This window comes from Algoriphagus locisalis (genome assembly GCF_900116615.1).
Taxonomy (GTDB): Bacteria; Bacteroidota; Bacteroidia; order Cytophagales; family Cyclobacteriaceae; genus Algoriphagus; species Algoriphagus locisalis.
Map to the genome: position 1 here is coordinate 461,371 of NZ_FPBF01000002.1, position 57,671 is coordinate 519,041.

Sequence of the window (57,671 nt, forward strand, 5' to 3'; positions counted from 1 at the left end):
CCAACTTGGATCTCCACACGTTTTTTGCAGGATCAGTGACTTGGTGGAGACTTGCCTTGGGACGCTGAAGCTGTGGAATCCACACGATCATCGCCAACACCATAAACACAGCCCAGAAAGCCAAAGACCCACGCCAGCCAAAATCCCAATCCACCGCAATCGGCACACTCATTCCTACCGCAATCGCAGCAAAAAGCGACATCATCGTCGCCAGCAAGGCTGTCATCAAACCTAGCTTCTCCGGCAACCTGACTTTGATCAGCGGAATCACCAGCACATTGGCGATTACGATCCCGACCCCAGTCAGCGCAGTGCCAAAGAGCATCAACTCAATCCCGCCCAACACACGAAGAATCACCCCAGCGGTAAGAATCGCAACTCCCAAGAACACAGCTCTGCCCATCCCCAAGCGTTTTCCTATCGCGGGAGCAAAAAGCGAAAAGGTCGCAAAAGTCAATAATGGAAGTGTCGTGAGAAATCCCGCCAAGCCATTGGATAAGCCCAAGTCCTCCCGGATAAATGGAATCAACGGCCCAACCGACGCAATCGAAGTCCGCAAATTGATCGAAACCAGGATAATTCCGGTGATGAGAATGGATTGGGAGGAAAGAGATTTATTCAAGACTGAGGTGCAAAAAATCGAAGGGTTTTTCGAATGAATTTAACGACTAGTTAAGCGGGGCAAAACTAGTGAAATTTCACTTATTTATATGTTGCAATACCGATCGTGCCGTTGGCACTCGTGAACACAAACTCCATCCTAAACCCAGAATTGCATTCTGGGCTTTTACAGGCCTTGCCTTTGGCAAGGATTTGGAATTATCAAGGACTAATAATTGCAGTGAAATCAGTAGGGCAACAGCAGAAGCTCATAATTGATAAAAAGCATTCAGATCAATTACTAGTGATGTGCACTTTGTGCCAACGGCACAACCAATAACAGCCCCGAATACAGCGCAGTGAAATTCGGGGGTAACCAAACCAATGCGGACCTAACATGAGTGCCAACGGTACGATCAGTATAAAAACATCCTGAAAAAATTGTGCCTCATAAACCTACCGTACATCTGTCGGGAGCTCCGCCTCGGGAGATTTAATATTCTACCAAAACCTTCGAGGTCAAAAAAAGACCTCAAAGGTTACCTGCCTGTATCAACCCCAGCTTCCTATTAATCTCCGAGATCTCTATCCCTACCTGCTGTAGCGTCAGCGGCTCCTGCGGAAACTCATCACTCATATAATATTCAAATTTCCATATCTCCCGGATTTCTTCAGCCGGAACTTTGTAAGGTGTGTAAATTGGATTTAGCGAGCGTAACAAAAAGCTTCTTTCCTCCACCTGAAAACTCAGCATCTTAAAACTAACTCCCTCACTTGCCGTCACCACCACACAGGGGGTTTCTTTGGCCAATCTCCACTCAGACAAGTACGAACCGATCACATAGGCTCCATCCGCGATCGGCAACATGCTGTCTCCTTCAGTTTGGAACATGCGATATTTTTTGTCCTTGGACAGATTTGGCAGGTTGAAAACAGGCAGGGTACTTAAATACTCCGGATCTCCAAAACCTCCCAAGTAACCCGCTTTCGCCTTGATCGGCACGAGTTCTATGTTGTCCTCATTACTTGAGCTGACGGTGGTTGCGAGAATCCGAACTTTCGACCCACTCAGAAATACATCATTTCCAGCTTCCAGATCACGGATTTTCAGTTCGCTGAGCTTCGACAAATCCACCCGAAGCAGCGTATCCACACTCATCCTGAAATAATCCGCACACAGCAGCAAATCCTCGATCGCGGGAGACTTACTATGTCCATTTTCATGCGCATTCAGCTTGGCGCGCGTCATGCCAAGATTCTCAGCTAGCATGTCCTGACTCAATTTGCGTCGCTTTCTGAGAAATTTCAGATTGCCCGCCCAGAAAAAGCTTTGACTTCCCATTTTATTTCGATACAATTAATGACAATAAATTGATACTAACACTATCAAATATAGCAAGTAATCTGAGAAATGGAAAGGCATATCGTGCATTTGGATCTGGACACGTTTTTTGTGTCTGTGGAGCGGTTGAAAAACAACGCATTAAAGGGAAAACCCGTCATCATCGGCGGTAGCTCCGATCGTGGAGTCGTAGCTTCCTGCAGCTACGAAGCCAGGACATTCGGCGTGCATTCCGCCATGCCTATGAAGCTGGCGCGACGACTTTGCCCTTCGGCCTTTTATGTCAAAGGGGATTTTGACAGTTATAGCAAAAGTTCGCGCTTGGTCACCGAAGTGATCCAGGAGCAGGTTCCTCTGATGGAGAAAGCTTCCATCGATGAGTTTTACATAGATATGACAGGGATGGATCGCTTTTTTGGCTGCGAAAAATTCACCAAAGAGCTACGCGAAAAAATCGTCAAGGAATCAGGTTTACCCATTTCCTGTGCTTTGGCAGTGAACAAGCTGGTATCCAAAGTTGCCACGCATGATGCCAAACCCAATGGGCAGACCACTATTCCTTTTGGCACAGAAAAGCCTTACCTCGCACCACTTCCCATCCGGAGAATGCCTGGAATAGGCGAAAAAACCTCCACATTACTGGAGCGGATGGGCGTGGAAAACATCCGCTTGCTCAGCGAAATACCACCCCGGATGATGCAAAATCTCCTGGGAAAATGGGGAATCGATCTTTCACGCAAAGCCAACGGAATTGACGAGTCGCCAGTCATCCCTTACACAGAGCAGAAAAGTATCGGTACAGAAAACACCTTCGAAACGGATACGATTGACATGGCTTTTCTGAACAGCCAACTTGTTCGGATGACCGAGAAAGTCGGTTTTGAACTTCGCCAAAAGCAGAAGCTCTGTGGCTGCATCACGGTGAAGCTACGCTATGCAAATTTTGACACCGTCAGCAGGCAGTGTATGATCTCTTATACCAGTTCGGATGAGGTGCTTTTGCAGCGGGCCAAGGAACTCTTTGCGAAGCTCTATGACCGGAGAATGCTCGTGCGTCTGGTCGGCGTGAAGGTCAGCCACCTCGTGCAAGGTTGCCAGCAAATCGACCTTTTCCAAGACACCGAAGAGGGTGTAAACCTGTACCAAGCCATCGACTGGATCAAAAACCGCTACGGCGAAAAAAGCCTGACCCGTGCCATCACCCTAACCCGCGCCTAAGATGTTCATCAATTGTAAAACCTGGTTTAGCTACCGCTACGGCACCTTCAGCACCGAGAAGCTCGTGGATACTGCAGCCGAGCACGGCCTATCTTCCCTTGGTCTCACCAATATCAACAGCACGGCGGACCTCTGGGATTTTGTGGATTTTTGTAGGACAAAAAACATCAAACCTATCGTCGGAACTGAGATCCGAAATGAGGACAAGTTTTGCTATTTGCTTTTGGCAAAAAATGATATTGGCTTACTTGAGATCAACCGCTTCATTTCCCAGCATTTGCAAGCTGAGCAGGCTTTTCCAGAGCGTCCCGAGTGCTTTTCGGAAGTTTTGATTATTTATCCTTCCGGGAGTTTTGCTGCGCAAAATCTAAAGACACATGAGTTCATCGGTGTGCTGGCAAGTGAGCTAAACCGCATCAAAAAGCAGGAAGTGGAAGCTTTCCCCAAGAAATACATCATCCGGCATCCGGTGACTTTTCAGGACAAAACTGCCTTCAACATTCACCGTCTGCTGCGAGCCATCGGCAAGAATACCCTGATCAGTAAGTTGGGAGAAAAAGACTTTGCCTCACCGGAAGAAATGTTCGTTTCAGAAGCAACACTGATGAGTGCTTTCCGGAATTTCCCCGGCATGATCAGCAATACCCTGCAGCTCATCGATTCCTGTGAAATAAAGACCGAACTCAACACTGACAAAAACAAAAAGCACTACAGCGCGAGCGGGGAAGACGACAGGATTTTACTGGAAAAGCTGGCTATGGAAGGCTTCCAGTACCGCTATGGAAACAATCCTGTCGCCAAAGCACGAGTGATCAAAGAGCTGAAAATCATCAATGATCTGAATTTCAACGCCTATTTCCTGATCGTCTGGGACGTGATCCGCTACGCTCAAAACCGTGGTTTTTACTACGTGGGCCGTGGAAGTGGCGCCAATTCCATCGTGGCCTACTGTCTCAAGATCACTGACGTGGATCCCATCAAACTCGACTTGTATTTCGAGCGATTTCTCAATCCACACCGGACCTCACCGCCGGATTTTGACATAGATTTCTCCTGGAAAGACCGGGATGAAGTCATCGATTACATTTTCAAGCGCTACGGCAAAGATCACGTTTCCCTGCTGGGAATGTACAGCACCTTTCAGCGAAGAGCCGTGATCCGTGAACTCGGGAAGGTTTTTGGTCTGCCAAAAGAAGAAATCGACCAGCTCGTCCGAGACAAGGATCAGCCGATGAATGAGGATAAAATCCAGCGCACCATCCTAAAATACGGTCAGCTGCTGGAGAATTTTCCCAATCACCTTTCCATTCACCCGGGCGGGATGCTCATTTCCGAGAAGCCCATCTATCAATACACGGTCAACGAACTTCCTCCCAAGGGATTTTGCACGGCGCAAATCGACATGTTTTTGGCAGAGAAAGTCGGCCTGTTCAAACTCGACATTCTCAGTCAGCGGGGACTGGGGCATATCAAGGAAGCGATCCGACTCGTGAAGCAAAACCGGGGAATCGACATTGACATTCATCGGGTAGAGGAGTTTATGAGCGATCCGAAAGTCGCCGAGCAAATCCGAAAAGCAGATACCATCGGCTGTTTTTACATCGAGAGTCCGGCCATGCGGCAGCTCCTCACCAAACTGAAATGTGACGATTACCTCACGCTGGTTGCGGCAAGCTCCATTATCCGACCTGGCGTGGCACAGTCGGGAATGATGAAGCAATACATCGAGCGCTTTCATGATCCCGAAAAAATCATCTACCTCCACCCCAAAATGAAGGAACTGCTGGAGGAAACCTTCGGTGTGATGGTGTATCAGGAAGATGTGATCAAAGTTGCCCATCACTTTGCGGGCTTGGATATGGGCGAGGCGGATATTCTGCGCCGAGCCATGTCCGGCAAGTACAGATCACACAATCGCTTCAATGAGATCCGGGAAAAATATTTTGCAAACTGCAAGAAACTCGGCCATGATGATACTGCCTCGGCGGAAATTTGGCGGCAAATGGAATCTTTCGGCGGCTATTCCTTTTCAAAGGCACACTCGGCTTCTTTCGCCGTGGAAAGCTATCAGAGTCTGTACCTGAAGACCTATTTCCCCATGGAATTCATGGTGGCGGTGATCAATAATTTCGGTGGATTCTATGCCACAGAATTCTATTTCCACGAGCTCAAGCGTACCGGAGCCAAGGTCAATCCCCCCTGCGTCAATCGCAGTGAGTACCTCACCAATATCCGTGGCAAAGAAGTCTTTGTGGGCTTGATCCATGTACAGCAATTGGAGAAAAAGCTTTGTGATCTGATCCTGCAGGAAAGGCTGGTCAATGGAGATTACCTGAGTTTGGAAGACTTCATCGAGCGCACGCAAGCCGGACCGGAGCAGCTGAATATTCTGATCAGTGTGGGAGCTTTTGGATTTACAGGTTTGGGAAAAAAGAAACTCCTTTGGAAAGCCAATTTCGCCCAAAAGCATCTGACCACTATTCCTGATTCTCCGGCGCTTTTCAAGGAACCTCCCATGGATTTTACCCTTCCCGATTTCCCGGATTACCCGCTGGAAGATGCACTGGACGAGATCAATGTGTTGGGTTTTGCGTTGACGGATATGTTTCGGCTTTGTGCCCATGATGGCAAGGGGACCGTGCTGGCAGCCCAGCTTCCTCAGTTGCTAGGAAAAAATGTAGAAGTCCTCGGCCAGCTCGTGGTCACAAAAGATGTACGGACCATCCATCGTGAACACATGGCTTTTGGAACTTTTCTGGATCCCAAAGGTGACTGGCTGGATACGGTGCATTTCCCGCCTTCGCTGAAGCGTTTTCCTTTTCAGGGTAAAGGGTTTTACAAAATGCGAGGCAAGGTAGTCGAAGATTTTGGCACCTTTGCCGTGGATGTACATGCCATGTGGAAAGTGGGGTTGAAGGGGAAGAAGGAGGTGGAGCCGATCTCTGTGCTTTCTACTCTATCTGCATAAAACAAACAATTTAAAATTATAAAAAACGATGAAACTCAATATCTATGAATACTTTCTGATCATCTCACCAAATCAGAAAATCTGTGAGTTGATCATGCCGTACAAACAACATTTTACGAAAAAGTACGGCTGTACAATGGCGGACATTTTCAAGCCGCATATCAGTATTATGAACTGCCTGCAATCAAGTTACTGGGAAACTCGACTTATTGAAAACCTCAAACGATTTGGAAAAACTGTGGAGCCATTTAAAGCAGAACTAAACGGAATCGGTCAATTTCCTAATACTGTGTTTGTCGATATTTTCAATAAGTATCACCTCGTGCAAATTATAACGGAGCTTAGTCAGTTTACCAACCCATTGCTCTACAAACCACAATTTCATAAAACTCCTCATATCTCAATTGCTAGAGGAATGACTGCGGAACAACATGCTCTAGCTTGGACTGATTGGCAAAATCATGAGATCGGAGCGTCTTTTGAAGTGAATGAATTAACGCTTTTAAGACGTCCAATAAACACCAAGCGAATCCGGAAATTCGATAAGATTGCCACTATACCTTTCACTGGAGAGGAAATAGCAATCCAGCAACTCAGCTTGGATTTTGAAACGATTTTCAAATGAGAGATAAATGGTTTAGCTTACATACACCCAGAAATGATGCAATGCAACCTTTGAGCCCCCTTTTCTTAAATGATTTGATTTCAATCGAGCAATCTTATCAAAGAACACTATTTGAAGTTTTTCCTCTTCTGACCAAGAAGCATCTGAGACCCATTGATTAATAGCTGAAAACCAGTGATTGAAATCCTGTGTTTTAACATAAGCTATCATACCACCTTCAGGCAATAAGTTATTCCTATTGTTCACTCCATGATCTTCCTTCCTAAAACGTTCAATTCCTCCCCCTTTGCCAAAGACATATTCGTACTCTTCCCTTTTTGAGTCTTTGGGCGTAGGAAGAACTTTGGCTTCTATTGTAAAAAATAAATTGGCTCCTTTATAAACACCAATATCTACTGTACTACTACTCCTCTGAGCATTTTCCCTTTGAAAGCAAAATCTAGAAGCACATTTATTGGTCATATAAACGCAGAACGCCGTTGAATGCTGATTTTCATTTTTCTTCACCGCCAGAATTTCAACGAATTCATCTGAAGAAGTGAAATTTGGCAATTCTACTTCCAAGTATGCTATCAGGTCATTTACTAAATGAGAAGATTGAAGGTTTTTAAAAGATGAGACCCCTGACATACTTAATATCCCTCAGCTTTAAAATCCGAAAAAGTTTCGTCTGCATCTCTCAAGGCGATGGACTTTAGCCAATAACGTAAAGCATTCGGCTTGATTAAGTAAACACAATCAAATCCATCAACATGATCATATAATCGAACGATTCGCTTGTAAGCTGCTCCTCGGTTGGTAGTATCATGGTTGATTAGACTCTGAACAGAATCATCTAATTGATTGGCAACAAACTCTTGTTTCAACTTTCCATCGACGCCAAACCCAATTTGATAAACTGAATAGGAAGGCATTCTATATATCCTGCCTGACTGCCAGCTGTTTCCACCCTTAGCATAGATATCATTTAATTCCGAGCAGATTGCTTCTCCATATTCTTTAAGTTGCTTTTCTTTTACTGGATGATGGAGGATTGCGCCGCTAGAGTTTTTCGTTATGGCTTTGCCAAGGTGTATCTCATAAGTTAATAGGTCATCTAATAAAATTTGATCTGCATCTGAAATTGTTATCAAATCCTCCTTGGTTGCAAAAGGAATCATATCCAAATCCTCTTTTACAATTGTTGTTTCTTTATTAATTAGAAGCTTTGAACTAGTTGCTAGCATGTAAGCTTTCAGCAGCTTATAATTATCCTCTATATAGGATTTAATTTTAATTAAGTCCTCTTTCAGCGGTGCGTGTATTCCTACAAAACTTATATTAAATGGTTGAGAATTTGTGAATAATTGCATTGGAATCGATTCTAAACCCAGAACTTCTGCCAAAATCAAAACAGGTGGCTCATATAATTCTTTGGTTCTAGGTGCCTCGAATTCTTTGTTAATCTCCTCAACAAAAGAAAAGCCTAATTCCCTATTGAATTTTCTTTTTGTGTCCAATGTATTTTTACCTGTCAGATAAGGTGCAAGATATTTTTTTGTAGTACTCCCACCAACTTTATACCCTGAACTATATTTCCATTTAGAATTCTCTTCTTTTTTTCTATAAATATACCTCTTCAATGTAGGAAGAAGACTTAAGTTGTGAATCAAATGAAACAACCTCCCTCCACCTAGCAAATTTGTTTTCCATACAAATTGCTTTTCTGAATCAACCGCCCAGTTCCATTTTACAAGATGTCTGTCATATTCATCAATTTCAAAACGTACCTTCTGTTCTACAGAAATTGTACGTTTTACGACCGTATGGTTTATTGATTTGAATTCAGAGGGCTTGTTCTCAGCAAAGAGGGTTACCACAGGTGTTCTACCAACCTTTTTTCCGCTTCCCTTTTTCACAAAAAGAGATTCTCTTAAATGAGTAAAATCATAAATATCAGATACGGAATAATTAGTAAAAAGACTTTCTCTATAATCTTTAGCCTCACTGGATTTGTCATACAAAATCACATTGGATGGTATGATCATACAAATACGATCCGCTAACAACATGGAAGCCTCAAAGAAATGTAGTGCAAAGTTTTTTCTCGGAATTCTAGGATGTTTTAACCCCAAAGAATCAAGAATTTTTTGATCCAGCACCTTTTCTTTCGAAACATTTTTTTCTGGATTAAATGGAGGATTCCCAATTACTAAAGAAAAATGCCTTCCTTCATTTTTAGCATCCAGAGCCCATTTGAAAAAGCCTGTGGGTGGCTTAACTTCTACAATGTTTTTGGTGCTTAGGTCTTTAAACTTCAATTTCCTCCACACTTCTTTGGGAGTTAAATAATCCAATAAAGCTGTAGTAAGGCCGAATATGGTCACGCGGACAGCAGTCCTTTTCACGTCAACACCGAAAATATTATCCTCCATTATTTTCTGCGCAGTCCATGCATCTGGATATTGAATTTCTCCAATCTCATCACTCTTAGCGATTGCCCACCACTGTAATAATCTTTTGTACGCGGCAACTAGAAAAACGCCTGATCCACATGTAGGGTCCAAAATCTTATAAATTCCATTATCTGTAAAAGATGATGGAGGGTTTTCAAGTGGCATTACTTCATCCACCATGAAATTGACCAAATGAATAGGAGTGTAAACCACACCTTTCTCACGGCCTTTTCCATCTCGTTGAGCTTCCTCTTGAATAAAGTTTTCGTAAATAGCGCTAATTACCTCTGCAGGTAAATGTTGAAAACTATATTGTTTCCATAAAAAAAGCTGCTGAGTATTAAGGTCGCTTTCAGCTCTCAGAAACTGAGCAAACAAGCTCAAATCTGTCTTCTCAATTTGCTCTTTTTCTAAAGGAGTAAATTGATCAAAAATCCTTCCGTTGAATTCTGTAGAAAGATCACCAAGAACATTCAAAAGCTTTCCGTTTTCTACCGCTTCAACAAAACTATGTACTTGATATTTGGAGAATATCTCATCGAGAGTTGATTGACCTAAATCCTTTTTTTCTTCCAAGAACTTCACCAAGATACTTAGGACCAATATCTTGTCTATGGTTTCTTGTTCTAGTTTTTTACTTCTCTCATTGAAACCCTTTCTGACTTTCATCAGATAATTGATAAGATGCACGTACGGACTCTTTTCAAAATTTATCTGGTTTTGATTTTCTATTTGTTCCCAAAATGTCCCTGTTCCAAATAGATGTGCTGCGCTATGTTCCTTATCAAGTGCTTTTACTGCATCTTCGGTAAATTTCAAATTCTCTAAAGACAGTTCATTTTCTCTGACTTTTTCAGCTGGATTTCTGGCATTGTAAATATCTAATCTCGTTTTTCCTGATATGATATAAACGTCAATTTTGCCCTCACTCCAGAGCGCTGCATGTATTTCTTTATGCCTGGGACTGTTAACAGGAACATCGACCTCTTGGAACACACAAACTACTGGCTCAGACTTATAAGCTGCTATATCCTCCTTAGTTTTAAAAAATCTTCTGAAAAAAACTGCGTAGGCATTAAGTTTTTTCACCTCGGAAATATACAAGCGTTCATAGTTGTTCTGAGCAGCTGAACCTTTGCTACACAGAACAAGTCCATTGTCTTCTGTAAAATCGAGGATTTGGGTTTTCATAATTCAAAAATCAGAGTCTTCTCGAAAGATGTTCAATGTTATTTTGAGGAGTCTCATCCCAAATTTATACCAAATAGCTTGAAATACTAAGCAATAAATGCCTGCGACATAGTCTGTCAATCTTTCTTTAGCCTTAAGTGTACTCCATAAAAAAGAACAAAGTCCCTGACAAATTTTGCTCTTTCTCTCTAGATGCACATTGGCAAAAAGAAATACATCCCATATTAATGTATTCTGATGTACCAGCAGAAATAAATCACTTCACCTGCTCTTTGATCCAATTGGTAACAACCTCAAGAGCTTCTGGAGAGAAGGTCTGCTCTATCTCGGCATACTCGCTTGGTGAGCCAGTCTCCGCTTCTTGAAATAGGTGATTCAACCCAGGTATTTCAATCGTAGTCACATTCGTATTACCTCCTTTTGCCAAGGCAGCTTTGATTGCTTCCAGATTCTCTTGCGCTGGGACTTGGAGGTCTTTCTCTCCATTGATTGCCAGTACCGGACAGCTTACTTTTTCCAGAGCCGGGGCAGGATCGTATTTGATGAAATACTGCATCCAAGGACTCGTGAGTTGACTTACTTGAGCCGAGACAAACTCCTCCTCGCTCATTCCTCCGGGAATATTTTCAGCAGGGATATTTCGGAACACCTGAGTCATGTAGGCTTTAATGCCACTTTGTAGCTCATCGTCACTTTGCTCTTTTACCATGATTTCAAATGCTTTTCTGCTGATCATATCATTTTCAGCCAACTGACTGGGGCTCATCCCGGATACTTCCCCGATAAGTTCCTGCTGAGCCAGAAGTAACTTGTCTCCCCGAATTCCGGTACCGGCAAGTAGCACGATAAAGTCAATGTCATCAGAATCAGCAGCCACCATCGGTGCGATAATTCCACCTTCACTATGCCCCACAAGGCCGATTTTACTTTTGTCTATTTCTGGTCTTGCCTGCAAATACTGCACTGCAGAAGCTACATCCGTGGCAAAGTCAACGGAGGTAGCAGAACTGAAATCACCTGTGGAAGCCGCTGTCCCCCGATCATCAAAGCGTAAAACTGCAATTCCATTTCTAGTCAGGTAGTCCGACAAAACCAGAAATGGCTTATGCCCCATCAATTCCTCATTTCGATTTTGCGGGCCAGATCCGGAAATCAGCACTACTGCTGGGTAAGTCCCTTCTTGCTCTGGCATGGTAAGCGTCCCGGCGAGTAATATTTCCGCCTGCTTATTCTCAAAAATCACATCTTCCGAACGGTACGGAAACGGCTTTGTAGGCTCCTGTGGCCTGTTCACACCTACTTTTTCTATTTCCTCCCTGGAAAGATTCATGGGAAAAGACTGACCTGCCTGTTTGAATACTCCTATGATGATACCGTCATCACCTAGGCTTCCTTCGTAGTTGATATTGGCGTTGCTGACTGAGATTTTCAGAATGCTATTTTCAAAGCTGGTGGAAGTGACAGGAATCCCAAATGCAGCTTGGTCTGGACTGTCCATGGTCGCGCTGTAGCCACTTTCTGTTTTGGTGATATTGAACACCAATCGAAGTTGAGTTCCCTGAACTTTCAGCGCTCCATTCCACTGACCGGTGATTTCTTGGGAGAAAGTGAACGTGGAAATCAAAAAACTAAGTAATACTATAGAAAGGGTCTTCATGGTTAATTATTGGTTTGCTAGTAGTGGTCGAAATTTTTCAACTGAATACAATTGGGAAATTAAGTAAATTTTAGGAGTCTATATTCTACAAAGACTATCCCTCGATTAAGAATGCTATGGCAAGGCTAAGCTTTAGTTGGTGTAGCAATTCTATTTTCCTATTTTTCCAAAATACAATTTCGATAAACCCACTCAACCCAAAATAATTGCTTACTCTTTTTAGTTTTCTTGCCTTCACAGGCTTCGTCGCCATCTATTCTACCTGGATGCTACGCAAGCAAAACCTTGCTACTCAAGACGGATATTTTCTTGGTGGTCGCAGCTTGACGGGCGTGGTCATCGCAGGTTCCATGTTGCTGACTAATATTTCCACAGAACACCTCGTGGGGATGAATGGATCTGCCTATAAAAACGGGGCGATTATTATCGCTTGGGAAGTCACTTCCGCCATCGCTTTGGTGATCGGTGCGCTGTACTTTATCCCGAAATATCTGAGAATGGGACTGACTACTATTCCGGAGTTTTTGGAGAAGAGGTTTGACAAAATGACACAGGCTCTGATTTCCTTGCTGCTGATTATTTCTTTTGTGGTGACACTTTTGCCTATCGTACTCTACACCGGAGCAATAAATATTGAATCGATTTTCGGGATTTCAGAAACGCTGGGCATTACTCAGGCTGAGGGAATATGGCTCACTGTAGTCGTGGTAGGAGTAATCGGAGCAGTTTATGCGATTTTTGGAGGTCTGAAAATGGTCGCTTACACAGACACGATTAACGGTTTTGGTTTACTCATCGCAGGTTTGCTGGTTCCTGTTTTTGCGCTTTGGGATATTGGAGATGGAAATGTGATCGATGGCTTAGTCAAAGTCTTCAATAATGCTCCTGAGAAATTTAATGTGATCAGTACAGAGCCTTCAGTTGGCCCGGGATCTCGGGACTCCATTTTGCCATTCGAAGTGCTTTTCACCGGATTGATCATCAATCAACTTTATTTTTGGACCATGCACCAATCCATCGTACAGAGAGCTTTGGGAGCCGTAAGTCTAAAAGAAGCACAAAAGGGCTTGTTGTTCACTGGTATTTTGAAAATTCTGATTCCTTTGGTGATTGTGCTTCCAGGGATTATTGGTTTCTACTTTTTCGGAGATACCCTTTTTGATTCTCAGGATAGTGTTTATCCAGAACTTGTCAAGCGTGTGCTTCCTCCTTGGATGACTGGATTCTTTGTAGCAGTAATCATGGGAGCAATCTTGAGCACCTTCAACAGTGCTTTGAATAGCGCGGCGACTATTTTCAGCCTGGATATTTTCAAAGTCTATATTAACAAAGCCGCCAAGGAAGGGCAGCTTGTTCGAATCGGAAAATGGGTCTCGGCTATTTTGGCAATAGTATCGATAGTAGTTGCTCCTTTTGTGGCCAATGCTCCAGCTGGACTTTATCAGCTTTTACAGCAGCTGAATGGTATCTTCTTTATCCCGATGGCGACGGTGATTATTGCCGGATTCTTTTTCCCAAAAGTATCTGCCGCTGGAGCCAAAGCAGGACTGGCATTTGGGCTTGGATTCTACATTTTGATGGATTTGATACTTCAGGTCAACCTCCACTTCGTTCATATTTGGGGGATTGAGTTTATCCTCAATCTGATTGTGATGCATTTGGTGTCTGCACAATTCCCGGTAAAAACTCCGTTTGTAATGGTGGATTCAGGTAAACTGAGCATAGTTCCTTGGAAATATGCCACAACTCTGGGATGGATTTTGATTGCAATCACAGTAATTATTTATGTAATTTTAGGTACAATCGCTTAAGGCTATGGAAACTACAGAAAAGGAATTCAGAAATTACGATCATGTCGATATCAAGGCTGCTGTGAAGGAGCATTATCGAAAAATGCGCATGTATCAGACCTACGATTATGTAGAGCGGATGAAGTCAAAATATCTGAAGTTTGACAAGCCGATGAATCTGTGGGATGCCATGGAAAAACTCAATGCGCTAATCGATGTGAGTGATCCAGATCTGGATTTGCCTAACGTGCAGCATTTGATTCAGTCAGCTGAAGCCTTACGCGCAGACAACCGTCCTGACTGGATGCAGCTGGTTGGTTTGATTCACGACCTTGGCAAGGTGATGTATTTATTCGGTTCTGATGAGGATGGAACGAGTCAAGGCGAGCAGTGGGGATTGGTAGGAGATGTATTTGTGGTTGGGGCAAAACTGCCTGACACCTGTGTCTATCCTGAGTTCAATAAACTGAACCCAGATATGAAAGACCCTCGCTACAACACCGAATTGGGGATTTACGGGAAAGGTTGTGGCCTAGACAATCTACAACTCGCTTGGGGGCATGATGAGTATTTTTATCAAGTCTTGAAAAACCATGCTGAAAATACCATTCCTGAAGCCGGAATGGTGATGGTTCGCTACCACTCTTTTTACCCTTGGCACAACGGCGGAAGTTATTCACAGTTTGAAGCTCCTCAGGATGCACAGTACAAGGAGTGGATTCTGGATTTCAACCAATATGACCTGTACACCAAGTCTCCAAAGATCTATGATCTGGAAGATGTGAAGGATTATTACTTGCCTATTGCCGAAAAGTATCTGGGAAAAGGGCCAATTTACTGGTAGTCAACATTTTTTAAACTAATTCCTATTACTTTTCAATAGTATTCTATACCTTCTTGAAGTTTTAAGTCGCATTCGAAGCTCGAATTTTTGGATGGTATTGATATGCAATATCCGATAAATGCGAAATAGTAACTCCAACATTGGAGACGTTTTAATCCTTTTTTGAGCTGAGATTCTGCGATTTGATTTATTTATCAATTCACACAAATTTTTAATTTTTATGTCAACTACTCAAAATCCGAACAACGATTGGAAAGGAGGATTCGAACAATCTAACAAAGCTTTTTCCTATCCAGATCCAGACCTCTCCTCTCTTCCCATGTTAGGTAACATGGACAACATCGACAAGCTTCAGCGGCAGCAAGAAGTATTGTGGCCAGAATTCAGCTGGGAAACACAAAAAGGAATGCCTGACCCAAAGAGGTGTTTTCAGATGTTTGCCCCAGACATTTCCCGCCTTGGATACAATGATGAAGGACGCGTCTATTCAATCATCTGTCCACAGCAAGGACTATGGATCAAGGAAATAGGCTGCTTAAATGTAGAGGTAACAGTAACTGGACAGCGAGGCTGGGCAAATGAAGACACGAGAGAAATGGCAGCTGACATGTCCGTAGTAGGTAAAATCTGGTTTAGCCCAAGTGCAACTCAAAAACCATTGGTGAAATTTCTCTGGAGGATGTTCGAAGAAAGTGGTTTGCCTTTCCCATTCAATAAGGCAAATGCAATTATAGTCAACACCTATGATCCAGGTAATCCTAACCAAAAGGAATTCCCTCTTCGCAAAGGTGTAACTCAGAGATTTGAGAGCCCAGAATTTGCTGACCATAGCGATGTAGCCTGGACTGTGGCTAATGTAGAGGTAGAAATAGGCGAGATCAACTCTACAGGCAACTCTGATGTTGACTATTTCAATCAGCTCGTCATGAAACTTTTTAATTTAGGAGCGGGAAATATGTTGCAATCAGGAAACATTCTTACCTGGAACGTCTGGTTTACAGCGCCATCTGTGGTGGATCAAGAGGAGTGGAAGAATCACGCTGAAAAATGGAGGGAATCCATAGATGCTGATCATGGCTCTCCAGATGGGCCCGGCACTACTGCTAAGTATTTTGATGGAACACCATTTCATCCAGTCGAGGAACTAATTGAAAAAGTAATTGAAGAGATTATCTCGCATATAGTAAGTAATTCTGTATTGAAATTCGATTAACAAAAAAAGCCCCGGAATTCATCTCACGTAGATGTATTCGGGGCTTTTTTCGTTTACTAAGTTTTGGTTACGGATGAAACTGTCCTAAAAATTCGGTGTCGCTACCAATATTGATTTCATTTAATCCTCCTCCATTTTTTTCACTTACCCCAAATCGAAGATTAAACACGCATTTATCTCTAAATGTAGCTTCGGAAGAACCGCTTTGTGCAGGATTGCTGATCGTCACACATTTGTCTCCAATTTTCACATAAAGCGTGTTGTCAGCATATACCTCGAATTCACCAACTGTCCCATCAGGGAAAGGGCTGTTCGCTTTTGCATATTGCATAGTTAATGTGTACTTGCCTACTACCGATGAAGCAACAGTACCAGCGGACTCGCCACTTGCTATAGTTCCTGCGCACACTGTGCCGCAATCTCCAACTTTTGGATCATCGTCTTCTTTGGAACAAGAAGTAGCAATCATTGAAACTGCGAGGAAAAGGATTAAAAACAGTCTAGAGTTTTTCATTTGAGAGTTTGTTGACTTGAATACTCAAAGCTCTTCTAATCTCATCAATCCGAAAATACGGCAAACGCACTAGTTTGTAGAGAAAGGCAAGCTATTGTTCAGCCTATTTATTCTCCTGATTTCTTCTTTACCGCCTCCACCTGTAGTTTGATCAGATCGAGCTGTTCTTGCGTTTTCTCTTTGATTTGCGATAGCTCACCAACTTGAATACTCAATCCTTGTGATCGTTTTATCTCATTTTTAACCAGCCCTTCCATTTCTCTCAAGCGTTTGCTTTGAATCTTATCCTGACGGACGTATTCCCGAAACAACAGGTAATGAAGCAGTCCAATACTGCCTAAAACCAATAAGACTAAAATGCCTAATAAGTAATTTTCAAAAATGGATAGGACCATTAAAAGATGAAAAGATGTAGTCCTTCAAAACTATATAAACCAATAGCCAGAAATAATACGGCAAATGGACTATTTACCCTTCTTTATCGAATCCCTTATTCACCTGTTGGGATTATGCCTTTGGAATTAAAAGTGTTACGGATGTGCCTTTGCCTGTTTCTGATCCTATTTCTAGCTTTCCGCCAAGCTCCTCAGCACGTTTTCGCATATTATATAATCCATTTCCAGGTTTAATGGTTGACTCATCAAACCCTGTCCCATCATCCTTTATTTCCAGTTGGAAATCCTCACCAACTTGAGCTACACTTACCATTATTTGGCTGGGATAAGCGTATTTAAGAGAGTTTTGAATTGCTTCCTGCACTATTCTGTAAATCTGTATTCCCTCAGATGAAACCATACTAAAGTTTGGATCCAGACTTTTATCCACCTCAAATTCAAAGTTGATTCCAAGTGTGGAAATTCCAGCTCTCTCCAGGTAATCAGAAATTCTTGCTGAAAGTTGGCCCAAGGTAATTTGGCCGGAGTTCATTGCCCAAATGGTATCACGAAGCTCAGTGATTGTTTGCTTGGTGAAATTGGCAATTGAATCATAGCGATGCGTGAGTGTTTCCTTGATCGGGTCAAAATACTTGAGGTTTTCTATCGCAGAAATGATAAATGTGAGCTGTGCCCCGATATTATCATGAAGATCACGAGAAATCAACACCCGTTGTTCCTGAAGCTTGTTTTGAGTATCGATTTGTGCCAAAGCTATTTTCAATTCGCCTTCCTGAGTAAGTTGACGGTTTTTCAGCTTTTGCTGAGAGTAAAGAAGATATCCCACCAAGCCTAGGACTACTGCCAATACCAATGAGCCATACACTTGAAAATTCTTGGCTCTAAGTTCAAGTTGTTGACGAGCAATGGCTGCATCCTTTTGCTCGGATTGGTAGCGCGTTTCCAGATCAGTAGTGAGTTGCTGTATCTCCTGCTCCGTCAATTTCTTATTTAGATCTACATAAGCTGAAGTGTAATAAGCAGAGCTATCCGGCATATTTAAGGCTGCATACACTGGAGACATGAGAAGGTACATGGATGCAATATCATCCTCAGCATTTTGCGTTTTGAAATGCTCCACGGCACGCAAGTAATATTCTCTGGATTTCGGATAATCTTTCAAATCATGGTAGGATTTGGCCAGATTCGATTCGATCAGCGCATAGTCATAGTCAGCACCGACCTGCTCAGCCAACACCAGCCCCTTTTCTGCATAAGAAATAGCGAGATCACTTTTTCCTTGGGCATTATAGAGTGTAGCTAGGTTATTAAAAGTTGTAGCAGTGTAGTAATCGCTACCCCCTTCAGCTTGAAAAATCTGAAGTGCCTCCAAGTAGTTTTTTTCTGCATTTTCGAATTCTTTCAGGTTCTTATTGATATTGCCAATATTCACCAAGGTATGAGCCAAATTGAAGTCATCATTCTGCGCCTTTCGGTATTCTGCTACTTCCTGCATTATTTCTAAAGCCTTTGGGTAATTCCTCATTTCCAGATAAATCACCCCAATGTTATTTCGCACGAAATCAGCATTCCTATCGTTTCCTGTCCGCTCGAAAAAACTCAATGCTTTTAGGTAGTTGACCATAGCAGAATCAGACTGAAAATCCCGCTGATATACAGATCCTAGGTTGGTGATGGTGCCGTAAATCTTGGTTGAATCCCCTGTCTGATAGCGTAGTTTCAAAGCTTCCTGATAGTTTTTTCTAGCTTCTATCAGCTCACCTTTTTCCATATTTGCGTAGCCCAAATCGCTGTATGCTTGAGCTAGCATCACAGGGTCACCAATAGATTTTGCCACTTCTATATTTTCCTCTCCAAATAGAATGGCCGTATCCTGAGAAACTGGCACATAATACCAAGTCAGTTCTGAAAGTATTAAAGAACGATCTTCGGCCTTCTCTGCTTTAGAAAGCTCGGTTTTGAGACTATCCAGTAACTCGGAAGAAGTCTGGGCAAAAAGTATTTGCGTAAATAGAATGAAGGAACAAATCCCTACGAATCGGTAAAAAGAATACATAAACAATTGGTTTGGTGGGAAATAAGTCAAAAAAGATTTCTCTAGCAAGGTTCTATTAAAAGTGGAGAATAATTTAAATAAGAATAGAATACCGAGATCATTTCTCCCAAATCTTATTTATCTGATTGAGAAAGAGTTAAAAATAAAATTTACTATGGAATCCTATGATTTGTTGATACCAAACTATTTCTGAATCTTAGGGTTCTTATAGTAGAGATAAACCCAAATAAATACACATGCTAGATTTTAATCAAAATGAAAATCAGCGGATGATCGCGCAGATGATTCGTGATTTTGGAGCCAAGGAGATCACACCATTCCGCAAGGATTGGGACGACAGGTCGCATTTCCCCATAGAACTTTTTAAAAAACTCGGAGACCTCGGATTGATGGGAGTTCTGATCCCTACCGAATATGGAGGATCAGGATTTGGGTACATGGAATATGTAACGGCAATTGTGGAGCTTTCTAAGTTGGATCCTTCCGTTGGGCTTTCTATGGCAGCACATAATTCCCTTTGCTCAGGTCACATTCTAGCTTTTGGCTCCGAAGAGCAGAAAAAGAAATATTTACCCAAACTGGCTACCTGCGAGTGGCTTGGTGCCTGGGGTTTGACTGAGCCAAATACAGGCTCAGATTCTGGAAATATGCGAACTGTCGCCAAGAAAGAAGGGGAAAACTGGATTATCAACGGTGCTAAAAACTTCATTACACATGGAGTATCGGGTGACGTGGCAGTTGTGATTGCACGAACCGGAGAAATTGGGGATTCCCATGGAATGACCGCATTCATCGTAGAACGTGGAACTCCAGGATTTGAAGGTGGTAGAAAAGAAGATAAAATGGGAATGCGTGCTTCTGAAACTGCAGAGATGATTTTCACCGATTGTAAAATTCACGAAAGTCAAGTAATCGGAGAAGTTGGAAATGGCTTTATTCAATCTATGAAGGTTCTGGATGGCGGAAGGATTTCCATTGCTGCATTGGGACAAGGGATTGCGGAAGGAGCACTGGAAGCGTCTATTCAATATTCCAAAGAAAGACATCAATTCAATAAACCGATCAGTTCCTTTCAGGGCATCTCTTTCAAGCTTGCCGACATGGCTACTCAGGTAGAAGCCTCCAGTTTGTTGATTTTCAAAGCTGCGGACCTCAAAAACCGTGGAGAAAAAGTGACTTTGGCAGGAGCCCAAGCTAAGTATTATTCTTCTGAAGTTGCTGTTTCTGTGTCTAACGAAGCAGTGCAAATCTTTGGCGGATATGGCTTCACCAAGGATTATCCTGTTGAAAAGTTTTATCGTGATTCTAAACTTTGCACAATTGGCGAAGGAACATCGGAGATACAAAAATTAGTGATTGCAAGAGAAATCTTGAAGTAAAGCCTATTTACTAAAAACTAGAAAAGCCTGAAATCTTCGCAGATTTCAGGCTTTTCTGTAATGTAATTTTGGCGATCGTAATCACCAAATATACGTTTTTGGCCTCAAATCCTGCAAACTACACCCCTGCTACCATATACAGTCCCGCCGCCAGTGCAGCTCCAACTATTGGCCCTAATATCGGAACCCAAGCGTATCCCCAATCCGAACTTCCTTTGCCTTTAATCGGTAAAATTGAGTGCATCAACCTTGGCCCAAAATCACGTGCTGGGTTAATCGCATATCCTGTGGTACCGCCCAAACCTAAGCCAATCACCCAGATCAAAAATGCTACAGGAATAGCTCCCAGAGAACCCATTCCAATCGGCGTTCCTTCCGCATCTCCGATTTTTACTCCATTTTCCACTCCACTGTTGTAGAGTATCACTAAAATCAAGACGAAAGTCCCAACTAACTCTGAAAAGAAATTTAAGGGTAGGTTTCTAATCGCTGGAGAAGTACCAAACGGGGCGGCTTTTAACCCAGCATCATCCGAAGCATCGTAGTGATCTTTATAAAACAGCCAAGCTATTCCTACTCCAATCATTGCCCCCAAAACCTGCGCAACAATATAGCCTGGCGCCATCGCCCAATCAAATTGACCTGTCAACCCCAGACCTACAGTAACAGCCGGATTCAAATGCGCTCCGCTGTATGGGCCAGCCACGACCACTCCTACATAAACGGCCAATGCCCAAGCCGTGCTGATCTCCATGATACCTCCGCCATGTCCTTTGGTTTTTGGCAAAAGCATGTTCGCAACCACTCCTGAGCCCAATAACATTAGCAAGCCAGTTCCTATTAATTCTGCTAGATATACATTCATTATTCTACCCAATTTTTAGAGCGCTCTACTGCTTTGTGCCAAAAATGTATCAACTTTTCCCGTTCATCTTTTTCCATTCTGGGAGTAAAGCTTTTATCAGCGTTCCATAGAGCCTGTATTTCCTCTCTGTCTTCCCAGAAACCAATGGCCAGTCCTGCTAAAAATGCTGCACCAATAGCGGTAGTTTCGATAATTTCAGGACGCTTGATTTCGCAATCCAGCAAGTTTGCCTGAAACTGCATCAGGAAATTATTGGCTGTAGCTCCTCCGTCAACGCGCAGCTCCTTGGTTGGTTTACCAGCGTCTTTTTCCATTGCCTTCAGCACATCATACACTTGGTAGGCAATCGCTTCCAGCGCTGCCCTGGCCATATGAGATTTCTCTGTCCCTCTGGTGATACCAAAAAAAGCTCCCCTCGCGTTTTGATCCCAATGCGGCGCACCCAAACCTGAAAGTGCTGGCACGAAGTAAACCCCATCATTGCCATCAATACTCTCTGCCAGGCGTTCGCTTTCCCTGGAATGCCCGAAAAGTTCCAATCCATCCCGCAACCATTGAATCGCCGCTCCACCAATAAAGACAGAACCTTCCAAGGCATAATTGATCTCATCACCAATTTTCCAAGCTACTGTCGTGAGTAATTGATTTTTTGAGCTGACAGCTTCTGTGCCTGTATTCATCACCAAAAAACAACCCGTTCCATAGGTAGTTTTTGCCATGCCAGGCTCGGTGCAAAGTTGCCCGAAAAGTGCAGCCTGCTGATCTCCAGCAATTCCCGCAATTGGGATTTTTACACTTAATACGTCACCTGCCGTCTCACAATAAACTTCGCTACATGATTTTACTTCTGGCAAAAGTGAAGCAGGAATGTCAAACAAATCCAATAACTCCTGATCCCATTCCTGCGAATGAATATTGAAAAGCATGGTGCGACTCGCATTTGTGATATCTGTGATATGGGTTTTCCCTGATGTGAGGTTCCAAATCAACCAGGAATCTACCGTTCCAAAAGCAAGTTCTCCTGCTTCTGCTCTCTTTCTAGCACCATCTACATTGTCAAGAATCCACTTGATTTTGGTAGCCGAAAAGTAGGCATCAATGATTAGACCTGTCTTAGAAACTACCATTTCAGAATGGCCTTTATCCTTCAGCTCATTGCAGTAATTGGCCGTTCGGCGATCCTGCCAGACGATGGCGTTATAGATGGCTTTACCGGTTTTCCTATCCCAAACAATGGTTGTTTCTCGCTGGTTGGTGATACCTATAGCAGCAACCTGATTTGCTTTGATTTTTTTGTTGACTAGACTTTCTATCATCACTGATGATTGTGAAGTCCAGATTTCTTCAGGATCATGCTCCACCCAACCTGCTTTAGGAAAATGCTGCTTGAAATCCTTTTGGGCAACGGAAAGAATCTTGCCTTTTTTATCAAAAAGAATAGCTCTAGAACTTGTGGTACCTTGGTCTAGAGCCATTATATAAGTTTTATTTTGGCTCATTTTGGGTTGTTTGTGGGTTATTTTTTAATCAAATATTTCGAAGCTGTCCTGTTAAAGTCAGCCAATTCAGATTCTATCCATTCGACCTCTTTTCCCATTTCTGTAGCCATCAATTTTGCTACGGTGGGAGCCGTATCTATTGCAGCTTGCGCATCCAGAAATAGCATTCGGATTCTTCGTGCCAATACGTCCTCCACCTTCACTGCCATCTCTTCCCGTACTGCCCAGATCACTTCTGCTTCTATGTTTGGGAATTCAGGATGCAGTTTTTCCTCCCAAGCTTTGTTTTCCTTTGTAAGATCTTGGATAGGTTTGGCATCAAAACCATAAATGCCCCAGTGTCCGGCTGGAACATGATTGGTGGCACCATGGATTTTCATATCCAGAGATTTACTTTCTTTCAGTTTTTCTCCAGTGACTTTAGTGAAATACTCCACAGTATCCTCACCCATTTTTCGGAAAGTCGTCCACTTTCCACCAGTTAAAGTAACCAAACCAGAGTCTGATAAAATCACCTTGTGAGATCTAGAAATTTCTTTGGTTTTGGTACTTCCTTCTTTTGGCCTGGCGAGCGGTCTGAGACCTGCGAAAACAGACTTTACATCTGCTCTAGTTGGCACTTTAGCTAGATATCCGGCAGCCGTCTCCAACACAAAATCTATTTCTTTTTGAAGTGCTTCAGGTTCCAGTTTTGGCTTTTCCCGAAGTGTATCTGTGGTTCCCACCACAAGTTTTCCATGCCACGGAACTGCAAAAAGTACTCTTCCATCTTTCGTCTCCGGGATCATCAGGGCATCCTTTCCACCCAAAAAATCTAGATCCAGCACCAAATGAATCCCTTGACTTGGCTGAATCATTCTTGAAGCCTCGGGATTATCCATTTGTAAAATTTTGTCAGCAAAAACGCCAGTAGCATTCACCACCATTTTCGCATTCACCACATATTTTTCTTTAGAAAGCTTATCCGAAACACGCAGACCAGTGAGTTTTCCAGCCTCATTTTTCACTAAACTCGTCACACTGACGTAATTCAAAACACAAGTACCTGCTTCATCGGCAGACTGTGCGAGATTCAATGCCAGCCTGGCGTCGTCAAACTGCCCATCATGATAGACAACTCCTCCGTATAGTCCTTCTGCCTTCAATCCGGGGAGACGCTTGAGGGTTTCTTCAATGGATATAAATTCTGATTTTCCTAGGCTTAATCTGCCAGACATCCAGTCGTAAACTTTCAAGCCAACGCTGTACATCATGCGATCTTTCCAGGTATAAATCGGGATAATAAACGGCTGATCATGAGCTAAATGAGGTGCGTTTTGCAATAGCTTCCCACGCTCCTTGAGCGCTTCAAACACCAGCCCCACGTCACCTTGGGCGAGGTACCTCACACCTCCATGCACAAGTTTGGTGCTTCGACTGGAGGTGCCTTTGGCAAAATCAGATTTATCAAAAAGAACGACTGAAAGTCCTCTGGATATAGCGTCTAGCGCTACTCCTAGGCCTGAAGATCCACCGCCAATCACGGCGATATCCCAAATTTTAGTGCTGTCCTGTAATTGTTTAAGGTTTTCTGGGCGATTCATAGGGATTAAAAATAGTGATTTTAAGGTAGGGAAAAATTGGGAAAAGAATGTCCTGAACCGCTTTAAGAATCGCCTAAATTAGACGGTACCTTAAAAATCCTTATAAACTTTTCTCGAGACTTTAATTCCATTGGAACGTAATTGAATCACGTAAATAAAATTGTATTCGGTTTCAGCCAAATCCATATAAGGTTCTGCTATATCTACAAATTTATTTGCAAGCTTACTTACAGTATTGCTATGTCCTACCACTAGCACATTACCTTCAATACTTCTAAGTTGCTCCACTAGAGCATCTTGATTTTTAGGGTCATAAACTTTTATTTCCACTCCTGCCTCGTTTGCAGTGGGTGCAGCTGTCAACCGTGTCCTCTTATAATCCGTGCTAAAAACGTGGGTGATTTTTTGGTCAGCTAGAATCTGTGCAAGCTTCCTGGCTCTTGCATTGCCTGCTATCGAAAGTTCAGGATCATTTCCATCCAATTGCTTTTCAGCATGGCGGACGATGTAGATAGTTTTTGGCTGCTGCTTACTTGAGCAGGCTGCAAAAAATAAGATGCTGATGAGAATAAGTACGAGGTTTTTCATGGGTAAAAGTTAAAGAATTCTTTAAATGAATAATAACCGGAAATGGAAAACAAAAGCCTAAAGAAAAAAGACTAAATACATACACCTAGGAGATAAAAGCAATCAGTCTCTGCGTAAAATTCCCCTCCTCTGCGGTAAATAAAAAAACCTTCGAAATTAATAAAATCCCGAAGGTAGGTTAAGTAATTATCCGCTAAATGAATTATCCAAGTGCTGATCTTTCGTTTTTATGGTTTCGAACTCTAAGAATTGCTCCCAGAACTCTTCCTCAGGCACAGCGGCTCTGAGATAAAGTTTCTCCTTTTTGATCGGGTGAACGAATACCAAATTGAATGCGTGGAGATTAATACTCGCATCTGGATTTGGCTTTGCAAAGCCATACTTGATATCTCCACGAATCGGGCAACCCATAGATGCAAGCTGTACCCGGATCTGATGCGGACGACCGGAGACAGGCCGAACTTCGATCAGCCAGTGATCATTCATAAAGCCTAAAGTCTTGTAATTCAACTCGGCTTTTTGTGAACCGGGAACCTCACGATCATGGGCAGTCACTACGTTTTTCTGCTCGTCTTTCACTAAGTAATGAGTCAATTTACCCATTTCTTCCCTTGGCTTTCTTTTCACCAAAGCCCAGTAAACTTTGTGTATTTCTCTCTTGCGGAAAATCTCCATCATGCGCTCCAGCCCTTTGGATGTGCGGGCAAAAGCGACCAATCCACTCACTGGACGATCCAGTCTGTGAATAGGATGAAGAAAAACCGCTCCAGGTTTGTCGTATTTCTTGGCGATGTACTCTTTGAGGTAATCTGTCAAGGTCTTATCCCCAGTCTTATCTCCCTGCACCAGAATGCCGGCAGCTTTGTTTACGATCAATAGGTGGTTGTCTTCATAGACAACTGTGAATGGCTTCTTTTTCATCTGTTTAATATTTGTCTTTCAAATGCCACATGGCCTGCCAAGAACTTGATTGGGGAGAATCTAACAGCGCATTTAAGAGTTGTTCGATTTCATAATCAGCTACAAAGGTAAGGATTTCACAGGAGTTGAATGATTGATTTTTCGAGAGCTTTGGAAAGGGATAAAACTATGACTTTAACAACTATTAGGCGAATTATCCGATATTTTTACTAGTGTACTAGGGAAAATATCTCATCCTGTCCATTAGATTTCATGTCGCAAGAACAAGTTAATCCGTGAAAAATCTCACCGCTTTACTCTTGCGAAACCTACCTTCACTTGTTTCACCCATGCCTTTACCAGATCCAATCTATATTCAGTCAAGTGCGCCTCAGGATGATACTGAATTCCAAGAATCGGCAGACTCTTATGCGCCATCCCCATGATTTCACCAGATTCAGTTTCCAATATCACCTCGAGTTCCTCTGGCAAATTGGCTAATTGTAAAGAATGGTATCGGGTTACTTTGAATGCTTCTGGTATTGCTGCTGTGAAGGAATGTGCAATAGTCTTTCTGACTTGATGAACTTTGCCATGTGTAGGAACTGCGTTCTTTTTAAGTTTGGCTCCAAAAAATTCACCGATTGCCTGATGCCCTAAGCAGACTCCCAGTACGGGTACTTTATCGAAATATTCAGCGAAGATCGCATTGAGATTACCGGCATTTTGAGGAATACCTGGCCCTGGAGACAGGATCAAGCCATCAAATTCCAACTGTTTAATTTCCTCCAACGACACATCATTACGGAGCACCAGTAGTTCTTCACCTGTTTGCCTCAGTAGATCAGCCAGCATATGGCTGAAGGAATCAAAATTATCAATCAGTAGAAGCATCTTTGATTTTCTCCACCACCTCGTCCAGCTTTTTCAAACTCTCTTCTATACTAGGGAAAAACGGCTCAATTGCAGCGACAATTCCTGGCGCTATGGGTTCGATGAAATAAAGCATTTCCGAATCCTTTGTCCATTTCTTGGGCATTTCTAACTTGAACAAACTTGCCTGCCAAAAGAATAAGCTGATAAAAAAAGCTGCTTTTACAGCTCCAAATAGAGCTCCAACCACAGCATCCAGCGGTCCAAGTAGAACCATGTCCATCACCTGCTTCAGTATCCAGCCTGCGACTTTGATAAATAATAACGTGAGCACAAAGACTACAATAAATCCAAAAATAGGAAAGCCTAAGTTAAATTCTGTGACATTGTCAGCAAGCCAGTCATTCATTGGGTCCATAAAATACAGGCCCAAGATCACCGCCAACACAAAGCCAAAAAGGCCTAGAACACCCAGAAGGAAACCTTTACGGTAGCCTTCATAGGTTCCTAGACCCAGAAGGATCACTATGATGATATCTATTATGCTCAACTTAATTGTTCAATAAAGCTTTCACTTTCTCAGAAATCACCTTGCCGTCAGCTTTTCCTGCCAGTTCCTTACTTGCCACACCCATCACTTTGCCCATATCTTTGGGACTGGATGCCCCGGTTTGTGCAATGATTGCTTTGATTGCAGCGGTAATTTCCTCGTCTGTCAATGCCTTTGGAAGAAATTCCTGCAGCACTTCCAGCTCAGCCATCTCTACTTCATACAAGTCAGTTCGGCCTTGCTGCTGGTAGATTTCAGCAGAGTCCTTACGTTGCTTTGCAGCTTTGGTCAACAGCTTCAACTCATCCTCTTCGGTGATTTCAGCTTTTGCCCCGCTTTTCGTTTCTTCCAAAAGAATCAGCGACTTGATAGCTCTCAAAGCTCCCAGACGGGTCTTATCTTTTGCGATCATTGCTGATTTAATTTCACTTTCTATTTTCTGCTTTAAACTCATTAGTCCTAAGTTTGTGTTACACTTCTAATAATAGGGACAAAAATACCTTTTTCGACTCGGATATGACTAAGCTAAGCGTAAATATTAACAAGATCGCCACTCTACGCAATGCTCGTGGAGCGGATAATCCTAATGTAGTGAAAGTAGCACTGGACGCAGAGCGGTTTGGTGCTCAGGGAATTACGGTACACCCAAGACCTGACGAACGGCACATCCGCTATCAGGATGTGATCGATCTGGCAAAAGTAGTAACGACTGAATTCAACATTGAAGGCTATCCTGATAAACGTTTTATGGAGCTGGTACGCTTGGTAAAACCTGCTCAGGCAACGCTGGTTCCTGATCCTCCTACAGCCATTACCTCAAATAACGGTTGGGATACGATTTCCAATCAGGGAATGTTGAAGGATATAGTCGCTGAACTTCACGAGTCGGGAATACGGGTTTCTATTTTCATTAATCCGGAGATAAAATACTTCGAGCCGGCAAAACTTACAGGCACAGATCGTGTAGAGCTTTATACCGAGCCTTATGCTTCCAATTATCACAAGGATAGAGACGCGGCAGTCAAACCTTATGTTGAAGTAGCAGAAATAGCGAAAGCGCTTGGACTTGGATTGAATGCCGGACACGATCTGGATTTGCAGAATTTGGCATTTCTGAAACAAAGCATTCCTTATCTGGATGAAGTGTCCATCGGGCATGCTCTAGTTTGTGATGCCTTGTATTATGGCTTGGAAAACACCATTCAGATGTATAGAAGGAAGCTGGAATTGTAACTATTGCCCGGTGTTTGTTGCCCGATGCCAGATGTTATGTCACATATTAATAAAATGCTTGAGTAGAAAAATAGAGGTTTGAGGTCCAAATAATCTCGTAAATCGTAATTCAAAAATCGTAAATCCAAATGCAGTTAAATTTCAAAAAACTAGGCGCAGGAAAGCCACTAATAATTCTTCACGGACTTTTTGGCTCTGCAGACAATTGGTTTAGCATTTCCAAAGAACTCAAAGACAGTTTTACTCTATACCTCATTGATCAGCGAAATCACGGAGATTCTCCACAGTCTGATGAGTGGAATTACGATGTGATGGTCGAGGATTTAAAAGAACTCATGGATAATGAAGGTTTGGACAAAGCCTTTCTGATGGGACACTCCATGGGAGGAAAAACTGTGATGAATTTCGCGTTGAAATACCCTGAGAACGTAGAAAAATTAATTGTTGCGGATATTGCTCCCAGATATTACGCGGTTCATCACCAGCGGATTTTGGAGGGATTAAACTCCCTGGATCTGGAAGTGATCGGTTCTAGAAAAGAAGCAGACGATCAACTGGCAGAATATGTCCCAAACCTCGGAGAGCGTCAGTTTCTGCTAAAAAGTCTAGGTCGTGGTTCTGATGGATTTGAGTGGAAAATCAATCTTCCTGTAATTACCGAGAATATTAATGAAGTTGGAAAGGCGTTAGCGGATGGAAAAAGCTTCTCAGGCCCAACCCTTTTTTTGGCAGGGTCTAACTCGAGCTACATTCAACAATCCGATCTAGATGATATTGATGCATTTTTCCCCAATAATGAGGTAGAATTCATCGCAGATGCAGGTCACTGGCTACACGCTGAGCAACCAGATGCGGTCGTGGAGGAAATTAGAAGGTTTTTAAAGTAAGGTCTGATTTTGGATGATTTCTTGACTCATAAAATAATTTCCGCACTCAGAAAATCTTACTTTATCTAACTTTCCGTTCTTTTTTAAACAACGAATTTAAAATGCCCAAAGGAAAACTCTTCCTCATTCCAAATGTCCTCGCGGACAACACACAAGATGCTGTCATCACTCCGCAGGTGAAAGAAGTGATCGCAAATACCAAAGTCTATCTGGTGGAGAATATGCGAACTGCAAGACGCTACATCTCTAGCCTCAAACTAGGAGTAAACCTAGACCATGTCCACATGGAGATTTTGGATAAGGGTACCTCACCTGAATTCATAAACAGACTAATGCAGCCACTTATGAATGGTGCGGATATTGGAATTATTTCAGAGGCTGGATGCCCAGGCATTGCTGACCCGGGAGCTTTGGCAGTGGAGCATGCACATAAAAAAGGGATTCAAGTTGTACCACTTTCAGGTCCTAGCTCCATGTTTTTGGCCTTGATGGGATCTGGCTTTTCTGGTCAATCCTTCGCTTTTCATGGCTATTTGCCCATAGATAAAAAAGAAAAAGCTGCAGCGATAAAAAAGCTAGAAGCAGAATCTCTCCGTGAAAGAAGAGCCCAGATTTTCATGGAAACTCCTTTTCGCAATAATCAGTTGTTGGAAGATTTGCTGAGGACACTTGCTCCTCAGACCAAACTTTGCATCGCAAAAAACATCACAGGTTCGGACGAAATGATCCTGACCAAAACGGCTCAAGAGTGGAAGCAACTTCCTCTTGACCTGCATAAAATCCCCACTGTTTTCGTACTTCAAAGCTTTTAATGCATGTTTACCATAGACGCCCATCTTGACCTGAGTATGAATGCACTGGAATGGAATCGTGACCTCACGTTGCCTGTTTCGGAGATTAACGCGAGAGAAAAGGGACTTACCGACAAGCCAGATCGTGGCAATGCGGTGGTCTCTCTACCCGCTCTCCGTGCAGGAAATATCGGTTTGGTGGTCGCCACACAAATTGCCCGTTACGTAGCTCCAGGGAATTCACTTCCGGGATGGCATTCTCCAGAGCAGGCTTGGGCTCAGACCCAAGGTCAGCTGGCTTGGTATCAGGCGATGGTAGAAAAAGAGGAAATGGCTCAGATCAGAAATCGCAGTGAACTAGATGCTCATCTGGCTCTTTGGGAAAATGGCGAGGATAATTCCAGCAAACCAGTGGGATTCATTCTTTCCTTGGAAGGAGCCGACTCTATTGTGAATCTGGATTATTTGGAAAAAGCCTATGAATATGGGCTTCAAGCACTTGGCCCAGCACATTATGGTCCTGGAAGATATGCTCATGGTACAGATGCTTCTGCTCCTTTGAACGAACAAGGCAAGGCATTGCTTCGCAAAATGGATGAACTGGGGATTATTCTGGATGCAACACATTTATGCGACTTGGCCTTTTGGGAAGCACTGGATATTTACAAAGGCCCTGTATGGGCAAGTCATAATAACTGCCGGGCGCTGGTGGATCATAACAGGCAATTTTCGGATGAAATGATCAAAGCGCTGGTTGATAGAGGAGCTGTCATCGGAAGTGCAATGGACGCTTGGATGCTCAGTCCAGCTTGGGAAAGAGGAAAGTCAACCCCCAAAGAAAGAGCCGTGACTTTGAATACAGTATTGGATCACATGGATCATATCTGCCAAGTTGCAGGAAATGCAAACCATATTGGAATTGGCTCAGATTTGGATGGCGCCTTTGGAAGAGAGCAAGCTCCCCATGACATAGAGACTATTGCCGATCTGAGCAAAGTGACTGATTTACTGAGACAAAGAGGGTATTCAGAAAAAGATGTAGAGAAGGTAATGCATGGAAATTGGCTGAATTTCCTGAAGAGAAACTGGGGATAACTGGGGAAAAATTGGACAATTCCTGTGTCTTTCTTTTGCATAAATAATTCTAATTGAATTATTTAGCGAAAGCTAAACGCAAACCACCAATTTATGAAGTTCAAACATTTACTTACCCTTACCTTAATTTTCCTTTTTTCGGCTTCCTTTTCATTTTCCCAAAAACTTCAGATTACAGCAAATCACTCGGATGCAAAATTTATTTTGCTCAATGATTACGATGATTCTGACAAACAGGAATTAGGAACTGGGACTATTGAGTACAAATTAGAGAAAGACAGTCGCAACCGGATCAAAGTCACCAAGCCAGGCTATGAGCCGGTAATCAAAGAATACAACAGAGACTTAAAATGGGATAAGGATCAATACATTGCTCTGGATGCCAGAAGGGTAGAAATCACTGCCGAACCTTATGATGCTGAGATTTATGTCGATGGTAGAATGATCGGCACAAAAGCGATCTACCTGATCATCCAAAAAGATCGTTTCCATACGGTAGAAGTTAGAAAACCTGGATTTGCCCCAATCACTAAGAGCTATTATAACTCTCCAGACCGTGAAACTCCTCCTGGCAAGGATTATTTCGAATTGAAAGACCGTCAGGTACGCTTGGAAGTCATACCAGCTGATGGAACAGTGACAACCAACGGTGTAAGCGTCGGTAGAGGCAATCAAGACATTAAAATCCCGCTGAACGACTGTGTAACAGTCACTGTCAATAAAGACGGCTATGTAGAGTACACCAAAGTATTTTGTAACAAGCCAGATACGGATCCAGAACCTCCAGTAAGGGAAAAAGCACAACTAGAAGATCGATTGGTGAAAATAACCACGAACCCAACTGACGCGATAATTGAGATTAACGGAAAAACGGTAGGTAATGGCAGTTATGATTTGAAAGTTCCCAAAAATGGAAGTGTGGAAATTCGAGTAAAAAAAGATGGGTACGTTCCTCAAAAGAAAAACTATTACAATCAGACCACAATGCAAGAGCCGCCTGTAAGCGACCTCATCGAAATGAATGTGGATGAGGCTTACACTTCTTCCGTTTCGTCAGATTTGGCTAATGTGAGAATAACAGTACCTATAAATACAGCTCATTCTCCTGAAGAAGCGTGGAGAATTCTGAGTTCTATCATCACCAGATACTTTGATATTCTAGAAACAGTTGATTTCAATACGGGCTATTTGACTACTTCTTGGCAGGTTGAAAACTTCCAGTCCAGTGTCATCCGAACCCGTGTCATCGTAAGTAGTGGTGGAAATTCCGATCAGTTAGCTTATGCTATCAAACTGATCAGTCAGGAAGCCTACCTAGAAGACCAAAACCAGGTGACAGTGAAAGATGATGAGAAATTTCATGATTGGGCAAGGATACTTAAAAAATATGAAGGGTTAATAGAGGAAGTTCAGGCGAGATTACAGCAATAATACATTCCTTACGCCTCCAGTTGATTGTTACTGGAGGCGTTTGATTTTCAAAGAATAAATAGCCTACATTTTTTCAACGATCGGAAGTTGAATCTAACCAAGATTAGAATCGACTGGACTCTTTCATTTGTTACACATCTTACTTTTATATATAAACAATTAAAGTAACCTCAAATCCCATCGCATATCGCTGTACGATTCATAAGAATTGGCAAACTTGGTGGATGATGCAGAGGAAAATTTGGATGCCGTGACTGATCTTGGCCCAAAGCTCTTGGCAAGGTCGATTGAAAAAGTAATTCCTCCCTTTATTTTATCCTCATTTGTAATCAACCCATAAAGCTCGTAGTTGACCGACTAGGTCTTCAATTATCCTGATTTTTTTAGCTGTTAACTCTTCTATGCTTGAATCATTTTTTTTGTTTGAACTGCTAGAAGTATTTGAAGGCCATGGGTGTAACCTTTTGCCGGAATTAGCTAGGAATTGCTTTTCAAGCGGTATTTTCTTACCTAAGTCTGAATTAACCTTGGCATAAAGTTTATCTGAGACGTTAGTACTTCCCCGCCAGTAGTTAGGATTATAAGGAACCATGCTTTCCAATCCAATTCTTAGCATAGCTTCTCTTAAATTCTCTAGATCTTCCTCATTTACAGGTTTATAATTTTTTAGATGCATTTTCTCGGAAATAGAAGCTTCGTTACCCAGTTCAAATGGTCTTGGAGGAAATAAATTTCTTTCTCCAAAAAACTTGGCTTCCAACCCAATTTCCGTCGGTAAAATGGTAGTGTTTTGCTTATCAAAAGACACTGATAGCACGCCACTGATTTCCCGATTTCTCGCGCTTCTGTTCAATTGTAAATTTAAATATTTGTAACTCGAAAAATTGAAAATCAACTTATCGACCATTTCGCCACTGCTAGTTAGATAAAGAACCCCTTCTCCAACTAAAAACAAAGGAAGTTTAGCCTCTAATTTGAATTGGTCTTTGACATTGAAGTAAATTACATCAGTGTTGTCTTCAACTCCATACTTGAAGTCATAGTACTTTATACTTTTTTCATCCAATGGGCCCGATACCTCCAATGCTCTGTAGATTTCTCTGGAATAAAATGGCAACATCCCATATTCTTTATCTCTAGTGGATTGATTGAAAAGTTCGACTGCAATGGTATCTCCCTGTATATTCCAGTGGAAACTTCTTCTGATTTCCATGGGAACCAAATGATTATAAGAGTCTCCAGAAGAATTAGTATTTGCAAAATCCCAAGGCTTCCACTTCTTATTTCCAGAAAGTAGCGACAGGCCATCTGCTTCAAAAAAATCTAAAATTTTTCCTTTTTGCCTGACCAGAAAATATCCTGAAAAGGCACCTAAATGAGGAGAAGAAATATACTCGGCACTCATGCGCTTTGAAAGCTGCTCTACATGGTCCCTAGAATCCTTAAAAAACTTAATTTCAAAAGTCTGTAAAGCCACATCTTCATATTCCAAAATAATTTTTGTCAGTCGATTTTCTACTACTTGGAAAACAGTATCCCTATAAAAAAGACTTCTTATCTGAAATGATTCGCCGATAGGGAGGGAAACTACACCAACACTATCTGCCAAGGCCTCTACCTCGCCCGCTTGATTATACACAGGCAAAAATGGTAGAGAAATCCTACTTTTCCCATCCTTGAAAAAAAATTGGGCACTACCTCTTTCCTCTACTTGAGCAAAAAGTGGCGTGACTACAAAAAGCATCAGTGAGATTAAAACCTGAGTTTTGACTAACTTATTAGATGTTATCATAATTGTATCAATTTTTTGGTAACTCAAACCTTAAAATCCTTATGGGATCCTCCTCCTTGTCTGCTCTGTACCTAAACTCAGCATAATAATAGGGTGCTTTATAACCTACGAATCGAAAGTCTTTGGGAACTTCTACATCTCCTATCAAGGTGTCATCTCGGTAGATCTGAAGACCATCTGCGGCTGAATTAGATTTGGTGTACCCTCTAAACAGCAGACCTGTCTCTTTGACATAATCAAGTGAAAAATAATAGCTATACCGCGCCCTATCCAACTCCCTAACCGCATCATACTCTTCTATACTTTCAGCTTTAAAATTTTCATAAGCTATATTCATTTCCTTTCCAGCAACTCCAAAAGTATAGTGTGCTTCTCCAGCATCACTCAACTTATATAAGATACTATCTGCCTCATATCCTTGAATATAGGTATCCGCATTCAGATAGGTAAAAGGTGCACCAAGCAAAGTGGACAAAAATTGAAATTGGTTGTAGATATTTGAATACCTGCCTTGAATAGCTACTTTGCCATCATCAGGATTGATTTTACCTAGAATTCGTGCTTCTCGATAATAGGTCTCATGCCATAAGTAATTAAGATCTGGATGAGGAATCCCCACTGAAAACACCAGATTGCCTTTGTAGTCATGACTTAGTTTTAAAGGTCCATCTAAAGTCTCATAGAGCCCAATATAATCCGCCTTAGGATTCTTCAATAATTCCTCGTAAGGTGTTTTCTCATGATAAAAATCCAATTGTCCTCTCTTCTCTATTTCCCAATTTTTATTGATTAGGTGATAGTCATAATTGCTACCTAACAGTACCAGGTAATCACCCATCACCGTTTGTTGTAGGATGATACTGGTCAACAAATTTGGCCCATCTCCTTTTCCCAAATAGGTTGATCGATGAACTAGATCATCAGAAAAAACATAGGCTGAGTCCAACCTTTTATCTAAAAGCGTCAAACTATCATTAAAAATTACCCATAATCCAAGCCCTGAGTAAAAAAACGATTCGTTCGTTAAGGTATCGATTTTGATGTTCTCTATAGACAAGTCTTTTTTGGGATAATATGCTATCTCTTCGCCTTGATAGGTCAGCTCTTTATCTTGTTGGCAGCCAAAGCATATGGCAAAAATTAAAAAAAAGAATAGGTAATTACTTTTGTGTTTCATAGGTAATTAGGATTCTGTTCCAAACTGCTTTATTGACTGTACTGGTTTTGTTACCTAAAGTAAAAACATCACTGCATTTTTTGCACTAATTAAAACTTCAAAAAAACCTATCGACTAATAAAGCGGTTTTAAAGAAAGAAACAAGTTTTTAGTTATTTTTTTGCTTTTTTCCTTACCTCAAAATCGAAGTAAAAACCGCTTACTAACTTTTACATATACCTTATGTGCAAAATCAAGTCTATTGTCCAGCTTTCTCTAGAACTCACTGAAATCGGTGAAGGTGACGGAGGCAATTTAGGTGCTCAGATATGGTCGAGGGTGCGGGATTTATGGAGGATTTGGGATTTAATTTTGTAATTCACCATATTGGAATGATGTGCGAAGAGGGATCGTCGCGGCAGGTCATCGGGCTACTTGGCAGCGGAATTCTCAATGTCACCCCCATTATAGAAGATGCTTGGCCGATTACCAAGTAATGTAACTTTTGAAAAAAAGCATAGTGGTGAAAAGTGTGCTAAAACCAGTATAATATGAGATTGAAAGACAAAGTAATTATCGTCACCGGAAGCACTACAGGCATAGGAAGAGCCATTGCCAAAAAAGCAGTGTCGGAAGGTGCCAAAGTAGTAGTCCATGGACTGGAGGAGGACTTGGGAGCCCAAGTAGTTTTAGAATTGGGGGAAGAAAATGCTGTACTGCTTATAGAAGACATTTCGGACGATGGTGCTCCTGATAGATTGGTTGAATTAGCTATTCGGAAGTGGGGTCGGTTAGATAGTGTCGTCAATAATGCTGCAATTGTAGCTGCATCTACGATTACGGACACCGATAAGGATTTTATAAGTAGGATTTTAGGAGTAAATACCATAGCTCCTTGTCTTCTGATTCAAGCAGCATTACCCTATTTGATTGAAAGTCGTGGTGCCGTTTTGAACATAGGATCCATCAATGCTTGGGGCGGAGAACATAATCTTTTGGCCTACAGCATTTCCAAAGGTGCTTTGATGACCATGACCAGAAACCTCGGGGATTCACTTTTCCGGGAAAAAGGCGTGAGAGTGAATCAGATCAATCCTGGCTGGGTGCTTACCGAAAATGAAGTTGCCCGAAAAAAGACCCACGGACTTTCGGATGACTGGCATGAAAATCTGCCAAAGGTGTATGCTCCGGCGGGGAGACTGATCTATGCCGAGGAAATCGCAGTGGCGGTAGTTTATTGGCTTTCGGATGAGAGTGGGCCTATTAGTGGCCAGGTAGTAGATCTGGAGCAATACCCGATGATTGGCAGAAATGTACCGAAAGATGCGAATACAATTCCCCATAAGTAATTTAGAAAAATAGTTACCACCGAAAAACACACCTTATGAAAGAGACTAAACTACTTGCCAAAATGCTATTTCCTTCCCAGTGTCATTTGGGAGAAAGCCCCTACTGGCATGCAGGAAGGCAAAGTTTCTTCTGGGTGGATATAGAAAACGGGAAGCTATTCGAGCATCATTTGGCATCGGAAAAAACCTCTATAAAATCATTTCCGCATCGCCTGTCCTTAGTATTGGAAGGAAAAGAAAATGAGCTGATTCTGGCGCTCGATCGCAAAATAGCCTCTTACGATTTGGTAACGGAAGAACTGAATTGGTTGGCGGAAGTGGAACCTGACTTTACGCTAAACCGCTTCAATGATGGGAAATGCGATGCAAAAGGAAGGTTGTGGGCAGGAACGCTAAGCAGGGAATTCACTGAAGGTTCAGCTTCACTCTACAAAATAGGGAAAGATCTAAAACCTCAAATGCAGCTCGACCAACTGACCATTTCCAATGGAATGGCCTGGACCGAGGATAACAAAACCTACTATTTTATAGATACGCCAACCCATGAGATTAAGGAATATGCTTTTGATCTTGAAAGCGGGAAAATTGAATTTAAGCGAATTTCAGTAGAAATAGCAGAAGATTTGGGAGCTCCAGATGGCATGTGCATAGATCGCGAAGGAATGCTTTGGGTGGCTCATTTTGGAGGGGCTGGGGTTTATCGCTGGGACCCAAACTCAGGAGAGTTATTAGACAAAATTGATATACCCGCGCCACATGTGACCTCCTGTTGCTTTGGCGGAGAAAATCTGGATCAATTATTCATTACCACAGCCCAGGAAAACCTTTCACCAGAAGACTTAAAAAAATACCCACAAAGTGGGAATGTGTTTTTGGTGAAGACGAATGCAAAGGGGTTTGATGCGAATCGGTTTGAGTATTAAAAGAAGTAGCATTGCTAGGAATCCCTGTCCGACTGGCGTCTGCCGGGCGGAGAACCTAGATCTAGCGTTTAGGAAACGCTTGTTCTATCCATTGAACTACAGGGCCATATTTTTAAAACCTCCCATTTGAAGGTCGCATTTTTATTTAGCATTTAGCAATTGCTTGCTCTTTCCTCGTCCGACCGAGTCATCCGGGCGGGCCCGTCCGACTGGCGTCTGCCGGGCGGGCCTGTCCGACCGTGTTAACCTGATCCGCTCATCCGAATAGCTTCGGCCGGGCGGGCATTGAACTATGGAGCCATAACCTTTTTTAAAAACTTTCTCCCACTCGCTGTTTTAAAATACTTCTCTCTCTGAATCGCCTCAGATAGACTTTCAAATCCCTCAAAATAAACAATACTAAATGGGATATAAGGCCGTATTGATTTAGTCATCCCTGAGTTATGCTGAGCTAGTCTTTTCTCTAGATCCTGACAATGACCTTTATAAAAATATTCGTATTTCTCACTTTTTAACACATATGCATAGAACATCTGATGAACGTTAAAGTAAAAAAATCAAAAGTAGCCCTGCTAGGAATCGAACCTAGATCTAGCGTTTAGGAAACGCTTGTTCTATCCATTGAACTACAGGGCCATATTTTTAAAACCTCCCATTTGAACGTCGCATTTCTATTCAGCATTTTGCAAATGCTTGCTCTATCCCCGTCCGACCGAGTCATCCAGGCGGACCCGTCCGATTAAATTCATCCGGGCAGGCTCGTCCGACCTAGTTATCCGGCCAGGCATTGAACTACGGGGCCATTGATAATTATTTTGCAAGATATAAGAAAACCCCTCTTTTAGGCAAATATTCTTTAGCCAACTTATGGCTTTACAAGGATTTACACTATCTTTGCACTCCAAAATTAGGATGGACGGGTTCCATCCACTCACTAAATACATTATAATTTATGTCAGTAAAAATCAGATTAGCACGAAGAGGTAGAAGAAAAATGGCTATCTACGACGTGGTTGTAGCTGATGCAAGAGCTCCACGTGATGGACGCTTCATCGAGAAAATTGGATCTTACAATCCAAACACGAATCCTGCTTCTATCAACATCAACAATGAGCGCGCTCTTAAATGGTTGTTGAACGGAGCTCAGCCAACAGATACTGTAAAAGCTATGCTTTCTTACAGAGGTGTAATGCTGAAAAAACACCTTCAGATTGGTGTATTGAAAGGTGCAATCACACAAGAACAAGCAGATGCGAAATTCGAAGCATGGTTGAACGAGAAAGACACTAAGATCGCTGGTAAGGCAGAAGGTATCTCTGCAGCTAAAGCTGATGCTAAGAAGAAAGCATTTGACGCTGAGACTGCTAAGAACCAAGCAAGACTTGACGCTATCAAAGCAAGAGAAGACGAGCAAAAAGCGCTACTAGCTGCTGCTGAAGCTGCTAACAACCCTGCTCCTGTAGAGGAAGAAGCTGCTACTGAAGAAGCTCCTGCTGCTGAGGCTGAAGAAGCACCTGAAGCAAAAGCTCCAGAAGCTGGCGAAGACGAAGCAAAAGCATAATATAAATCCCCATGAATAAGGACCAAAGCTTTCAGTTAGGCTACGTGTCTAAAGTTCATGGACTTCGTGGAGAAGTAATGATAGTGCTGGATGTCGATTATCCTGAGGATTATGAGACGCTGGAGCACTTATTCTTAGAGCAAAAATCCCGGCTAGTGCCGTTTTTCTTGGAGCACTTTGTACTCCAACCCGGAAATAAAGCATTGGCAAAGTTTGAGGATCTGAACTCGCTGGATCAGGTAGAAGATTTGGTTGGATTGGGAGTTTATCTTCCCTTGACAGCACTACCAGAACTGAAAGATGACCAGTATTTCTTCCATGAGTTGATCGGATTCGAAGTCTTTGATGAGACGGAAGGCCTGATCGGACCTATTCAGATCGTCTATGATCTGGAGACACAGAATCTCCTCGGAGTCACACACAAGGAAAAAGAAGTGCTGATACCAATTCAGGACGGAATTATCCAAAAGGTGGACAAAGCAGCTAAAAAAGTTTACTGCCGATTACCCGAAGGTTTACTTGAAATTTATCTGGAAGACTAACCCATGCACATTGATATCATCACTGTAGTACCGGGATTATTGGAAGGGCCTTTTGCACACTCCATTCTGAAAAGAGCGGAGGACAAAGGACTGGCCAGTATTCGCGTGATCAACCTACGGGATTATTCAACGGGCAAGCAAAAGCAGGTCGATGACTACGCTTTTGGAGGGGGAGCCGGGATGGTGATGTCCATTGAGCCTATCGCTCGATGCATAGAAGCACTTCAGAAGGAACGCGCGTACGATGAGATCATCTACATGACACCCGATGGAGCCACCTTCGACCAACCCATGGCCAATGCACTTTCGCTCAGCCAAAACCTATTGATCCTCTGCGGTCATTACAAAGGTGTGGACGAGCGGGTGAGAGAGCGATTCATCACCAAAGAAATCAGTATTGGTGATTACGTACTTTCCGGAGGAGAATTAGCAGCAGCTGTAGTAGCTGACGCGGTGATTCGCCTCATCCCGGGAGTATTGAATGATGAGACCTCAGCGTTGACAGACTCTTTCCAGGATGGACTGCTGGCACCGCCGGTGTACACTCGCCCCGCAGAATATGACGGGATGGAAGTACCCGATGTCTTGCTGTCAGGACATGAGGCCAAGATAAACGAGTGGAGATTTGAAGCATCGGTTCGCCGAACCCAAGAGAGAAGACCTGACTTGCTCAGAGACAACCAAACGGGGAAAAGCGACACAAAATCGTATAAGAAGTAATTAAATAAGCCACGCGTTGGCAAACAGCGAAAGCATAAAAATATAAAGCTATGAGCGATCTAATGAAAATAGTAGAAGCGGAATACAGCGAGGTTAGAGCTAAATTCCCTTCATTCAAAGCTGGCGATACCATCAACGTACACGTACGTATCAAAGAAGGTAGCAAGGAGCGTATCCAGCAGTTCCAGGGAACTGTGATCCAGCGTAGAAACCCTAACTCTAACGGTGAGACTTTCACGGTAAGAAAAATATCCAATGGTATCGGTGTAGAAAGAATCTTCCCTATCATCTCTCCTGCGATCGAGCAAATCGATCTATTGAGACAAGGTAAAGTAAGAAGAGCTCGTCTATTCTACCTAAGAGGACGTCAGGGTAAAGCTGCACGTATCAAGGAAAAAATCAGAGTGAGAAAGTAATATTTCACACGACTGAAATCAAAAAGGAACTCAGCAATGGGTTCCTTTTTTTATAAGCTGAGTTGAAAAGGAATGGTCAATTCGCTAAAATGACTTTTAGCCAGAAAAAACTTACCCCACAGATACTTTTAAAAGGATTTAACGTTAAATAATTGGTTAGCAGCAATTTGAAACGCATTTTTATCAAAAATTTTCAGCTATGAATACTTCAGTATCTTTCGACCCCAGCTACCGACTTGCCAAAGTTTTCATTCGGCTAGGGATGATCTTTTCGGCAGTCATGGTGGCAGTATTTCTGTACATGATTTACCTCGCCTCATTGGGCATATTGACGGATTGGGATCTGTCTATTCAGACTGAGTTTTATGACTACTATCCTACAGCCAACTCAGTCTTTTGGCATGTAGTATTCTTTTCCATGCCTGCGTTGGGGTTTTTAATTAGCTTTTTGGTTTTGGGCTGGTTAGGCAAAAAAATTGAACTAGAAAACCAAGCTACGCACCAAGTACACTAAGTCAACTATTTTCTAAAATCCTGCGGTTATTCAAACTATCACTGGTGATTTACATTTCCATCTAAAAACCCAATTCTTCGGATTATCGAGAAAGCCTACTAAACAAGCTCATCGTCGGCAGCTTATCCATATTGGGTGTAGTTTTCAAAAAGGGTGATAAACAAAAAAGAGAGCCGAAGCTCTCTTTTTTGTTTATTCTATTCCTCTAAAATCTACATCAAAAATCAACACTGAGTTTTCAGGTATTCTTTCTGTAGAGTTACTCCTATATCCCCATGGTGAAGGAATAATGAGCTGAGCTTTCGAGCCAGGCCTTAAACGCCTGAAAGCAATATCCCAACCCTGGATCACCGTCCCAGAGTTAATTTGAAAAGTAAAAACCCGGTAATCTCTACCTTCTACATAGATATCACTGTCTTTCGCCACATCTTCATCAGTAGTATCAAACACCGACCCATCACTCATTAAGGAGCCTGTATAATCAGTGTATATGACATTCCCATTAATTGGACGTGTGCCTTCACCTTCTTCCTGAACAATGATCACTACACCACTCGGGTCATGGATACGATAAAGACTATCTATTTCAGCAGTCTGAAGGTACTCTACGATCAAAAGACTGTCTTTGGCAAGATTACCCTCTAGATCGTATGGAGGCCCTGTATCAAAAGGGTTCTGTGCATCACAACTAGCAAATGCGATGGCTAAGATTAAAAATAAGAAAATACTTGTGCGTTGTATCGTCATGTTATTCTTGTGGTCCAGGTAGCAACTCTACGAGTTCTAGTTCAAACATAATCGGGGTATTTGCCGGAATCCTTCCATCTTGAGTACCCTGTCTTCCATAAGCGTGTCTGGAAGGCATAAAGACCGTAGCCTTGTCTCCCTTTTCCATATTCAAAAGACCTACTTGAAAGCCAGTGATAAGTCCTTGTGTGCCCAAAATAAACTCAAGCGGCTCATAATCTCTTGCGGATGAAAAGATATTATTATCCTTAGCAACTTGTTCTAAAGAGGTATCAAAAACTTGATTTGAAAGCAATCTTCCTGTGTAATTTACACTAAGCGTATCTCCTGGTTCTGATTTTAATCCAGTACCGCCTAATTCCTGCCATACAATAGTAATTCCGAAGCCAGCATCATAAAGCTCCCTTACACTGACAATAGAAGCTGTATCCAGGTATCCATCAATCTCTGCAAGATCCTCATTGAAGATCACTTCGTCAGTAGCTTGCTCATCGATACAAGATGCTAAGGCAAGACTTCCTGCAATCAGGCTTAAAATGGAAAATACTCTAAATTTCATCGTAGTTGGTTTTGTTGTATTAATTTGAATTATCTACTCTACGAAGCTTACTTTACATCCGCTACATCAACGTCGAAAATAAGGATAGAGTTAGCAGGAATTTTAGCTCCCATCGCATTCTCTCCATACCCAAGAGGGGAAGGAATCAGAAATTTACCTTTTGATCCTTTCTTCAAAAGCAACAAACCTTCATCCCATCCTGGAATAACTTGGCCCATTCCTACTGATACTGGAAGTGGCTCGTAGGGTCTTCCTTCGGTGAATATTCCTTTTTCCTTTGCAAGCGCCTCAATAGAAGTATCGAATAAGGTTCCGTCAATCAGGTATCCAGCATAGTTTACAGACATCGAAGTACCAGGAGTAACCGGATCACCAGTTCCCTCTTCTTCGATTATATAATAAAGTCCACTCTCAGTCTTCTGAGCTTCCAGACCTTTCTCTGTAAGGTATTCTTGAATAATCTTGTCCTCTTCAACTAATCGCTCTGCGGCTCTTTCTTCTCTCTTCACTTCTTCAGCAGCCATGACCTTCTCGAAGTAAGCCTGAATAGCTTCTTCGTTCATGATTTCAAAAGCTCCTAATCTTACTTTGATCACATCATCTTCCTTCAGAAATGGAGGAAAGTTATTCCCGAAAACAGTCTTAGCTACAGATTCAAAGGCAATACTATCGCCTTTTCTCAAGCCCGAAAAAATCTCATCCATTCCATTAGTGACAGCCATAGAATCATTTACCTGCATGTAACCGGGAAAAGGTTGTTCAAGGGTAGAATAAATCACGGAATCGGTAGCCGTCACTATCTCAAGGTTGTAAAGCAAAAACTCACCATTCGGAGCTTTTTCATTTCCTTCTTTCACATACGTATATTCTATACCGTCTTTCTCTGTGACTTTCGTTTTTTTACAGGAAGTCAAGGTAGTTGCTCCCACTAATAGAGCTAGGATTGCCAAAAGGCTTTTTGAATTTTTCATCAGATTATAATTGTTTTTCAAAGGTCATATCTAACTGCAGCAAGCAGAATTTAACTTCTGATTTCCGACAGGCTCGATTTCTTAAAGAATGTGTGATTTTTCAAGGAATTAGGGCAAGTTGCAAGGCTATTTAATCTACAGTAGCCGGAACAACCCGGAATAAATCTTCCTGATGTTCTTCTACCAAAGTTTCAAATCGCTCAACGGTATCTTTTAAACTCAATGTGGACTTACCTCCTGAGGCATTTTTATGTCCACCTCCATCGAAGTATTCTGCAGCAAACTTGTTGACAGCCACTTCACTGGAAGATCTGAAAGAGATTTTGATACCATCTTCGCGTTCCGAAAATAGGGCAGCCAGCTTTATCCCATCCAAAGATAATGCATAATTGACCAAACCTTCGGTATCGCCAGTGCGGCTTTGGTATTTTTTAAGATCTTTTTTGCTGATGGCAAAATAGGCCATATGAAGATCCTCGTGAACAACTAAACGGCGGCTGATCGCAAAGCCTATAAATTTTAGTCTGTTTACCGAATTGGAGTCATAGATCCAGTTGGCAATCTGGGAACTGTCAGCTCCCAAGTCCAGCAATTCTGCTACAACTAAGTGAACATTCTTGGTAGTATTTGGATGTCTGAATCCACCTGTATCAGTCATAATGCCCGCATAGAGACATTCTGCTATATCCTTGTCAAGGAGATCTTCATCACCAAGCTGCACCACCATCTCATACACCAATTCGCAGGTCGCCGCGGCTTGAGTACTCCATACACGGAAATCCGCAAAATCTTCAGGATCCTGATGATGATCTATATTGACGATATATGCGTCCGACATACGGATCATTTCGCCCAATTCATTTACCCTATTTAAAACCGAGAAATCCAGACAAAAGATTATTTCCGCTTCATTTAATTTCTTGGTAGCAAGTTCAGTCTGCGAAGGATTACTAAAATCCAATACAGAATCATTGCCTTTCATCCAGTTTAGAAACGAAGGATAATCCGTTGGAGTCACCACAGTTACCTCATGTCCTTTCTTGAGCAGGTAATTAGCCAATCCCAAAGAAGATCCCAATGCATCGGCATCGGGCTTAACGTGAGTAGTGATGAATATTTTTTTGGGTGAAGATATCTCTCTCTTAAACGAGGCTAAAGCTTCCATTTTATACATTTAGCTGCTTTTTGGCTCTTGTAGCTCGCAAAGGTCAGGAATTTTTTGACAATTCCCAATTATACTAGTGTATTGATAATGAGTACTCTAAGGATTAGCTTAAGTTGATTACAAGTAATTTGGCTCTTGTAAGCTCCACTAGAAGAGCAATAGATTGAATGTCCACTGCTATAAAACACCAAGCTACGTTCATCTATCTAATAGTATTAGACTAAAATAAGCGTATAAAATCACCTATTTATTTGTGTGAATCGCTAATTCATAAATCTCAAAAAACTCCTGCTCAATATCTGGATTACTTGGGGCGACCATAAAATATCTTCCATTTCTACAAGTAATATTTCTCCTCTGTAAGATTTCATCGAATTGTAGTGGAACCTGCTTCCCTTCACTATCCAAGGCTATAGTTTTACTCTTATATTTATCTCTCATTTCTTGATAGAACTGCTGCCTTTCTTCTGAAGCCATTGATTCAAAAGTTCTATTACGATCAGTGGCATTATATCCAGGGAAATAGTTCACCAACCAGTATTCTCCAGCTTTCAAGATATGAGAGATTCTTCCTGAAGTTATCCCATTGCCATACAAATGAACATCATTAACATACTTCGAAGCACCTTCGAAATAATGGTATTCCGGGAGATCTATTGTAAAGCTCGATCTTAACTCATAAGGTGGATCAGCTGAGAATTCATAAATAGCAGGTTCTATCCCGTATGTCATATAAATAGAATTGCCCACTAGCTCCGCGTTCGGACGTGTGGCGGCGGTATGATAAAACTTACCAGACCTAAACAGACTGGTATCGGGTAAATTGTTGAATCTCTCTATTTCACCTGTCGCCGGATCAAGCCAAGTGAGAAATTGAACTTCTTCGTAGAATTCCGGCTCAGAGTAATCTCTTGGCATATTATTCTGGCCTGCGAAAAGCAGCTTGGTATTATATGGAATTAAAGAAATGCCCATTCCCCAAGCTAAACCATAAGGAAGTGAATAATCATCTGGTTTAATAAGGGAAACCAAAGTCCCATCAAACTCATACGTTAACAGCCCTTGGCTTCCATATGCAAAAAACTTCTCCCCGTCCAAAAACTTTAAAGTGGTCAACAATTTTCCATAAGTATCCGGAGTATCCCTAGACTTGTAATGTTCAAATAACACTTCCCCAGAGAAGTCAGCTATATAAATGGTAGCATCTGATTCCCTATGCTCCATAAATAATACGTGCTCCCCAATAGGGTCAATATCATGTACCGTAAAATTTCCTAGATAATCAATCCGGATGGTATCTATAATTTCTATTGAAATTCCCGGTTTTGCAGATGAATACTCTAATTCACCTCCTCCTCTGGAAGAGCATGCCAGGAGAATCATTAAAAGTCCTAAGAGGTATATTTTCGATGCTAGAAAAAGTAAGAATTGCTTTGCTTGATTCTTCATGAAAAGTCACAGTTTGATTACTCCTAATAATTTCCAAAAAAAATAAATGGAGACAAAGGGTTTAACTAAACTTAACTCACTGAGGATCTAGGGCTTATTTCAGGACAAATGAATTTTGATATCCATGCATTTAAAGCTGATACATAAATCACATTTTAAGGAAGGAGAAACCTAGATTCAGCTGAATCTGAATGAAATAGCGCTTAATTTTTGAATTTATTTCGGATTACCACGGGGATTCCCCTATTTTTGCGCCCGATTTAAACCAATGAAATACCAATAACATGGCAACTAACAGAACATTCACCATGATCAAGCCTGATGCTTTCTCAGCAGGCAACTCAGGAGCAATCCTTAAAATGATCGAAGAAGCAGGCTTCAAAATCGTAGCCATGAAAGCTACCCAATTGACTCCGGCTCTAGCTGGTAAATTCTACGAAGTTCACTCAGAAAGACCATTCTACGCTGATCTTTGCTCTTATATGTCTTCTGGCCCAATCATCGCAGCGATTTTGGAAAAAGATAATGCGGTGGAAGATTTCAGAAAATTGATCGGTGCTACCAATCCTGCTGATGCTGCAGAAGGAACCATCCGTAAGATCTTCGCTAAGTCTATCGAAGCGAATGCTGTCCACGGTTCTGACTCAGACGAAAACGCCGCTAACGAAGGAGCATTCTACTTCTCTCAGACTGAAAGAGTAGGTTAATTCCCACTGAAAATAAAATTTAAAGCACTCCGATTTGGGGTGCTTTTTTTATTTGTATTTAACCACAGTGAGCGCAGAGGATGACACGGAGAGCGCAAAGTAGCGTTATCCTGCTTCTCCAGAAGCAGGATTTTTTTGACCCCACTACTCACTGATGCAAGTCTCCTAGCTTGTGCCAATAAGAATGTAGTCTTCAGACGACAATTTAGGTGTTTGCTTTAACGATAGCAGTCTGAAGACTGCATTATCCTGAGTCCAAGACTGAAGTCTTGAACTAAACATCCAACTTTTAACATAATAAACCCTAATTCCCTGCATTCATTCACACTCAACTTTTCTAAAGAAATCACTTACGTACTTCTTATCACTTAGTGAAATAAAAAATACGTATTTATAGACTGGAATATGAGTAATCATAGTATTTATTACAAAAAAAGTACTTTTAAACCTTTTCAAGACCTTTTTTAATACTTATTCTAAATAAGTATTTATCTAGATATTTATTTGTAATTACGTATTTATACTTATATTTGAGTTCTAAATTACGTAGCCATGAAGAAAGTTATTGTCATAGGAAATGGAATGGTAGGATATAAGTTTTGCGAAAAACTAGCTTCCCACCCACTTCGCGATCAGTTTGAAATCACCGTTTTCGGCGAGGAATCAAGACCAGCTTACGATCGTGTTCACCTAAGCGAATATTTCACGCTGGACTCTGCGGATAAGCTGCTGTTGGCTGCGCGAGAATGGTACGCTGAGAACGGAATCACCCTTCGAACAGGTGAAATGATCACGGATATTGAAACCGAGACCAAACGTGTCTTCACCCATAAGCATGACTATTTCGAATACGACTACCTGGTTTTAGCGACGGGATCTTCCTGCTTTGTTCCGAATATTAAAGGTGTGGACAAGCCCGGGGTATTTATCTACAGAACCATCGAAGATCTTGATGCGATCAAGGACTACGCTCAGAAACTGAAGCATGAAGGGAAATACAAGGCTTCTGTTTTAGGTGGTGGATTGCTAGGTCTGGAAGCAGCAAATGCAGCAAAAGAGCTAGGCATGCAAACGGAAGTGATTGAATTCGCGCCCCGCCTTATGCCCCGTCAGCTTGACAAAGCTGCCAGCAACATGCTTCAAACCAAGATTGAAAGCCTAGGGATGAAAATTCACTTGGGCAAAAACTCCCAAGAAATCGTAGGAGAGGGCGGTATAGAAAAAATTAATTTTACTGACGAGACTTCGCTCTACACCGACATGCTGATCATTTCCGCAGGCATTCGACCTAGGGATGAATTGGCAGTGAAAAGTGGCTTGAAAACCGGTGAGCGCGGTGGAGTTTATGTAAATAACAAAATGGAAACCTCCGATCCGGCGATCTACGCAATCGGAGAAGTGGCACTTTATAATAATGGAATATACGGACTAGTGGCTCCAGGATATGAGATGGCTGGAGTGGCAGTGGACCAGATCACCGGGGGAGAAAAGCTCATGAGCCCATCCATCGACATGTCCACCCAACTAAAATTGGTTGGGACTGAAGTCGCGTCATTTGGAGACCCATTTATCGAAAATGACGAGGTCACCGCGATTGTTTATGAAAACAAACAGCGTGGAGTTTATAAAAGAATCAACATAGCCAAAGACGGTTCCAAACTTCTCGGCGGAATCATGGTCGGAGATTCTTCAGATTACAATACCCTGTTTCAGCTCTACATTAATGCGATGAAGCTTCCAGAGAATCCGGAAGATTTGATCTTGGGATCCAGAGGTGGAGAAAGCAAAAGCGCGCTGGGATCTGTATTGGATCTTCCAGACACGGCTCAGATTTGTTCCTGTGAGGCAGTCAGCAAAGGAACGATATGTGACTCAATCACAAGCGGCGCATGCTGTTCTTTCAAAGATGTAGTGAAAAGCACCAAAGCTTCCAGCTCCTGTGGTGGCTGTAAACCCATGGTGACGGATTTGGTGAAAGAGACGTTAAAGTCCATGGGACAGGAAGTGAAAGAAACGATATGCGAGCACTTCGAATACAGTCGTCAGGAAATGTACGATCTGGTAAAGCTCCACAGCATCATGGATTTTGACGAAGCGCTGGATCGCCATGGCAAAGGACATGGTTGCGAAACCTGCAAACCTGTTTTGGCATCGATTTTCGCAAGTATCTATATGGAAACCGCCAATCGACAGGCTCCTATCCAGGATTCGAACGATAGATTTTTGGCAAATATTCAAAGAAACGGCACCTACTCCGTGGTACCAAGAGTTCCGGGAGGAGAGATTACTCCTGAGAAATTGATGGTATTGGGACAAGTTGCTAAGAAATACGATCTCTACACCAAAATCACCGGCGGCCAGCGAATTGATCTTTTTGGCGCGCAGCTCCATGAGCTTCCGATGATCTGGAAAGAATTGATTGATGCGGGATTTGAAAGTGGTCACGCCTATGGCAAATCACTTAGAACTGTTAAAAGCTGTGTAGGCTCAACCTGGTGTCGCTATGGATTACACGACAGCGTGAGCTTTGCGATCCGAATCGAAGAACGCTACAAAGGCCTTCGTTCGCCACACAAACTCAAAGGTGGCGTATCCGGATGTATCCGCGAATGCGCAGAAGCAAGAGGAAAAGACTTTGGTGTGATCGCGGTAGAAGGCGGATGGAACCTGTTCGTCTGTGGAAATGGCGGGGCTACTCCAAAGCACGCAATCCTTTTAGCAGAAAAACTAGACGACGAAACCTGCATCAAATACCTCGATAGATTCCTTGTGTATTACATCAGAACAGCTGCCCCTTTGCAACGCACAGCTCCTTGGCTGGACAAGCTGGAGGGTGGCATAGAATACTTGAAAAAAGTAATAGTGGAAGACAGCCTCGGAATTGGTGAGGAACTGGAAGCTGAAATGGAAGAATTGGTGCAGCGCTATGCATGCGAATGGAAAGAAGCCATCGAAGATCCACAGATGATGAAGCGATTCAAGCCTTTTGTCAACTCGGATGAGACCGACGAAAGCTTGGTTTTTGTCCCAATGAGAGATCAAAAAATGCCTAGACCTTGGTAATCCAATAAGAATAAGATCATGGAAGAATTATTAAAAAACTATCAATCTGTAGCTGAGGAACATGCTATCCATTGGATCAAAGTAGGTCAAACGGATGACTTTCCAGAGAATGCGGGAGCCTGTGTGAAATACAATGCCAAGCAAATAGCAGTGTATCATTTTACCCGAACAAACTCCTGGTATGCCTGCCAAAACCTTTGTCCACACAAGATGGAAATGGTGCTCAGCCGTGGCATGACAGGGGATTCTCAGGGAATTCCAAAAGTGGCTTGTCCGCTTCATAAGAAGACCTTTTCCTTGGAAGATGGCAGTAATCTGAACGGAGAAGAATATAGTATTGCGACTTATCCGGTCAGGATTCAGGAGGGAAATGTATATATTGGATTCGCAGATTAATCCAATTGACACATGAACAAATTCCAGAAAGCAATCACATTGATCGATCAGGTCAATGCGGAAGACCCCATCAAAGAAGTAGTTGCTGGAAAAGAGATTGCAAAAGAACTGTTGTACTCCATCCGTATGACCGAAAAACTGGATCAGTTTGATCCCGAAGCTTCCGAGGCTATGCAGCTCGCTGTCAGAGCACAGCACATCGGCAGATGGAAAATCCCGAGATCAGATTACCCGATGGACAGAGTCGGTTATCTCAGGTGGAGAGAAGAACTGAAAAAGATGCATGCGGACATGGCTGCTGAAATTCTCCAGGAAGCCGGCTATGATGAAGAGACCATAGAACGAGCAAAATTCCTGATCAGAAAGAAGCAATTGAAAACAGATCCTGATACTCAAACCATGGAAGATGTAATCTGCCTGGTATTTCTGGAATATTATTTCGAGGAATTTGCTGCCAAACATGAGGATGCCAAGATCATCGATATTCTTCAAAAAACCTGGGCTAAAATGTCTGAAAAAGGACATAGAGCCGCATTACAATTACCATTTTCTCCTTCAAGCTTAGAATTAGTAAAGCAAGCTATTACTTAAACAAATGACCGGTACACCGCGATCGCTTGATCAAGAAACTTTTAATCGTCTCCGAAGACTCTATATTATTGCCTTAGGAGCAATTGCCTTTTCTCTGATCGCGAGCCAACTTCTCATCAGAAAATACCTGAATGATCAGGAAAATGATAGCCGGCTGGTCAATGTGGCTGGTCGTCAGCGAATGCTGAGTCAAAAGCTAAACAAGGAAGTGCTTTTGCTCTCTGTGACAAAATCTCCTGAAGCAATTCCTTCGCTGACCGACTCGATTCAATACACCATGGATCGCTGGGTAACGGCTCATCAAATCCTACAATATGGAGATGAATCCCAAGATTTCAGTGTAGAAAATAGTCCTGAAGTAACCCAGATGTTTGAGGAGATCAACCCTTACTTCAAACAAGTAATTGAAGCCACCCAAAACTTCATTTTTCTAAAATCGGCCAATTCTGCAGATTCAACTGCTATTGCCGCGCAATTGAAGACCATAAATACCAACGCGAATAGCTTTTTGGTGAAAATGGATGAGATTGTAAACCAATATGATTCAGAGGCAAAGGCAAAAGTTGAGAGCCTAAAGCGACTAGAGTTACTCATCACAGTCTTTACGCTTTTAGTTTTGGTGGGTGAGTTTTTGATCATTTTTTGGCCTTCAGCAAAAGCTATGAAAGCAAGTATTCACGAGCTGATGGATGCAGAGGAAAAAGCTATCCGAATGGCGAAGAATGCAGATATCCTGAGCCAATCCAAAGAAAAGTCGGTTCGGGAACTACAAGCATTGAGTAAAGCAATGGACCAGATTCTGCTATTTGCCAGAATCACCCCTGAAGGATACATTACCCATATTGGCGAGCGTTTTAGCAGACTTTATAAAGCCCAAAAATTCAATATCAACGCGAAGATTTCCGATTTACTTTCCCCACTTGAGAATGAGCAGCTTACCATAGATCGAATCATCGCGGAAAACAAAAAAGCTGGCTGGGAAGGGGAATTCAAAACCACCTCTCAGACAGGGGAAGACATCTGGCTGGATGTATCCATGATCCCTTTCAACTCCGCTGAAGACAAATCCGAATTGATTCTGATTTGCCTGGATATCACCAAGCGAAAGGAATTTATGCATCAGGTGGAGCAACTCACGAAGGAGAGTTTTGAGGAAAAAATGCATCAGCAAAAGGTGATCTCAAGACAAATCATCGAGAACCAGGAAAATGAGCAAAACCGCATCGCCAAGGATATTCACGACGGAATCGGACAAATGCTTACTGGGTTGAAGTACTTACTAGAAAGCGTGGATACCACGGATCCTGAAAAGGCAGAAGTGAAGATCATCAAACTCAAAGAACTCACCTCAAACATTATTAAAGGTGTAAGAACTGCGACGTTCAACCTTACCCCTCCTGAATTAAAGGATTATGGAATTGTGCCGGCACTCACGGAATTGACTCAGGAGCTTTCCAAGCTTACCGGTAAGGATATTGTGCTTTTCAACAAATCTGAATTTTCTCAGAGATTGGATTCTTTGGTAGAAATCAATCTCTATCGCATCACTCAAGAAGCGATCAACAATGCCATCAAATATGCCGAGTCCTCTCATATCATCGTCACTGTCTCGCACAGTCAGAATATACTTAGTATCATCGTCGATGACAATGGCAAAGGCTTTGACAAGTCAAAACTGAAGTCCAAGCCAGACGAAGAAGGGGGAATGGGATTAACATTTATGCAGGAGCGGGTGAAATACATCAATGGAAGGTTATTCATCAATTCATCCCCAAATGAGGGCACCAAAGTCACGCTCAACATTCCTTTGACTTAGATTTCCTAGATTTTTATACGTAAATTCTGTTACTTTACTACGTATTTACTTAAGCGCATATGAACCCAATAAAGATAGTTTTAGCAGATGACCACGAATTGGTACGTGATGGAATAAAATCATTACTGGAAAGTGAAAAAGAATTTCTGGTAATTGACGAGGCATCTGACGGAATGGAAGCGCTGGAAGTAATCGCAGTAAAAAATCCCGATTTACTTATTGTGGATATCAGAATGCCAAAGATGAATGGGCTCGAAGTTGTAAAGGAAATGACCAAATCTTTTCCACATATCAAAAAACTCGTCCTATCCATGCACGATTCGGAAGAATACGTAGTGGAAGCTATTCAGGCTGGAGCAGATGGTTACCTGTTGAAAGGATCTTCTAAAAGCGAGTTCTTGAAAGCTCTACATACAATTTCCGGCGGCGGGAAGTTTTTTGCCGGAGATGTTTCCGCTTACATCATCAATAATTTTGTCAACGGAAAAGCTCAAACTTCTTCCAAATCCGATGTACTTCCTGAGGAATTGGCGAATCTGACGAATAGAGAAAAACAGATTCTCGAACTTATACTGGAAGGAAAAGGAAATACTGAAATTGCGGACGCATTAGAGATAAGCAAAAGGACAGCGGAAGTCCACAGATTTAACCTAATGAAAAAGATGAATGTCAAGAATCTTGTGGAGCTCACCACCAAATCTCGAGAATTAAATTTGATCTAAACACATGTGTAAACTGGGATGCGATACACGTGAAGATAGTGGTCAGTAATCAGTTGCAGTGAAAGTGGTTTAAGACAGTTCCAATAGAAAGATTTTAATGCTTAGCGATCCGAGGCCAGGAGGGCCGATATCTTTGTAGCATAGGGGATCATCGGCCCAAACCAAAAGCCCCAGCGGGGTGGCACCTATTGAATTTTTTCCTTTATGTCGCTCCTACGGAGCTTAGAAACATCGTTACAATGTTTTCTACAAAGATTCCTCTCCTACGGAGCTACAAAAATAATATACATCGAATTTGATTGATAGAAATCCGAAGAGTTAGTTGATTCACTCCCTTGCCAGTAACAATGATAACTTGCCAAGCGGAATCCCTTTTTAACCCCTACTATTAAAGAAACCTCATAAGAAAACACTAAGTTTTATAAGTAGTCATTAATCCATTTAGAGCCGATCTAAGTGTATTTTTTATTTTTTATCTAATTTTATTACATATTTATTATAGTAATTACGTATTTATACTTACTTTTAACGAAGATAAAAATAAGTATTATGGAACCACTACTTACACACAAGGCGACACGGTTAAATCTTCTTGATATTAAAACCGTTCCGATCCGGACTTTCTGGATCACTTCTATCGCATTCTTCATCTGCTTTTTCGCATGGTTCGGCATAGTCCCATTCATGCCTGATGTAGTCAAGGACCTTGGTCTTACTCCTTCACAAAAATGGAATGCTACAGTTCTTGCCGTAGCAGGAACTGTTTTCGCCAGACTACTTATCGGGAAACTTTGTGACAAATATGGCCCGAGGCTTTGCTATACCTGGCTACTAGTATTGGGATCTATTCCTGTTGTCCTCAGCGGATTAGTACAGACACCTATGCAGTTTATGATATGTAGATTGTTAACAGGATTTATCGGTGCTTCATTCGTCATCACCCAAGTTCATACCTCCTTGATGTTTGCCTCAAATGTAGTAGGAACAGCTAATGCAACTTCTGCTGGCTGGGGAAATCTAGGCGGAGGAGCAAATAGACTTGGAATGCCGATCATCGCAGCAATAGTCATTGGCGCAGGAGTAGCTCAGTCAGATGCTTGGAGATATTCCATGGTGATTGCGGGAATAGTCTGCTTTACGATGGGTTTGGTTTATTACTTCTTTACCAAAGACACACCAGAAGGCAACTTCAAAGAATTAGAAGCTAAAGGAGTGAAAGTTCCTACTACTAAAAAAGACAAAGTTGGCTTCATGGAAGCTATCAAAGATTACCGTGTTTGGTTGCTTTTTATCGTGTACGCTGCATGCTTCGGTATCGAGCTGACTGTCTATGGAACTATGGATGACTACTTACAGAACACCTTCCAGCTGGAGAGAATCACTGCTGGAAATATCGTGCTTTCATTCGCATTGATGAATATTTTCGCTCGAACTCTTGGCGGGTATTTTGGTGACAAATTTGGAAAATTACGTGGTTTAAAAGGCCGGGTTTGGTTTTTGGCTGCGATACTAATCGTGGAAGGGCTAATGCTCAGTATGTTTTCTCTGGCCACAGGCCTTTTTGTAGGCTTCGCACTACTGATTGCATTCAGTCTGTCCGTGCAAATGGCAGAGGGGGCTACATTCTCTGTAGTGCCTTTTGTAAACAGAAAAGCTATAGGATCGATCTCTGGAATAGTTGGAGCGGGAGGAAATTTCGGTGCTTTCATCGCCGCACTTTTCCTAAGCTCCAAATCGGCTGTGGCTGAAAAGGCCGCATTGATTGCAAGTGAAACGCTTGGAGCTGAAACCGCGGCAGCCGCACAATCAGCTGCAGCTGCTTCTGCAGTATCGGCTGGCTACTTAGTTATTGGCGGAATGATCGTCATCTCCGGCATGGTGGCGCTTGCAATCAGATTCAGTACCGAAGATGAAAAAGTAGCAGAAGTGGAATTAAGCAAATTGCAACCTGAATTAGTCCGAATAGATAATTAACTTGAAGCACCAGTCCCAAAATAGCTCTTCTGCAATTGACCATTTGTCTTGCGGATGAGCTATTTTGTCTTAATCTATTTCCAATTGTAACTCTTGAGTAGTGATCCCAGATAAAAAAATCAAAACCACTTGTTCCTACTGCGGCGTCGGCTGCGGAATAGTTGCGGGTGTGGACGCTCAAAACAAAGTACAGGTCGAAGGCGATCAAAGTCATCCCGTTAACCAAGGAATGCTTTGCTCAAAAGGCATGAATCTTCACTACGTGGTGAATGATACTACCGACAGAATTCTATATCCTGAAATGCGCTGGAGCAGATCTCATCCTCGTGAACGGGTAAATTGGGAAGACGCATTGGATAGAGCTGCTGGTGTTTTCAAGTCCTTAATTCAGAAATATGGGCCAAACAGTGTGGGGTTTTATATTTCAGGCCAATGCCTTACCGAAGAGTATTACATCGCCAATAAGCTGACAAAGGGCTTTTTGGGCACAAATAATATCGATACCAACAGTCGACTTTGCATGAGTTCGGCCGTGGTGGCTTACAAAAAAACTTTCGGGGAAGACTCAGTTCCCATTTCCTATGAAGATATAGAGCTAGCTGATGCTTTTTTGATCGCTGGCGCAAATCCAGCTTGGTGTCACCCAATCCTGTTTCGCAGACTTGAAAAACATAAGGAAAAAAACCCGAATGTGAAGATCATCGTAGTCGATCCACGTAAAACGGACTCTGCTACTTTCGCAGACATTCACCTGCAAATCATTCCGGGTACTGATATTATTTTGTACAATGCTATCGGTAAAAGAATCATAGACATCGGGCTGGCTGATAAGGAATTCATAGAAAAAAACACGGAAAACTACCAGCAATACCGCAAGCAAGTGATGTCAACTTCGCTCAAAGAAGCTTCCAAACTTTGCGGAATTTCTGTTGATGATATTAAGAGAGTAGCTGAAATCATTGGAGAATCTAAAGGATTCATCTCTATGTGGGCAATGGGGCTTAACCAAAGTGCCATAGGTACGGATAAAAACTTTTCCCTGCTGAACCTTTCTTTGGTGACTGGTAGAATTGGAAAGCCAGGAAACGGTCCTTTCTCACTAACAGGACAACCTAATGCAATGGGCGGAAGGGAAGTCGGCGGAATGGCCAGTTTATTGGCAGTGCACAAAGACCTAAACAATCCAGTTCATCGGCAGGAAGTGGCGAATTTCTGGGGAGTAAATGAGATTTCCCCGGAGCCGGGATACTCTGCCACGGAGATGTTTGAGGCGTTGGAAAGTGGGGAAATGAAGGCTGTTTGGATCATTTGCACCAATCCAATGGTGAGTTTGCCGAATTCGAAGAAGATCGAAAAGGCAATGAAAAATGCCAAATTCGTAGTCGTTCAGGATATTTCACACAAAGCCGATACATTGGAATACGCAGATTTGGTGTTACCTGCAGCTGGCTGGTTGGAGAAAGAAGGTACGATGACTAACTCTGAGCGCAGAATCTCCTACCTGAACAAGGGCATCAATCCTCCGGGAGAAGCAAGACCTGACGTAGAAATTCTTTGTGATTTTGCCCGTAGAATGGGTTTCCGAGGTTTTAATTTTAATAATACCGAAGAGATTTACGAGGAATATTGTGCCATGACCAAGGGCACGAACATCGATATTTCCTTCTTGAATTACGATAGACTTAAGAACGAAGGCACTTTCCAATGGCCAGTTCCGGAGTACAGACATGTGGGAACACCACGCCTTTTTGCAGACAATAAATTCTACACTCCGACTCAAAAAGCAATCTTCAATATTCCCGCTCAAATCGAGAATACTTCTGAAAAAACAAGCAAGGAATATCCGCTGATTCTTACCACTGGCCGTGTTCGTGATCAATGGCACACGATGACTAAAACCGGGAAAGTTTCCCGACTTCGCACACATTATCCTAGCCCGGTTTTGGAGATCAATCCCATCGACGCATACCTAGACAAGGTAAAAGACGGAGATGTGGTGGAAGTAAAAAGCAAAAA

The 57,671-nt window shown here is 42.3% G+C and carries 51 protein-coding genes and 1 tRNA gene (2 of these 52 only partly in view); 27 read left to right on the forward strand and 25 right to left on the reverse strand.

All coding sequences use genetic code 11. The annotated features are described in order from the left end of the window. Together BM386_RS06970 and BM386_RS06975 are read right to left on the reverse strand one after the other, a co-directional pair. Positions 1–622, reverse strand: partial view of a CynX/NimT family MFS transporter gene (locus tag BM386_RS06970; RefSeq protein ID WP_091692344.1) — the 5' portion only. 545 nt of this gene lie to the left of the window's left edge; only the first 622 of its 1,167 coding nucleotides appear in the window; its start codon is at positions 620–622; its stop codon lies off the left edge, out of view. 510 nt (positions 623–1,132) lie between these two features. Beyond that, a complete protein-coding gene (locus BM386_RS06975) occupies positions 1,133–1,942 on the reverse strand; it encodes an XRE family transcriptional regulator (protein WP_091692345.1) in 810 nt (269 codons plus the stop codon). Positions 1,943–2,011: 69 nt separating this feature from the next. Here BM386_RS06975 and dinB point away from each other — a divergent pair, with 69 nt between their 5' ends. Genes dinB through BM386_RS06990 form a run of 3 tightly spaced genes read left to right on the forward strand, consistent with a single transcriptional unit; the run spans position 2,012 to position 6,753 of the window. After that, entirely contained in the window at positions 2,012–3,160 is a 1,149-nt protein-coding gene (dinB, locus tag BM386_RS06980) for a DNA polymerase IV (protein ID WP_091692346.1), read from the forward strand. Position 3,161: 1 nt separating this feature from the next. Then, positions 3,162–6,128, forward strand: coding sequence for a DNA polymerase III subunit alpha (locus BM386_RS06985; RefSeq protein WP_091692347.1), 2,967 nt, complete (start codon positions 3,162–3,164; stop codon positions 6,126–6,128). Positions 6,129–6,156: 28 nt separating this feature from the next. Next, positions 6,157–6,753, forward strand: a complete 597-nt coding sequence (locus BM386_RS06990) for a 2'-5' RNA ligase family protein (RefSeq protein WP_091692348.1) — start codon at positions 6,157–6,159, stop codon at positions 6,751–6,753. A gap of 12 nt (positions 6,754–6,765) precedes the next feature. On the opposite strand, the gene BM386_RS06995 is transcribed toward BM386_RS06990, so the two are convergent. The 3 genes from BM386_RS06995 to BM386_RS07005 all read right to left on the reverse strand — a co-directional run bounded on the left by BM386_RS06995 (position 6,766) and on the right by BM386_RS07005 (position 12,036). Further along, positions 6,766–7,317, reverse strand: a complete 552-nt coding sequence (locus BM386_RS06995) for a hypothetical protein (protein WP_139235865.1) — start codon at positions 7,315–7,317, stop codon at positions 6,766–6,768. Between the two features lie 68 nt (positions 7,318–7,385). After that, entirely contained in the window at positions 7,386–10,379 is a 2,994-nt protein-coding gene (locus BM386_RS07000) for an HsdM family class I SAM-dependent methyltransferase (protein WP_091692350.1), read from the reverse strand. Positions 10,380–10,635: 256 nt separating this feature from the next. Beyond that, a complete protein-coding gene (locus tag BM386_RS07005; protein ID WP_091692351.1) occupies positions 10,636–12,036 on the reverse strand; it encodes an alpha/beta hydrolase family protein in 1,401 nt (466 codons plus the stop codon). Positions 12,037–12,242: 206 nt separating this feature from the next. Here BM386_RS07005 and BM386_RS07010 point away from each other — a divergent pair, with 206 nt between their 5' ends. From BM386_RS07010 to BM386_RS07020, 3 genes are all read left to right on the forward strand, one after another. Further along, entirely contained in the window at positions 12,243–13,847 is a 1,605-nt protein-coding gene (locus BM386_RS07010) for a solute:sodium symporter family transporter (RefSeq protein WP_091692352.1), read from the forward strand. Between the two features lie 4 nt (positions 13,848–13,851). Then, the gene (locus BM386_RS07015) at positions 13,852–14,670 is read left to right on the forward strand and encodes an inositol oxygenase family protein (RefSeq protein WP_091692353.1); all 819 of its coding nucleotides are present in this window, start codon (positions 13,852–13,854) and stop codon (positions 14,668–14,670) included. 220 nt (positions 14,671–14,890) lie between these two features. Further along, positions 14,891–15,883 carry a hypothetical protein gene (locus BM386_RS07020; RefSeq protein WP_091692354.1) on the forward strand — a complete coding sequence of 331 codons (993 nt, stop codon included), beginning with the start codon at positions 14,891–14,893 and terminating at the stop codon, positions 15,881–15,883. Positions 15,884–15,950: 67 nt separating this feature from the next. On the opposite strand, the gene BM386_RS07025 is transcribed toward BM386_RS07020, so the two are convergent. The 3 genes from BM386_RS07025 to BM386_RS07035 form a co-directional block, all read right to left on the reverse strand. After that, positions 15,951–16,397: a hypothetical protein gene (locus BM386_RS07025; protein WP_091692355.1), complete on the reverse strand. Its 447-nt coding sequence runs from the start codon at positions 16,395–16,397 to the stop codon at positions 15,951–15,953. A 107-nt stretch (positions 16,398–16,504) separates the two neighbouring features. Then, a complete protein-coding gene (locus BM386_RS07030) occupies positions 16,505–16,792 on the reverse strand; it encodes a hypothetical protein (RefSeq protein WP_091692356.1) in 288 nt (95 codons plus the stop codon). Positions 16,793–16,904: 112 nt separating this feature from the next. Further along, positions 16,905–18,848 carry a tetratricopeptide repeat-containing sensor histidine kinase gene (locus BM386_RS07035; protein WP_091692357.1) on the reverse strand — a complete coding sequence of 648 codons (1,944 nt, stop codon included), beginning with the start codon at positions 18,846–18,848 and terminating at the stop codon, positions 16,905–16,907. Positions 18,849–19,084: 236 nt separating this feature from the next. Between BM386_RS07035 and BM386_RS07040 the strand changes: the two genes are divergently transcribed. Continuing rightward, the gene (locus tag BM386_RS07040; RefSeq protein ID WP_091692358.1) at positions 19,085–20,227 is read left to right on the forward strand and encodes an acyl-CoA dehydrogenase family protein; all 1,143 of its coding nucleotides are present in this window, start codon (positions 19,085–19,087) and stop codon (positions 20,225–20,227) included. A gap of 118 nt (positions 20,228–20,345) precedes the next feature. Here BM386_RS07040 and BM386_RS07045 read toward each other — a convergent pair whose 3' ends face one another. From BM386_RS07045 to BM386_RS07080, 8 genes are all read right to left on the reverse strand, one after another. Then, the gene (locus BM386_RS07045; protein WP_091692359.1) at positions 20,346–21,092 is read right to left on the reverse strand and encodes an MIP/aquaporin family protein; all 747 of its coding nucleotides are present in this window, start codon (positions 21,090–21,092) and stop codon (positions 20,346–20,348) included. After that, positions 21,092–22,591, reverse strand: coding sequence for a glycerol kinase GlpK (gene glpK / locus BM386_RS07050; RefSeq protein ID WP_091692360.1), 1,500 nt, complete (start codon positions 22,589–22,591; stop codon positions 21,092–21,094). The genes BM386_RS07045 and glpK overlap by 1 nt, the downstream gene beginning before the upstream one ends. Before the next feature lie 17 nt (positions 22,592–22,608). Beyond that, positions 22,609–24,174 (reverse strand): glycerol-3-phosphate dehydrogenase/oxidase, encoded by a 1,566-nt coding sequence (locus tag BM386_RS07055; RefSeq protein WP_091692361.1) that lies wholly within the window; start codon positions 24,172–24,174, stop codon positions 22,609–22,611. Positions 24,175–24,264: 90 nt separating this feature from the next. Further along, complete coding sequence (locus BM386_RS07060) at positions 24,265–24,762, reverse strand: SixA phosphatase family protein (RefSeq protein ID WP_091692362.1); 498 nt, start codon at positions 24,760–24,762, stop codon at positions 24,265–24,267. A 186-nt stretch (positions 24,763–24,948) separates the two neighbouring features. Further along, positions 24,949–25,683 carry an RluA family pseudouridine synthase gene (locus BM386_RS07065; RefSeq protein ID WP_091692363.1) on the reverse strand — a complete coding sequence of 245 codons (735 nt, stop codon included), beginning with the start codon at positions 25,681–25,683 and terminating at the stop codon, positions 24,949–24,951. Between the two features lie 285 nt (positions 25,684–25,968). Beyond that, entirely contained in the window at positions 25,969–26,556 is a 588-nt protein-coding gene (locus BM386_RS07070) for an anthranilate synthase component II (RefSeq protein ID WP_091692364.1), read from the reverse strand. Then, entirely contained in the window at positions 26,540–27,085 is a 546-nt protein-coding gene (locus BM386_RS07075) for a CvpA family protein (protein ID WP_170857054.1), read from the reverse strand. The genes BM386_RS07070 and BM386_RS07075 overlap by 17 nt, the downstream gene beginning before the upstream one ends. Before the next feature lies 1 nt (position 27,086). Then, the gene (locus tag BM386_RS07080) at positions 27,087–27,539 is read right to left on the reverse strand and encodes a GatB/YqeY domain-containing protein (RefSeq protein ID WP_091692366.1); all 453 of its coding nucleotides are present in this window, start codon (positions 27,537–27,539) and stop codon (positions 27,087–27,089) included. Between the two features lie 62 nt (positions 27,540–27,601). On the opposite strand from BM386_RS07080, the gene BM386_RS07085 reads away from it, so the two are divergent. The 5 genes from BM386_RS07085 (at position 27,602) to BM386_RS07105 (ending at position 32,522) form a co-directional block, all read left to right on the forward strand. Then, complete coding sequence (locus tag BM386_RS07085) at positions 27,602–28,318, forward strand: pyridoxine 5'-phosphate synthase (protein ID WP_091692367.1); 717 nt, start codon at positions 27,602–27,604, stop codon at positions 28,316–28,318. A gap of 128 nt (positions 28,319–28,446) precedes the next feature. Next, entirely contained in the window at positions 28,447–29,205 is a 759-nt protein-coding gene (locus BM386_RS07090) for an alpha/beta fold hydrolase (protein WP_091692368.1), read from the forward strand. Positions 29,206–29,306: 101 nt separating this feature from the next. Next, positions 29,307–30,017, forward strand: a complete 711-nt coding sequence (locus BM386_RS07095; protein ID WP_091692369.1) for an SAM-dependent methyltransferase — start codon at positions 29,307–29,309, stop codon at positions 30,015–30,017. 3 nt (positions 30,018–30,020) lie between these two features. Then, positions 30,021–31,091, forward strand: coding sequence for a dipeptidase (locus tag BM386_RS07100; RefSeq protein ID WP_091692370.1), 1,071 nt, complete (start codon positions 30,021–30,023; stop codon positions 31,089–31,091). Between the two features lie 93 nt (positions 31,092–31,184). After that, complete coding sequence (locus BM386_RS07105; protein ID WP_091692371.1) at positions 31,185–32,522, forward strand: PEGA domain-containing protein; 1,338 nt, start codon at positions 31,185–31,187, stop codon at positions 32,520–32,522. 319 nt (positions 32,523–32,841) lie between these two features. Here the strand turns inward: BM386_RS07105 and BM386_RS07110 are convergent, their stop codons facing one another. Beyond that, complete coding sequence (locus tag BM386_RS07110) at positions 32,842–34,314, reverse strand: hypothetical protein (RefSeq protein WP_091692372.1); 1,473 nt, start codon at positions 34,312–34,314, stop codon at positions 32,842–32,844. Between the two features lie 7 nt (positions 34,315–34,321). Beyond that, positions 34,322–35,491, reverse strand: coding sequence for a hypothetical protein (locus BM386_RS07115; RefSeq protein WP_091692373.1), 1,170 nt, complete (start codon positions 35,489–35,491; stop codon positions 34,322–34,324). 530 nt (positions 35,492–36,021) lie between these two features. Here BM386_RS07115 and BM386_RS07120 point away from each other — a divergent pair. Both BM386_RS07120 and BM386_RS07125 read left to right on the forward strand, forming a co-directional pair. Beyond that, on the forward strand, positions 36,022–36,819 hold the full coding sequence (locus tag BM386_RS07120; protein WP_091692374.1) for an SDR family oxidoreductase: 798 nt from the start codon (positions 36,022–36,024) through the stop codon (positions 36,817–36,819). A 35-nt stretch (positions 36,820–36,854) separates the two neighbouring features. Next, positions 36,855–37,742, forward strand: a complete 888-nt coding sequence (locus BM386_RS07125; RefSeq protein ID WP_170857055.1) for an SMP-30/gluconolactonase/LRE family protein — start codon at positions 36,855–36,857, stop codon at positions 37,740–37,742. Positions 37,743–38,032: 290 nt separating this feature from the next. Here the strand turns inward: BM386_RS07125 and BM386_RS07135 are convergent, their stop codons facing one another. Both BM386_RS07135 and BM386_RS07140 read right to left on the reverse strand, forming a co-directional pair. Then, the gene (locus tag BM386_RS07135; protein WP_091692375.1) at positions 38,033–38,275 is read right to left on the reverse strand and encodes a GIY-YIG nuclease family protein; all 243 of its coding nucleotides are present in this window, start codon (positions 38,273–38,275) and stop codon (positions 38,033–38,035) included. 31 nt (positions 38,276–38,306) lie between these two features. After that, positions 38,307–38,378: transfer RNA gene (locus tag BM386_RS07140), tRNA-Arg, on the reverse strand. A gap of 316 nt (positions 38,379–38,694) precedes the next feature. Here BM386_RS07140 and BM386_RS07145 point away from each other — a divergent pair. From BM386_RS07145 to BM386_RS07165, 5 genes are all read left to right on the forward strand, one after another. After that, positions 38,695–39,303 (forward strand): 30S ribosomal protein S16, encoded by a 609-nt coding sequence (locus BM386_RS07145; protein ID WP_091692376.1) that lies wholly within the window; start codon positions 38,695–38,697, stop codon positions 39,301–39,303. 11 nt (positions 39,304–39,314) lie between these two features. Then, positions 39,315–39,845, forward strand: a complete 531-nt coding sequence (gene rimM, locus BM386_RS07150) for a ribosome maturation factor RimM (RefSeq protein WP_091692377.1) — start codon at positions 39,315–39,317, stop codon at positions 39,843–39,845. A gap of 3 nt (positions 39,846–39,848) precedes the next feature. Continuing rightward, positions 39,849–40,565: a tRNA (guanosine(37)-N1)-methyltransferase TrmD gene (gene trmD / locus BM386_RS07155; protein ID WP_091692378.1), complete on the forward strand. Its 717-nt coding sequence runs from the start codon at positions 39,849–39,851 to the stop codon at positions 40,563–40,565. A gap of 50 nt (positions 40,566–40,615) precedes the next feature. Then, positions 40,616–40,981, forward strand: a complete 366-nt coding sequence (gene rplS, locus BM386_RS07160; protein WP_091692379.1) for a 50S ribosomal protein L19 — start codon at positions 40,616–40,618, stop codon at positions 40,979–40,981. A gap of 199 nt (positions 40,982–41,180) precedes the next feature. Next, positions 41,181–41,495: a hypothetical protein gene (locus BM386_RS07165; protein ID WP_091692380.1), complete on the forward strand. Its 315-nt coding sequence runs from the start codon at positions 41,181–41,183 to the stop codon at positions 41,493–41,495. Positions 41,496–41,687: 192 nt separating this feature from the next. Here the strand turns inward: BM386_RS07165 and BM386_RS07170 are convergent, their stop codons facing one another. From BM386_RS07170 to BM386_RS07190, 5 genes are all read right to left on the reverse strand, one after another. Then, positions 41,688–42,242 (reverse strand): FKBP-type peptidyl-prolyl cis-trans isomerase, encoded by a 555-nt coding sequence (locus tag BM386_RS07170; RefSeq protein WP_091692381.1) that lies wholly within the window; start codon positions 42,240–42,242, stop codon positions 41,688–41,690. A gap of 1 nt (position 42,243) precedes the next feature. Continuing rightward, entirely contained in the window at positions 42,244–42,801 is a 558-nt protein-coding gene (locus tag BM386_RS07175; RefSeq protein WP_091692382.1) for an FKBP-type peptidyl-prolyl cis-trans isomerase, read from the reverse strand. Positions 42,802–42,848: 47 nt separating this feature from the next. Next, positions 42,849–43,772: an FKBP-type peptidyl-prolyl cis-trans isomerase gene (locus tag BM386_RS07180; RefSeq protein WP_091692383.1), complete on the reverse strand. Its 924-nt coding sequence runs from the start codon at positions 43,770–43,772 to the stop codon at positions 42,849–42,851. Positions 43,773–43,902: 130 nt separating this feature from the next. Beyond that, on the reverse strand, positions 43,903–44,937 hold the full coding sequence (locus tag BM386_RS07185) for a DHH family phosphoesterase (protein WP_091692871.1): 1,035 nt from the start codon (positions 44,935–44,937) through the stop codon (positions 43,903–43,905). 243 nt (positions 44,938–45,180) lie between these two features. Further along, on the reverse strand, positions 45,181–46,386 hold the full coding sequence (locus tag BM386_RS07190; protein WP_091692384.1) for a hypothetical protein: 1,206 nt from the start codon (positions 46,384–46,386) through the stop codon (positions 45,181–45,183). A 284-nt stretch (positions 46,387–46,670) separates the two neighbouring features. Here BM386_RS07190 and BM386_RS07195 point away from each other — a divergent pair, with 284 nt between their 5' ends. The 8 genes from BM386_RS07195 to BM386_RS07230 form a co-directional block, all read left to right on the forward strand. Next, positions 46,671–47,093, forward strand: coding sequence for a nucleoside-diphosphate kinase (locus BM386_RS07195; RefSeq protein WP_091692385.1), 423 nt, complete (start codon positions 46,671–46,673; stop codon positions 47,091–47,093). A 552-nt stretch (positions 47,094–47,645) separates the two neighbouring features. After that, a complete protein-coding gene (nirB, locus tag BM386_RS07200) occupies positions 47,646–50,156 on the forward strand; it encodes a nitrite reductase large subunit NirB (RefSeq protein WP_091692386.1) in 2,511 nt (836 codons plus the stop codon). 18 nt (positions 50,157–50,174) lie between these two features. Beyond that, positions 50,175–50,552: a nitrite reductase small subunit NirD gene (gene nirD / locus BM386_RS07205; RefSeq protein ID WP_091692387.1), complete on the forward strand. Its 378-nt coding sequence runs from the start codon at positions 50,175–50,177 to the stop codon at positions 50,550–50,552. Between the two features lie 12 nt (positions 50,553–50,564). Continuing rightward, complete coding sequence (locus tag BM386_RS07210; protein WP_091692388.1) at positions 50,565–51,143, forward strand: DUF4202 domain-containing protein; 579 nt, start codon at positions 50,565–50,567, stop codon at positions 51,141–51,143. Between the two features lie 4 nt (positions 51,144–51,147). Beyond that, positions 51,148–52,959, forward strand: a complete 1,812-nt coding sequence (locus tag BM386_RS07215) for a sensor histidine kinase (protein ID WP_091692389.1) — start codon at positions 51,148–51,150, stop codon at positions 52,957–52,959. Between the two features lie 59 nt (positions 52,960–53,018). Further along, positions 53,019–53,681, forward strand: a complete 663-nt coding sequence (locus BM386_RS07220) for a response regulator (protein ID WP_091692390.1) — start codon at positions 53,019–53,021, stop codon at positions 53,679–53,681. 549 nt (positions 53,682–54,230) lie between these two features. Next, positions 54,231–55,655, forward strand: coding sequence for an MFS transporter (locus BM386_RS07225; RefSeq protein ID WP_091692391.1), 1,425 nt, complete (start codon positions 54,231–54,233; stop codon positions 55,653–55,655). Positions 55,656–55,758: 103 nt separating this feature from the next. Next, positions 55,759–57,671: the 5' portion of a molybdopterin-dependent oxidoreductase gene (locus BM386_RS07230; RefSeq protein WP_091692873.1), read on the forward strand. The gene runs 1,609 nt beyond the window's last position; the window shows 1,913 of its 3,522 coding nt (coding positions 1–1,913); it begins with the start codon at positions 55,759–55,761; the stop codon falls past the right edge of the window.

Excerpts from the sequence above, each read along its gene's own strand:
- BM386_RS07045 (WP_091692359.1), bottom strand. The coding sequence starts at position 21,092 with ATGAATGTATATCTAGCAGAATTAATAGGAACTGGCTTGCTAATGTTA.
- BM386_RS07055 (WP_091692361.1), bottom strand. The coding sequence starts at position 24,174 with ATGAATCGCCCAGAAAACCTTAAACAATTACAGGACAGCACTAAAATT.
- BM386_RS07225 (WP_091692391.1), top strand. The coding sequence starts at position 54,231 with ATGGAACCACTACTTACACACAAGGCGACACGGTTAAATCTTCTTGAT.
- BM386_RS07065 (WP_091692363.1), bottom strand. The coding sequence starts at position 25,683 with ATGAAAAAGAAGCCATTCACAGTTGTCTATGAAGACAACCACCTATTG.
- BM386_RS07095 (WP_091692369.1), top strand. The coding sequence starts at position 29,307 with ATGCCCAAAGGAAAACTCTTCCTCATTCCAAATGTCCTCGCGGACAAC.
- BM386_RS07025 (WP_091692355.1), bottom strand. The coding sequence starts at position 16,397 with ATGAAAAACTCTAGACTGTTTTTAATCCTTTTCCTCGCAGTTTCAATG.
- BM386_RS07085 (WP_091692367.1), top strand. The coding sequence starts at position 27,602 with ATGACTAAGCTAAGCGTAAATATTAACAAGATCGCCACTCTACGCAAT.
- BM386_RS07170 (WP_091692381.1), bottom strand. The coding sequence starts at position 42,242 with ATGACGATACAACGCACAAGTATTTTCTTATTTTTAATCTTAGCCATC.
- BM386_RS07015 (WP_091692353.1), top strand. The coding sequence starts at position 13,852 with ATGGAAACTACAGAAAAGGAATTCAGAAATTACGATCATGTCGATATC.
- BM386_RS07115 (WP_091692373.1), bottom strand. The coding sequence starts at position 35,491 with ATGAAACACAAAAGTAATTACCTATTCTTTTTTTTAATTTTTGCCATA.
- BM386_RS06985 (WP_091692347.1), top strand. The coding sequence starts at position 3,162 with ATGTTCATCAATTGTAAAACCTGGTTTAGCTACCGCTACGGCACCTTC.
- BM386_RS07220 (WP_091692390.1), top strand. The coding sequence starts at position 53,019 with ATGAACCCAATAAAGATAGTTTTAGCAGATGACCACGAATTGGTACGT.
- BM386_RS07030 (WP_091692356.1), bottom strand. The coding sequence starts at position 16,792 with ATGGTCCTATCCATTTTTGAAAATTACTTATTAGGCATTTTAGTCTTA.
- BM386_RS07070 (WP_091692364.1), bottom strand. The coding sequence starts at position 26,556 with ATGCTTCTACTGATTGATAATTTTGATTCCTTCAGCCATATGCTGGCT.
- BM386_RS07005 (WP_091692351.1), bottom strand. The coding sequence starts at position 12,036 with ATGAAGACCCTTTCTATAGTATTACTTAGTTTTTTGATTTCCACGTTC.
- BM386_RS07110 (WP_091692372.1), bottom strand. The coding sequence starts at position 34,314 with ATGATAACATCTAATAAGTTAGTCAAAACTCAGGTTTTAATCTCACTG.
- BM386_RS07100 (WP_091692370.1), top strand. The coding sequence starts at position 30,021 with ATGTTTACCATAGACGCCCATCTTGACCTGAGTATGAATGCACTGGAA.
- BM386_RS07135 (WP_091692375.1), bottom strand. The coding sequence starts at position 38,275 with ATGTTCTATGCATATGTGTTAAAAAGTGAGAAATACGAATATTTTTAT.
- BM386_RS07165 (WP_091692380.1), top strand. The coding sequence starts at position 41,181 with ATGAATACTTCAGTATCTTTCGACCCCAGCTACCGACTTGCCAAAGTT.
- rimM (WP_091692377.1), top strand. The coding sequence starts at position 39,315 with ATGAATAAGGACCAAAGCTTTCAGTTAGGCTACGTGTCTAAAGTTCAT.
- BM386_RS07120 (WP_091692374.1), top strand. The coding sequence starts at position 36,022 with ATGAGATTGAAAGACAAAGTAATTATCGTCACCGGAAGCACTACAGGC.
- BM386_RS07215 (WP_091692389.1), top strand. The coding sequence starts at position 51,148 with ATGACCGGTACACCGCGATCGCTTGATCAAGAAACTTTTAATCGTCTC.
- BM386_RS07020 (WP_091692354.1), top strand. The coding sequence starts at position 14,891 with ATGTCAACTACTCAAAATCCGAACAACGATTGGAAAGGAGGATTCGAA.
- BM386_RS07195 (WP_091692385.1), top strand. The coding sequence starts at position 46,671 with ATGGCAACTAACAGAACATTCACCATGATCAAGCCTGATGCTTTCTCA.
- trmD (WP_091692378.1), top strand. The coding sequence starts at position 39,849 with ATGCACATTGATATCATCACTGTAGTACCGGGATTATTGGAAGGGCCT.
- BM386_RS07035 (WP_091692357.1), bottom strand. The coding sequence starts at position 18,848 with ATGTATTCTTTTTACCGATTCGTAGGGATTTGTTCCTTCATTCTATTT.
- BM386_RS07190 (WP_091692384.1), bottom strand. The coding sequence starts at position 46,386 with ATGAAGAATCAAGCAAAGCAATTCTTACTTTTTCTAGCATCGAAAATA.
- BM386_RS07090 (WP_091692368.1), top strand. The coding sequence starts at position 28,447 with ATGCAGTTAAATTTCAAAAAACTAGGCGCAGGAAAGCCACTAATAATT.
- nirD (WP_091692387.1), top strand. The coding sequence starts at position 50,175 with ATGGAAGAATTATTAAAAAACTATCAATCTGTAGCTGAGGAACATGCT.
- BM386_RS06990 (WP_091692348.1), top strand. The coding sequence starts at position 6,157 with ATGAAACTCAATATCTATGAATACTTTCTGATCATCTCACCAAATCAG.
- BM386_RS07125 (WP_170857055.1), top strand. The coding sequence starts at position 36,855 with ATGAAAGAGACTAAACTACTTGCCAAAATGCTATTTCCTTCCCAGTGT.
- BM386_RS07180 (WP_091692383.1), bottom strand. The coding sequence starts at position 43,772 with ATGAAAAATTCAAAAAGCCTTTTGGCAATCCTAGCTCTATTAGTGGGA.
- dinB (WP_091692346.1), top strand. The coding sequence starts at position 2,012 with ATGGAAAGGCATATCGTGCATTTGGATCTGGACACGTTTTTTGTGTCT.
- BM386_RS07000 (WP_091692350.1), bottom strand. The coding sequence starts at position 10,379 with ATGAAAACCCAAATCCTCGATTTTACAGAAGACAATGGACTTGTTCTG.
- BM386_RS07040 (WP_091692358.1), top strand. The coding sequence starts at position 19,085 with ATGCTAGATTTTAATCAAAATGAAAATCAGCGGATGATCGCGCAGATG.
- nirB (WP_091692386.1), top strand. The coding sequence starts at position 47,646 with ATGAAGAAAGTTATTGTCATAGGAAATGGAATGGTAGGATATAAGTTT.
- BM386_RS07175 (WP_091692382.1), bottom strand. The coding sequence starts at position 42,801 with ATGAAATTTAGAGTATTTTCCATTTTAAGCCTGATTGCAGGAAGTCTT.
- BM386_RS07080 (WP_091692366.1), bottom strand. The coding sequence starts at position 27,539 with ATGAGTTTAAAGCAGAAAATAGAAAGTGAAATTAAATCAGCAATGATC.
- BM386_RS07145 (WP_091692376.1), top strand. The coding sequence starts at position 38,695 with ATGTCAGTAAAAATCAGATTAGCACGAAGAGGTAGAAGAAAAATGGCT.
- BM386_RS06975 (WP_091692345.1), bottom strand. The coding sequence starts at position 1,942 with ATGGGAAGTCAAAGCTTTTTCTGGGCGGGCAATCTGAAATTTCTCAGA.
- BM386_RS07060 (WP_091692362.1), bottom strand. The coding sequence starts at position 24,762 with ATGAAAAACCTCGTACTTATTCTCATCAGCATCTTATTTTTTGCAGCC.
- rplS (WP_091692379.1), top strand. The coding sequence starts at position 40,616 with ATGAGCGATCTAATGAAAATAGTAGAAGCGGAATACAGCGAGGTTAGA.
- glpK (WP_091692360.1), bottom strand. The coding sequence starts at position 22,591 with ATGAGCCAAAATAAAACTTATATAATGGCTCTAGACCAAGGTACCACA.
- BM386_RS07105 (WP_091692371.1), top strand. The coding sequence starts at position 31,185 with ATGAAGTTCAAACATTTACTTACCCTTACCTTAATTTTCCTTTTTTCG.
- BM386_RS07210 (WP_091692388.1), top strand. The coding sequence starts at position 50,565 with ATGAACAAATTCCAGAAAGCAATCACATTGATCGATCAGGTCAATGCG.
- BM386_RS07185 (WP_091692871.1), bottom strand. The coding sequence starts at position 44,937 with ATGGAAGCTTTAGCCTCGTTTAAGAGAGAGATATCTTCACCCAAAAAA.